Origin of the sequence: Serratia ficaria (assembly GCF_900187015.1) — a bacterium.
In the GTDB taxonomy this organism is placed as follows: Bacteria; Pseudomonadota; Gammaproteobacteria; order Enterobacterales; family Enterobacteriaceae; genus Serratia; species Serratia ficaria.
This window is the reverse complement of sequence record NZ_LT906479.1, coordinates 1362531-1419852: the sequence shown is the minus strand read 5'-3', so window position 1 is coordinate 1419852 and position 57322 is coordinate 1362531. Positions and strand designations below refer to the sequence as shown.

The 57322-nt window shown below is 60.3% G+C and carries 52 protein-coding genes, 5 tRNA genes and 3 other RNA genes (2 of these 60 only partly in view); 15 read left to right on the top strand and 45 right to left on the bottom strand.

All coding sequences use genetic code 11. The annotated features are described in order from the left end of the window. Positions 1–309, top strand: partial view of a PsiF family protein gene (locus CKW09_RS06740; protein ID WP_061800172.1) — the 3' portion only. It extends 33 nt beyond the left edge of the window; the window shows 309 of its 342 coding nt (coding positions 34–342); the start codon falls outside the window, past its left edge; its stop codon occupies positions 307–309. 217 nt (positions 310–526) lie between these two features. After that, on the top strand, positions 527–1279 hold the full coding sequence (gpmA, locus tag CKW09_RS06735) for a 2,3-diphosphoglycerate-dependent phosphoglycerate mutase (RefSeq protein ID WP_061800173.1): 753 nt from the start codon (positions 527–529) through the stop codon (positions 1277–1279). Between the two features lie 128 nt (positions 1280–1407). Here the strand turns inward: gpmA and aroG are convergent, their stop codons facing one another. Next, the gene (gene aroG, locus CKW09_RS06730) at positions 1408–2460 is read right to left on the bottom strand and encodes a 3-deoxy-7-phosphoheptulonate synthase AroG (protein ID WP_095096296.1); all 1053 of its coding nucleotides are present in this window, start codon (positions 2458–2460) and stop codon (positions 1408–1410) included. 209 nt (positions 2461–2669) lie between these two features. Between aroG and CKW09_RS06725 the strand changes: the two genes are divergently transcribed. The 3 genes from CKW09_RS06725 to zitB are packed head-to-tail and all read left to right on the top strand — an operon-like array spanning position 2670 to position 7434. Further along, the gene (locus tag CKW09_RS06725; RefSeq protein ID WP_061800175.1) at positions 2670–3275 is read left to right on the top strand and encodes a response regulator; all 606 of its coding nucleotides are present in this window, start codon (positions 2670–2672) and stop codon (positions 3273–3275) included. Further along, a complete protein-coding gene (locus CKW09_RS06720) occupies positions 3272–6472 on the top strand; it encodes an ATP-binding protein (RefSeq protein WP_095096289.1) in 3201 nt (1066 codons plus the stop codon). The genes CKW09_RS06725 and CKW09_RS06720 overlap by 4 nt, the downstream gene beginning before the upstream one ends. Continuing rightward, positions 6472–7434, top strand: coding sequence for a CDF family zinc transporter ZitB (gene zitB, locus CKW09_RS06715; RefSeq protein WP_095096285.1), 963 nt, complete (start codon positions 6472–6474; stop codon positions 7432–7434). The genes CKW09_RS06720 and zitB overlap by 1 nt, the downstream gene beginning before the upstream one ends. A 38-nt stretch (positions 7435–7472) precedes the next feature. Here the strand turns inward: zitB and pnuC are convergent, their stop codons facing one another. The 21 genes from pnuC to cydA all read right to left on the bottom strand — a co-directional run bounded on the left by pnuC (position 7473) and on the right by cydA (position 19865). Continuing rightward, complete coding sequence (gene pnuC / locus CKW09_RS06710) at positions 7473–8198, bottom strand: nicotinamide riboside transporter PnuC (protein ID WP_095096282.1); 726 nt, start codon at positions 8196–8198, stop codon at positions 7473–7475. Positions 8199–8219: 21 nt separating this feature from the next. Next, on the bottom strand, positions 8220–9281 hold the full coding sequence (nadA, locus tag CKW09_RS06705; protein ID WP_061800180.1) for a quinolinate synthase NadA: 1062 nt from the start codon (positions 9279–9281) through the stop codon (positions 8220–8222). Positions 9282–9595: 314 nt separating this feature from the next. Then, a non-coding RNA gene (locus CKW09_RS06700) (RtT sRNA) lies at positions 9596–9720 on the bottom strand. A gap of 42 nt (positions 9721–9762) precedes the next feature. After that, positions 9763–9838: transfer RNA gene (locus tag CKW09_RS06695), tRNA-Lys, on the bottom strand. Positions 9839–9908: 70 nt separating this feature from the next. Beyond that, positions 9909–10044, bottom strand: a non-coding RNA gene (locus CKW09_RS06690) — RtT sRNA. A gap of 71 nt (positions 10045–10115) precedes the next feature. Then, a tRNA-Lys gene (locus CKW09_RS06685) sits at positions 10116–10191 on the bottom strand. Between the two features lie 150 nt (positions 10192–10341). Next, a non-coding RNA gene (locus CKW09_RS06680) (RtT sRNA) lies at positions 10342–10477 on the bottom strand. A gap of 71 nt (positions 10478–10548) precedes the next feature. After that, positions 10549–10624 (bottom strand) — tRNA-Lys (locus tag CKW09_RS06675). 7 nt (positions 10625–10631) lie between these two features. Next, a tRNA-Val gene (locus CKW09_RS06670) sits at positions 10632–10707 on the bottom strand. A 42-nt stretch (positions 10708–10749) separates the two neighbouring features. Further along, positions 10750–10825: transfer RNA gene (locus tag CKW09_RS06665), tRNA-Lys, on the bottom strand. Between the two features lie 178 nt (positions 10826–11003). Then, positions 11004–11801 carry a cell division protein CpoB gene (gene cpoB, locus CKW09_RS06660; protein WP_061800020.1) on the bottom strand — a complete coding sequence of 266 codons (798 nt, stop codon included), beginning with the start codon at positions 11799–11801 and terminating at the stop codon, positions 11004–11006. Between the two features lie 9 nt (positions 11802–11810). Further along, positions 11811–12326: a peptidoglycan-associated lipoprotein Pal gene (gene pal, locus CKW09_RS06655; protein WP_061800019.1), complete on the bottom strand. Its 516-nt coding sequence runs from the start codon at positions 12324–12326 to the stop codon at positions 11811–11813. A 44-nt stretch (positions 12327–12370) separates the two neighbouring features. Continuing rightward, on the bottom strand, positions 12371–13663 hold the full coding sequence (tolB, locus tag CKW09_RS06650) for a Tol-Pal system beta propeller repeat protein TolB (protein WP_061800017.1): 1293 nt from the start codon (positions 13661–13663) through the stop codon (positions 12371–12373). Between the two features lie 133 nt (positions 13664–13796). Further along, complete coding sequence (gene tolA, locus CKW09_RS06645) at positions 13797–14978, bottom strand: cell envelope integrity protein TolA (protein WP_095096279.1); 1182 nt, start codon at positions 14976–14978, stop codon at positions 13797–13799. Positions 14979–15059: 81 nt separating this feature from the next. Continuing rightward, the gene (gene tolR, locus CKW09_RS06640) at positions 15060–15488 is read right to left on the bottom strand and encodes a colicin uptake protein TolR (RefSeq protein WP_020825683.1); all 429 of its coding nucleotides are present in this window, start codon (positions 15486–15488) and stop codon (positions 15060–15062) included. 12 nt (positions 15489–15500) lie between these two features. Further along, complete coding sequence (gene tolQ, locus CKW09_RS06635) at positions 15501–16184, bottom strand: Tol-Pal system protein TolQ (protein ID WP_039992358.1); 684 nt, start codon at positions 16182–16184, stop codon at positions 15501–15503. After that, complete coding sequence (gene ybgC / locus CKW09_RS06630) at positions 16181–16585, bottom strand: tol-pal system-associated acyl-CoA thioesterase (RefSeq protein ID WP_073970358.1); 405 nt, start codon at positions 16583–16585, stop codon at positions 16181–16183. Before ybgC ends, tolQ begins: the two co-directional genes overlap by 4 nt. A 130-nt stretch (positions 16586–16715) precedes the next feature. Next, positions 16716–17012 (bottom strand): cyd operon protein YbgE, encoded by a 297-nt coding sequence (gene ybgE / locus CKW09_RS06625; RefSeq protein WP_061800012.1) that lies wholly within the window; start codon positions 17010–17012, stop codon positions 16716–16718. Then, complete coding sequence (gene cydX / locus CKW09_RS06620) at positions 17012–17125, bottom strand: cytochrome bd-I oxidase subunit CydX (RefSeq protein WP_004939868.1); 114 nt, start codon at positions 17123–17125, stop codon at positions 17012–17014. The genes ybgE and cydX overlap by 1 nt, the downstream gene beginning before the upstream one ends. Before the next feature lie 17 nt (positions 17126–17142). Further along, a complete protein-coding gene (gene cydB, locus CKW09_RS06615; protein ID WP_095096276.1) occupies positions 17143–18282 on the bottom strand; it encodes a cytochrome d ubiquinol oxidase subunit II in 1140 nt (379 codons plus the stop codon). 14 nt (positions 18283–18296) lie between these two features. After that, entirely contained in the window at positions 18297–19865 is a 1569-nt protein-coding gene (cydA, locus tag CKW09_RS06610; protein WP_061800010.1) for a cytochrome ubiquinol oxidase subunit I, read from the bottom strand. A gap of 806 nt (positions 19866–20671) precedes the next feature. Here cydA and CKW09_RS06605 point away from each other — a divergent pair. Continuing rightward, positions 20672–22570: a bifunctional metallophosphatase/5'-nucleotidase gene (locus tag CKW09_RS06605; RefSeq protein ID WP_095096273.1), complete on the top strand. Its 1899-nt coding sequence runs from the start codon at positions 20672–20674 to the stop codon at positions 22568–22570. Between the two features lie 74 nt (positions 22571–22644). Here CKW09_RS06605 and sucD read toward each other — a convergent pair whose 3' ends face one another. The 8 genes from sucD to sdhC form a co-directional block, all read right to left on the bottom strand. Further along, the gene (gene sucD, locus CKW09_RS06600) at positions 22645–23517 is read right to left on the bottom strand and encodes a succinate--CoA ligase subunit alpha (protein ID WP_061800007.1); all 873 of its coding nucleotides are present in this window, start codon (positions 23515–23517) and stop codon (positions 22645–22647) included. Continuing rightward, a complete protein-coding gene (gene sucC, locus CKW09_RS06595) occupies positions 23517–24683 on the bottom strand; it encodes an ADP-forming succinate--CoA ligase subunit beta (RefSeq protein WP_095096270.1) in 1167 nt (388 codons plus the stop codon). Before sucC ends, sucD begins: the two co-directional genes overlap by 1 nt. 167 nt (positions 24684–24850) lie before the next feature. Beyond that, complete coding sequence (odhB, locus tag CKW09_RS06590; RefSeq protein ID WP_061800005.1) at positions 24851–26071, bottom strand: 2-oxoglutarate dehydrogenase complex dihydrolipoyllysine-residue succinyltransferase; 1221 nt, start codon at positions 26069–26071, stop codon at positions 24851–24853. A 64-nt stretch (positions 26072–26135) separates the two neighbouring features. Next, on the bottom strand, positions 26136–28943 hold the full coding sequence (gene sucA, locus CKW09_RS06585) for a 2-oxoglutarate dehydrogenase E1 component (RefSeq protein WP_061800026.1): 2808 nt from the start codon (positions 28941–28943) through the stop codon (positions 26136–26138). A gap of 331 nt (positions 28944–29274) precedes the next feature. Beyond that, positions 29275–29991: a succinate dehydrogenase iron-sulfur subunit gene (locus tag CKW09_RS06580; protein WP_095096267.1), complete on the bottom strand. Its 717-nt coding sequence runs from the start codon at positions 29989–29991 to the stop codon at positions 29275–29277. Between the two features lie 16 nt (positions 29992–30007). Further along, positions 30008–31774, bottom strand: coding sequence for a succinate dehydrogenase flavoprotein subunit (gene sdhA / locus CKW09_RS06575; protein ID WP_061800001.1), 1767 nt, complete (start codon positions 31772–31774; stop codon positions 30008–30010). Beyond that, positions 31775–32122 (bottom strand): succinate dehydrogenase membrane anchor subunit, encoded by a 348-nt coding sequence (sdhD, locus tag CKW09_RS06570; protein ID WP_061800000.1) that lies wholly within the window; start codon positions 32120–32122, stop codon positions 31775–31777. Continuing rightward, positions 32116–32505, bottom strand: coding sequence for a succinate dehydrogenase cytochrome b556 subunit (sdhC, locus tag CKW09_RS06565; RefSeq protein ID WP_061799999.1), 390 nt, complete (start codon positions 32503–32505; stop codon positions 32116–32118). The genes sdhD and sdhC overlap by 7 nt, the downstream gene beginning before the upstream one ends. A 727-nt stretch (positions 32506–33232) precedes the next feature. Between sdhC and CKW09_RS06560 the strand changes: the two genes are divergently transcribed. Then, positions 33233–34525, top strand: a complete 1293-nt coding sequence (locus CKW09_RS06560) for a citrate synthase (protein WP_061799997.1) — start codon at positions 33233–33235, stop codon at positions 34523–34525. 60 nt (positions 34526–34585) lie between these two features. On the opposite strand, the gene nei is transcribed toward CKW09_RS06560, so the two are convergent. From nei to CKW09_RS06505, 11 genes are all read right to left on the bottom strand, one after another. Beyond that, positions 34586–35377, bottom strand: coding sequence for an endonuclease VIII (gene nei, locus CKW09_RS06555; RefSeq protein ID WP_095096264.1), 792 nt, complete (start codon positions 35375–35377; stop codon positions 34586–34588). 54 nt (positions 35378–35431) lie between these two features. Continuing rightward, entirely contained in the window at positions 35432–36076 is a 645-nt protein-coding gene (gene pcp, locus CKW09_RS06550; protein WP_061799995.1) for a pyroglutamyl-peptidase I, read from the bottom strand. A gap of 8 nt (positions 36077–36084) precedes the next feature. After that, complete coding sequence (locus tag CKW09_RS06545; RefSeq protein ID WP_061799993.1) at positions 36085–37104, bottom strand: DUF979 domain-containing protein; 1020 nt, start codon at positions 37102–37104, stop codon at positions 36085–36087. After that, positions 37101–37832, bottom strand: a complete 732-nt coding sequence (locus tag CKW09_RS06540; protein ID WP_061799990.1) for a DUF969 domain-containing protein — start codon at positions 37830–37832, stop codon at positions 37101–37103. The genes CKW09_RS06545 and CKW09_RS06540 overlap by 4 nt, the downstream gene beginning before the upstream one ends. Before the next feature lie 51 nt (positions 37833–37883). Next, positions 37884–38621: a 5-oxoprolinase subunit PxpA gene (gene pxpA, locus CKW09_RS06535; protein WP_061799988.1), complete on the bottom strand. Its 738-nt coding sequence runs from the start codon at positions 38619–38621 to the stop codon at positions 37884–37886. Further along, positions 38611–39543: a 5-oxoprolinase subunit PxpC gene (gene pxpC, locus CKW09_RS06530; RefSeq protein ID WP_061799986.1), complete on the bottom strand. Its 933-nt coding sequence runs from the start codon at positions 39541–39543 to the stop codon at positions 38611–38613. Before pxpC ends, pxpA begins: the two co-directional genes overlap by 11 nt. After that, a complete protein-coding gene (pxpB, locus tag CKW09_RS06525; protein ID WP_073970357.1) occupies positions 39537–40193 on the bottom strand; it encodes a 5-oxoprolinase subunit PxpB in 657 nt (218 codons plus the stop codon). The genes pxpC and pxpB overlap by 7 nt, the downstream gene beginning before the upstream one ends. A gap of 211 nt (positions 40194–40404) precedes the next feature. Next, complete coding sequence (locus CKW09_RS06520) at positions 40405–41148, bottom strand: type 2 GTP cyclohydrolase I (RefSeq protein ID WP_061799983.1); 744 nt, start codon at positions 41146–41148, stop codon at positions 40405–40407. A gap of 18 nt (positions 41149–41166) precedes the next feature. Further along, positions 41167–42147: an MBL fold metallo-hydrolase gene (locus CKW09_RS06515; protein ID WP_095096261.1), complete on the bottom strand. Its 981-nt coding sequence runs from the start codon at positions 42145–42147 to the stop codon at positions 41167–41169. Positions 42148–42169: 22 nt separating this feature from the next. Beyond that, positions 42170–43597, bottom strand: coding sequence for a deoxyribodipyrimidine photo-lyase (phrB, locus tag CKW09_RS06510; RefSeq protein ID WP_095096258.1), 1428 nt, complete (start codon positions 43595–43597; stop codon positions 42170–42172). Between the two features lie 244 nt (positions 43598–43841). Beyond that, positions 43842–44048: a YbfA family protein gene (locus CKW09_RS06505; protein WP_061799976.1), complete on the bottom strand. Its 207-nt coding sequence runs from the start codon at positions 44046–44048 to the stop codon at positions 43842–43844. A 456-nt stretch (positions 44049–44504) separates the two neighbouring features. Between CKW09_RS06505 and CKW09_RS24500 the strand changes: the two genes are divergently transcribed. The 6 genes from CKW09_RS24500 to kdpE all read left to right on the top strand — a co-directional run bounded on the left by CKW09_RS24500 (position 44505) and on the right by kdpE (position 52446). Beyond that, complete coding sequence (locus tag CKW09_RS24500; protein WP_037375124.1) at positions 44505–44594, top strand: K(+)-transporting ATPase subunit F; 90 nt, start codon at positions 44505–44507, stop codon at positions 44592–44594. Beyond that, on the top strand, positions 44594–46282 hold the full coding sequence (gene kdpA / locus CKW09_RS06495) for a potassium-transporting ATPase subunit KdpA (protein WP_095096254.1): 1689 nt from the start codon (positions 44594–44596) through the stop codon (positions 46280–46282). Before CKW09_RS24500 ends, kdpA begins: the two co-directional genes overlap by 1 nt. Before the next feature lie 27 nt (positions 46283–46309). After that, complete coding sequence (kdpB, locus tag CKW09_RS06490) at positions 46310–48379, top strand: potassium-transporting ATPase subunit KdpB (RefSeq protein WP_095096253.1); 2070 nt, start codon at positions 46310–46312, stop codon at positions 48377–48379. Positions 48380–48398: 19 nt separating this feature from the next. After that, positions 48399–48968: a potassium-transporting ATPase subunit KdpC gene (gene kdpC, locus CKW09_RS06485; protein ID WP_061800024.1), complete on the top strand. Its 570-nt coding sequence runs from the start codon at positions 48399–48401 to the stop codon at positions 48966–48968. A 76-nt stretch (positions 48969–49044) separates the two neighbouring features. Further along, positions 49045–51738: a two-component system sensor histidine kinase KdpD gene (gene kdpD / locus CKW09_RS06480; protein WP_061799970.1), complete on the top strand. Its 2694-nt coding sequence runs from the start codon at positions 49045–49047 to the stop codon at positions 51736–51738. Positions 51739–51756: 18 nt separating this feature from the next. Further along, positions 51757–52446 (top strand): two-component system response regulator KdpE, encoded by a 690-nt coding sequence (gene kdpE, locus CKW09_RS06475; RefSeq protein WP_095096251.1) that lies wholly within the window; start codon positions 51757–51759, stop codon positions 52444–52446. Here the strand turns inward: kdpE and CKW09_RS06470 are convergent. From CKW09_RS06470 to seqA, 4 genes are all read right to left on the bottom strand, one after another. Then, positions 52443–52736 carry a DUF3861 domain-containing protein gene (locus CKW09_RS06470; protein WP_061799965.1) on the bottom strand — a complete coding sequence of 98 codons (294 nt, stop codon included), beginning with the start codon at positions 52734–52736 and terminating at the stop codon, positions 52443–52445. The genes kdpE and CKW09_RS06470 overlap by 4 nt on opposite strands. After that, positions 52736–53356 carry a PadR family transcriptional regulator gene (locus tag CKW09_RS06465; RefSeq protein ID WP_061799962.1) on the bottom strand — a complete coding sequence of 207 codons (621 nt, stop codon included), beginning with the start codon at positions 53354–53356 and terminating at the stop codon, positions 52736–52738. Before CKW09_RS06465 ends, CKW09_RS06470 begins: the two co-directional genes overlap by 1 nt. 197 nt (positions 53357–53553) lie before the next feature. Next, positions 53554–55197 (bottom strand): phosphoglucomutase (alpha-D-glucose-1,6-bisphosphate-dependent), encoded by a 1644-nt coding sequence (pgm, locus tag CKW09_RS06460; RefSeq protein ID WP_061799960.1) that lies wholly within the window; start codon positions 55195–55197, stop codon positions 53554–53556. Between the two features lie 74 nt (positions 55198–55271). Next, the gene (seqA, locus tag CKW09_RS06455; protein WP_061799958.1) at positions 55272–55811 is read right to left on the bottom strand and encodes a replication initiation negative regulator SeqA; all 540 of its coding nucleotides are present in this window, start codon (positions 55809–55811) and stop codon (positions 55272–55274) included. A 223-nt stretch (positions 55812–56034) separates the two neighbouring features. Between seqA and ybfF the strand changes: the two genes are divergently transcribed. Further along, complete coding sequence (gene ybfF / locus CKW09_RS06450) at positions 56035–56808, top strand: esterase (protein ID WP_174524377.1); 774 nt, start codon at positions 56035–56037, stop codon at positions 56806–56808. A gap of 258 nt (positions 56809–57066) precedes the next feature. Next, positions 57067–57322, top strand: partial view of a LexA regulated protein gene (gene ybfE, locus CKW09_RS06445; RefSeq protein ID WP_004939936.1) — the 5' portion only. 32 nt of this gene lie beyond the right edge of the window; only the first 256 of its 288 coding nucleotides appear in the window; its start codon is at positions 57067–57069; its stop codon lies off the right edge, out of view.

The following is a 57322-nucleotide window of genomic DNA, read 5'->3' as shown; positions in this document are numbered from 1 at the left end:
GGCTTAATGCTGAGCACTAACCTGATGGCGGCCGATACCGCAGCGAAAACGCCCTCTCCGGCGCAGGCGGCCCAGCAAAAACGCATGACCGATTGCAACCAACAGGCTTCGACCAAGTCGTTGAAAGGCGCGGACCGCTCAACCTTCATGAGCACCTGCCTGAAATCCGAGGGTTCCTCCGCCGCGGGCAAAACCCTGACTCCGCAACAGCAAAAGATGAAAAACTGTAACGCCGACGCCAAGAGCAAAAACCTGAAGGGCGACGAGCGCAAAACCTTTATGAGCGGCTGCCTGAAAAAATCCGCCTGATTTTTTCGAGGCCACGGCGCGGCGAAGTGAGCCTTCGACGCGCCGTTTTTCCCTCTGTCCTCCCCGCCTGATCGATTCAGCTTTTTCCTCGGAACAGCACTTACTTTGCGGCAAGAAATTGGCTATGGTTAGACACTATCGATTGCCGAGCCCTGGGCCACGGCAATATAATGATTTTCGTTATCATTGAAATGTCAGATTATTAAGGAGTTAAGCTATGGCTGTAACTAAGCTGGTTCTGGTGCGTCACGGCGAAAGCCAGTGGAACAACGAAAACCGCTTTACCGGTTGGTATGATGTTGATCTGTCCGATAAAGGCCGCACTGAAGCGAAAGCAGCTGGCAAGCTGTTGAAAGACGAAGGTTTCTCTTTCGACTTCGCTTACACCTCCGTACTGAAGCGCGCGATCCACACCCTGTGGAACATCCTCGACGAACTGGATCAAGCCTGGCTGCCTACCGAAAAATCCTGGAAGCTGAACGAACGTCATTACGGCGCGCTGCAGGGTCTGAACAAGGCGGAAACCGCTGAGAAATACGGCGACGAGCAGGTCAAGCAATGGCGCCGCGGTTTCGCCGTAACGCCGCCAGAGCTGACCAAAGAAGACGAACGCTACCCGGGCCACGATCCGCGTTACTCTGCGCTGACCGAGAAAGAGCTGCCGCTGACCGAAAGCCTGGCGCTGACCATCGATCGCGTTATCCCTTACTGGGACGAAGAGATCCTGCCACGCATCAAGAGCGGCGAGCGCGTTATCGTGGCAGCGCACGGCAACTCCCTGCGCGCGCTGGTGAAATACCTGGATAACCTGAGCGAAGATGAAATCCTCGAGCTGAACATCCCGACCGGCGTGCCGTTGGTGTATGAGTTCGACGAGAACTTCAAGCCAATCAAACGTTACTATCTGGGCAACGCCGACGAGATCGCCGCCAAAGCGGCCGCCGTGGCGAACCAGGGTAAAGCGAAGTGATTTTCGCCCGTTGACATGAAAAAGCCCCCGATGCAAACCGGGGGCTTTTTATTTTCCGCCGCTACGGCGAACCTTGATAAACGAGGCGGGAAGGAATAAATAACGGGGCCGCGGCCCCGCGTGGGCTATCAGCCGCGGCGCGCCTTAACCGCCGCCGCCAGCTCGCGCAGCACGGTTTCGGTGTCTTGCCAGCCGATGCAGGCGTCGGTCACGCTTTTACCGTAAACCAGCGGTTCGCCGCTTTCCAGGTTCTGATTGCCTTCCACCAGATGGCTTTCGATCATCACGCCGATAATCGCTTTTTCACCGCCGGCGATCTGGCCGCAAACGTCGGCATTCACGTCCAGCTGCTTCTTGAACTGTTTGCTGCTGTTGGCGTGGCTGAAATCGATCATCACCTGCGCCGGCAGGCCCGCTTTGGCCAGACCGTCTTTGACGTCTTTCACGTGCGCCGCGCTGTAGTTCGGCTCTTTGCCGCCGCGCAGGATGATGTGGCAGTCGCCGTTGCCGCTGGTGTTGACGATCGCCGAGTGGCCCCACTTGGTCACCGACAGGAAGCAGTGCGGCGCGCTGGCCGCGTTGATGGCGTCAATCGCCACCTTGATGGTGCCGTCGGTGCCGTTTTTGAAACCGACCGGGCAAGACAGGCCGGAGGCCAGCTCACGGTGCACCTGAGATTCGGTGGTGCGCGCGCCGATGGCGCCCCAGCTCATCAGATCCGCCAGGTACTGCGGGGTGATCATGTCGAGGAACTCGCCGGCGGCCGGCAGGCCGCTGTCGTTGATTTCCACCAGCAGTTTGCGCGCCAGGCGCAGGCCTTCGTTGATGTGGAAACTGTTATCCATCTGCGGATCGTTGATCAGCCCTTTCCAGCCCACGGTCGTGCGCGGTTTTTCAAAGTAAACGCGCATCACCACTTCCAGCTCGCCGTTCAGCTCTTCGCGCAGGGTCAGCAGGCGCGCCGCATATTCCTTGGCCGCTTTGGTGTCGTGGATGGAGCATGGGCCGATCACCACCAGCAGGCGATCGTCGCTGCCGCGGAGGATGTGGTGGATTGCGCTGCGGGCCAGGGACACCGTCTCTGCTGCGCGTTCAGTGGCCGGAAACTTCTCTAACAGGGCCACCGGTGGCAGGAGTTCCTTGATTTCGTTAATGCGTAAGTCGTCGTTTTGGTAATTCATAGCTTTTCCATTCGGTATCGAGGGGTATTCGCAGTGCGTAAGTGCATAGATCCAATCAATCTAGCCTGTGCGGATGGCGCTGTAAATCACCTTTGCCGCCCGTCGGCCGAACGGCCAAATTAACAGTAGATTGTGCTGTTTCATCGGGGGAGCGCAGAGCCTACTTTTTCGCTATGCTAGCGTTCAGGATAGCGTTGCAGGGACTAAACATGCCTTCTTTACTGTTAGTTGACGACCACCCGGTGGTTCATGTCGCACTGGAAGCGGCGCTGATGAAATCTTCCCGTCCCTATACTCTGCAGGCGGCGCAGGACGACGTCCAGGCGCTGGCCCAGCTGGCGGCCGGCGCGTTTAGCCTGGTGATCCTCGATATCGGCCTGCCGCAGGTCGACGGGCTGCAACTGCTGAAAAAGATCCGCCGCCGTTATCCGCAACAGCCGATCCTGATCTACACCGCGCAGGAAGAAGACATCTATGCCCGCATGGCCCATGCCGCCGGAGCCAATGGCTTCGTGAACAAGGGCAGCACGCTGGAGCAGCTGGTGCGGGCGATTGAACGGGTGCTGGACGGCGGGTTGAGCTTCCCCGACGTCGCCGTGGCGGAAGATCCGCAGACCGCGGACGGCGCGCAGCTCACGGCGAAAGAGCTGGAGGTGCTGGGGCTGCTGAGCAAGGGGCTGTCGAACCTGCAGATCGCCGAGATCTTGCACATCAGCAATAAAACCGTCAGCACCCACAAGAAAAACATTCTGCGCAAAACCGGCGCCAGCAACCTGCTGGAACTGGTGGCGGTATTCCGGGAACTGGCGCCGTGATGCGTAGCGCCCTGCTGCTGCTGTTGCTGTTTTGCGCCTTGGCGCAGGCGGCGCCGGTGCGCTATCAGCTGGTCAGCAACCTGACGGCCCCGGCGGAAATGCTGATCGCCAGCGAGAAAAATCCCTGGCGTGACCGCACGCTGCGCGTGGGTATCATCAGCGAGAACACCAGCCCTTATAACATCATCGTGGATGACGATTTATACGGCCTGAACGCCGACTACCTCGGCTATATCCAGCAGGTGACCGGCATTCACTTCGCCATTTACGGCTTCGCCGACCTGGCGCAGCTTGAGCAGGCGCTGCATAACGGCGTCATCGACCTGGTGTACGGCCTGCCGCAGAGCGAAGCGCTGCGCGGGCTGAAAATTTCGCAGCCTTATTACGTCAGCAACCTGCGGGTCCTGCGCGACCGCAGCAACGATCGCCCGGTGATGCTCAACTCCGCCAAGGCCCGGGTGGCGATCAGCGCCCTGACCGACATGCAGGCCGGCAGCGCGCTGCAGCGGGCGGCGTCTCAGGTACAGCGCTACGACAATAACCTGCAGGCGGTGTATGCCTTGCTCAACGGCAGCAGCGATTACTTTATCGCCGACGAGGCCAGCGCCAGCTTTATCATCGACCAGCTGCAGCTGGGGCAGCTTTACCAGATCGAAAGCGCCGAAAATCTGGGCAATCTGTCGTTCGTGTTCGCCGCCGCCAATCAACCGCTGATCGATACCCTCAACGCCGCCATCGCCGACGCGCCGATGGAGCTGATGAACGCCCTGCAGAGCCGCTGGAGCAAAAAGATCCCCAGCTACCTCGACACCGGCAATGCGGATTTGACCCAGATGGAAAAAAGCTGGGCGGCGGCGCACCCCACCGTTTACTACGCCGCCATCGAGAACGACTTCCCGTTCGCCTATCGCGGTTCCGACGGCCGACCGCGCGGCTACGCCATCGATATCCTCAACATTGTCGCGCAAAACACCGGGCTGAACTTCGCGCCGCGCTGGGCGCGCAATGCCGAGCAGGCGGACCAGCTGGTGCAGTCCGGCCAGGCCAGCTTCCGCACCGCGCTGCCGCTGGCGCGCGGCGTCAAGGCGCGTTACAGCGCCAGCATGCCGATCCACCGCTCGCTGTGGGGCGTTTACGTCGGCCAGCACGCCAGCGGCGTTTCCACCTGGGGCAGCCTGGCCGGCAAGCGCATCGGCGTGCTGCAGGGCGATCTGGCGCAGGGGTTGCTGCCGGCCAATGAAGAGCCGGTGCGGTTTGCCGACAGCAAAACGATGTACGACGCCCTGGCCAACGGCCAGCTGGATGCGCTGGTGGATAACGTGATTTCCGCCAACTTTCTGGCGCTGTCGCGCTATTCCGGCGCGATAAAGCTGGCGTTCGCCGCCAACAACATCGCCTACCCGATCGCCTTCGGCGTAAGGCAGGACCAGCCGCTGCTGCTGGCGATCCTCGATAAAAACCTGATGCAAATCCCGGCCGAAACGCTGCAGTCGCTGCGTGATGAATGGATAGTCGACCGCAGCAACCTGATCGACGCCGTCAACGACAGCCGCATGCCGCCGCAGACCACCTGGCTGCTGGCGCTGTTGGCCGCCGCCATCCTGCTGCTGCTGGCGCTGACGCTGCGGCGCTTTATTCTGCAGCGCCGTGAAAAACGCGAACGGCAGGAGCTGGAGCGGGCGCGCCGCCATGCCGAAGCGGAAAATCGCATGAAGAGCAAATTTCTCGCCACCGTCAGCCACGAATTGCGCACGCCGATGCACGCCATTCTCGGCCTGCTGGAGTTGGAGCTGAAACGCCGGCCTGTGCCGGAGGGGCTGCCGGTGATTTACAGCTCAGCCTCGTCGCTGCTCAACCTGCTCAACGACCTGCAGGATCATGCCCGACTGGAGACCGGCTCGTTGACGCTGGCGCCGAAGCCGCTGGCCCTGCGGCCGTGGATCGCACGCATCGACGCGCTGTACCGCCCGTTGATCGGCGAGCGGCCGTTGACGCTGGAAGTAAGTGCGGACCCGAGCCTGCCGAAGGCGGTAATGATTGATGGTGAGCGTTTACTTCAGGTGGCTAACAACCTGATAAACAACGCGATAAAGTTCACCTCGCGCGGCGCGATTCAGGTGAGCGTCGGCTGGCGACCGCTGGATGAACGGCAGGGTGAACTGTGGCTGACGGTGACCGACAGCGGCTGCGGCATTGCGGCCGATGAGATCGACAAACTGTTCCAACCGTTTTACCGGGCGCGCGGCGCGCAGCGCATCTCGGTGCAGGGCACCGGCCTGGGGCTGTCGATCTGCAAAGAGATCGTCGAGCAAATGGGCGGCCGCATCGGGCTGCAGTCGCACCCGGGCGCCGGCACCCGGGTGGACGTGACCATCCCGCTGGCGGTAAGCCATGCGGATCCTGCCGCCGACCCGCGGGAGGAACCGCCGGCGCCGCCATCCCCCGCGCTGCGCGCTGCACTGATCGACGATCACCCCACCAATGTGTTGCTGCTGGAGCGGCAGCTGCGCCATTTTGGGCTGCAGCCTGCACGCTTCGAACGCGGCTATGCGTTGCTGAAGGCCCAGCGGCACAGGCCGTTCGACCTGCTGTTTATCGACTACAATATGCCGCGCCCGGACGGCCTGACGCTGGCGCGGCTGATTCGACGCGACGAGCAGCGCCGGCGGCGGCCGCCCTGCCGGATAATACTCTGTTCGGCGGACGTGCAGGAGTTTACCCGCATTCCGCCTGGCCTGGTGTCGATTGACCACTTCCTGACCAAGCCGATTTCGCTGAATGCCATCGGGCAACTGCTATCGCAGCAGCCCCAGGCTGCAGAACAAGAGTTAGTCCTTACTGACCTGCAGCGGACGCTGACGGAGATGGCCGGCGGCGACCGCCAGATGCTGCAACGCCTGGCCGCCACGCTGCTCGGCACGCTGCGTGAGGATCGGCAGCGGCTCAGTCAGGCCGCCGCCGCCGCAAACTGGTCGCAGTTGGGGCAAGCCGCCCACCGTATCAAGGGCAGCCTGCTGATGCTGCAGCTGCCGACAGCCGCGCGGCTGTGCCAACGGCTGGCGGAAACAGCGCGTCAGGAAGCGCTGGACTCCGCCGCCTATACTGAATTAACCGCCGGGATGGCGCGGATAGTGCCGGAGCTGGACGCTCTGCTCCGCGCCGATCCTCCCTCTTTCGCTCAGCATAAGGATGAATAATGTCGGACTCCTCACACGTACACCTGCCTAAAGACAGCAATAGTAAGCGCCTGCTGACCGCTTTTTTGGTCACCGCGGTATTTATGGTGGCCGAGGTGGTCGGCGGCCTGCTTTCCGGCTCGCTGGCGCTGCTGGCCGACGCCGGCCACATGCTGACCGACGCCGCGGCGCTGTTGGTGGCGCTGATGGCGGTGCATTTCTCACAGCGTAAACCCAATGCGCGTCATACCTTCGGCTATCTTCGCCTGACTACGCTGGCGGCGTTTCTCAATGCCGCCGCGCTGTTGGCGATCGTGGTATTCATCCTGTGGGAGGCGATACGGCGTTTCTTCGAACCGCAGCCGGTGATGGGCACGCCGATGTTGATTATCGCCGTAGCGGGGCTGCTGGCTAACCTGTTCGCCTTCTGGCTGCTGCATCGCGGCAGCGAAGAGAAGAACATCAACGTGCGCGCCGCCGCTCTGCACGTGCTGGGGGATCTGCTCGGCTCGGTGGGCGCCATCGTCGCCGCCATCGTCATCCTCAGCACCGGCTGGACGCCGATTGACCCGATACTGTCGGTGCTGGTGTCTTGCCTGGTGTTGCGCAGCGCCTGGCGGCTGCTGAAAGAGAGCTTCCACGAATTGCTGGAAGGCGCGCCGCAGGAGGTGGACATCGCCAAATTGCAAAAAGACCTGTGCCTGAACATCCCCGAGGTGCGCAACATTCACCACGTTCACGTCTGGCAGATAGGCGAGCAAAAATTGATGACGCTGCATGCGCAGGTGATCCCGCCGCACGATCACGACGGGCTGCTGACGCGCATTCAGGCCTACCTGCTGGAGCGTTACCGCATCGGCCACGTGACCATTCAGATGGAATACCAGCACTGCGATACGCCGGACTGCGGCATCAACCGGGCGCCCGAGCCGAGTGAACACTCACATTCAGGGTCGCATTCACACCTGGGGCACCACCACTAGACAGCACGAGGGCGCCGCATTGGCGCCCTCGGCGCAAGTCATGGCGCGGAGGATAAGGGGCGGGAGTGATTCTGGCCGGCGCTTTTGATCCACAGCCAGGAACCGTTCAGGGCGATCAGCGTCAGGATCACGTATTCCAGCGCCATGGCGTACACCCCCTGATAGGCGAAAATCGCCACGCTGATCACGTCGATCACCACCCACAACAGCCAGTTTTCGACATATTTCCGCGTCATCAGGATCATCGCCACGATGGACAACACCATCATCGCCGAATCCCAGAACGGGAAAGCGTCCGGCTGCAGCGCCGGCATCTGCACGCTCAGCCCCAGCAGCTGCATCACCGCCACCGCAACCTGCGTCAGCCAGGCGAACACGCGGTCGATATTGAAGGTCATCAGGACGATGCCAACCACGCATACCGCCGCCCACGCCAGCGCCTTGGGCAACGGCAGCCAGCGGATCTGCAGCTCGGCCTGGTGGTCTTGCGTCTGGCGGCTCCAGGCGTACCAGCCGTAAATATTGGCGCCGAAGAAAAACAGCTGCAACAGCAGGCTGGCGTACAGCTGGATTTGGAAGAAAATCACCGCGAACAGCGTGACGTTAATCAGGCCGAACAGGTAGTTGATGATCTTTTCCTTGCTGGCGTACCAGATGCACAGCAGCCCGAACAGCGTGCCGATGGCTTCGATCCACGACAAATCGTAACCGCCCGCGCCCAGCGGGATATGCACCAGGATATTGCCGGTACTGAAGAAGCTCATAGGATCATCCTTATAAAACGGTTATGCGTTTCCCTTAACCTGCATTTTCAGCTGTGCGGCGAACGCCAGCATGCGGTTCAGCGGTACCAGCGCCTTTTCGCGCAGCGCGGCGTCTACCTGGATCTCATGCTGCGCGCCGCCCTGTTCCAGACCTTCGGCGATCGCCTTAAGGCCGTTCATCGCCATCCACGGGCAGTGCGCGCAGCTGCGGCAGGTGGCCCCTTCACCGGCGGTCGGCGCCTCAAACAGCTCTTTGTCCGGGCATGCCTGCTGCATCTTGTAAAAGATGCCGCGATCGGTGGCGACAATCAGCTGCCGGTTCGGCAGGGTTTTCGCCGCCTGGATCAGCTGGCTGGTCGACCCCACCGCGTCGGCCAGATCGACCACCGCCTGCGGCGACTCCGGATGCACCAATATCGCCGCCTGCGGGTACAGGGCCTTCATGCGCATCAGCGCCTGGGTTTTAAACTCGTCATGGACGATACAGGCCCCCTGCCAGCATAATACGTCCGCCCCGGTTTGCTTCTGCACGTAGCTGCCGAGGTGGCGATCCGGCGCCCAGATGATTTTCTCGCCCAGGCTATCGAGATGCTCGATCAGCTCAACCGCGATGCTGGAGGTCACCACCCAGTCGGCGCGCGCTTTTACCGCCGCCGAGGTATTAGCGTAGACCACCACGGTGCGATCGGGGTGACTGTCGCAGAAAGCGTGAAATTCTTCTTCCGGGCACCCCAGATCCAGCGAGCACTCCGCATACAGCGTCGGCATCAGCACCTGTTTTTCCGGGCTGAGTATCTTGGCGGTTTCGCCCATAAAACGCACCCCGGCGACCAGCAGGGTCGAGGCCGGATGAGCGCTGCCAAAGCGCGCCATCTCCAGCGAGTCCGCCACGCAGCCGCCGGTTTCCTCCGCCAGCGCCTGAATTTCCGGATCGGTATAATAGTGAGCGACCATCACCGCATTACGCTGTTTGAGCAGGGTTTTAATCTTTTCGCGATAGAACGCCTTTTCCGCAACGTCCAGCGGAACCGGTTTGGGCGGGAACGGGTAAACCGCCGCGTTGACATCAAACATTTCACTCATCGCTGCAATCTCATGCTAGGCTGGGCGCTTTCCGGCCATATTTCCCCGCGTCGACGCCCAATCGTTTCATATACTAAACAAAATACCTAAAATTGTGCGAAAAGTCCGCTGATATTTTTATATCTGCGCAATCTGTGTTTAATACATTAAAAATCGTGAAGATATTGAAAGAAAACCTGAAGGGATAGAAGGAAGTTAGCTCGACGGTGCAGGATTGATTCGCGATGCTCGAACCTGAACGCAGGTTATCACCCACACGACTCGTGCAATATGGGAATTTAACGTTGGGGGGAGTTTTGATATATCTGAGAAAATGGTGGGTCGTGCAGGATTGATTCGGCCTTTGGCCTCACCCTACGGGCAACGCTACGCGTTGTCGTATCGCTTCGCGATGCTCGAACCTGAACGCAGGGTCTCACCCACACGACTCGTGCAATATGGGAATTTAACGTTGGGGGGAGTTTTGATATATCTGAGAAAATGGTGGGTCGTGCAGGATTCGAACCTGCGACCAATTGATTAAAAGTCAACTGCTCTACCAACTGAGCTAACGACCCACTGATGTGGTGTACTGCTGAACCGCGTAAGCAGGAAAATAACTCGCTGCAATTGCTCACTCGTTTAGAGTGGTGGGTCGTGCAGGATGACTTGGCCTTTGGCCTCGCCCTTCGGGCCATCACCAGGGTGATGTTGTCTCGCTTTGCGAGACTCGAACCTTTTCGGCTATCCGTCTATTTCATAGACGGCCCCTTCGGGCCAGCGCAAGCGCTGTTCAAAAGCGTAAACGCTTTTGTCTCATCCTTTACGATTTCACACCTGCTCACTCGTTTAGAGTGGTGGGTCGTGCAGGATTCGAACCTGCGACCAATTGATTAAAAGTCAACTGCTCTACCAACTGAGCTAACGACCCACTGACGTGGTTTACTGCGAACTGCGAATACGGTACCAGCGACCGCATTGCGGAAACAAGGATGGGTGGTGCAGGACAACTCGACTGGAACTCGACTCGGACCTTTACTTTGCCACATCATACCAATCTGAAACATGTCACTCTTTAGAGTGGTGGGTCGTGCAGGATGACTCGGCCTTTGGCCTCGCCCTTCGGGCCATCACCAAGGTGATGTTGTCTCGCTTTGCGAGACTCGAACCTTTTCGGCTATCCGTCTATTTCATAGACGGCCCCTTCGGGCCAGCGCAAGCGCTGTTCAAAAGCGTAAACGCTTTTGTCTCATCCTTTACGATTTCACACCTGTTCACTCGTTTAGAGTGGTGGGTCGTGCAGGATTCGAACCTGCGACCAATTGATTAAAAGTCAACTGCTCTACCAACTGAGCTAACGACCCACAGCAGTGGTGGGTGATGACGGGCTCGAACCGCCGACCCCCTCCGTGTAAAGGAGATGCTCTACCAACTGAGCTAATCACCCACTGTCGTGGTTACTGCTACTACTTCATTCTCGTTTCAGGATTGGTGGGTCGTGCAGGATTCGAACCTGCGACCAATTGATTAAAAGTCAACTGCTCTACCAACTGAGCTAACGACCCAATTTCCCTGCCGCTTTAACATCTTGCAAGATGTCTTGGCAACGGCGGCATATATTACTAATTTATCTTGGCAGCGCAACCTAAATTTTTGATTGATAGGTTCAACTGCTTGTTCTTCACGCGAATGAGCCCAGAAACCGGTCAAATCGACTAACTTCTGGGCTCATTTTTTTGCTTGTTAACCGGCTACGCGACTTTTCGCCTGTTTGGCCGCCGCACTGGTTGGGTACTGTTTAATCACCTGCTGGAACACGGCCTTGGCCTTATCGGCCTGCCCTTTCTCCTGCATGATGATACCCACCTTGTACATGGCGTCCGGCGCCTTGGGTGATTTCGGGTAATTCTTCACCACCACCGCAAAATAGTAGGCCGCATCGTCCTTTTTACCCTTGTTGTAGAACAACTGGCCTAGCCAATAGTTGGCGTTAGGCTGGTAAGTGGACTTTGGATACTGTTTTACGAAGGACTGAAAAGCTGAGATCGCCTGATCGTACTGTTTTTTTTCCAGCGCCAGGGAAACAGCGGCGTTGTAGTCGCTGTTTTCATCACCCTTGCTGGCCGGTGCCGCAGGAGCGGCCGCAGAGGCGCTGTCGCCGCCGTCAGAGGACGCAGCAGCTGCTGCTCCGCCTGCGGCGCCCGCAGCGGCTGCAGAGCCCTGAGAACCGCCCTGGCTGAGGCTATCCATCTGTTGATAGATTTGCTTCTGGCGTTCAACCACCTGATTCAACTGATATTGGTTTTCCTGGATTTGCCCGCGGAGAGAGTCAATATCGCGCTGATTGTCAGAGAGTTGCTGCTGGAGTTGGTTTAAAAGCTGGCCCTGAGCATTGCTGATGCGCTCAAGCGAGGTGACGCGGTCTTCGACCGAGCCGGAGCCGACATTACTGATTGGCGCTTGGGCAGTAGCGGCCCATGGGACCGCTACGCCAACCAGTAACGACAGACTCAACAAGTGACGTCTGAAGTTACTGTTCATGCGATTCTCTTAGTAAACCAGAACGGCACGACGGTTTTTGGCATAAGCCGCTTCGTCGTGGCCCAGTACTGCTGGTTTTTCTTTACCGTAAGAAACGATAGAGATCTGGTCAGCGGAAACGCCTTTACCCTGCAGGTACATTTTAACTGCGTTAGCACGACGCTCGCCCAGAGCGATGTTGTATTCCGGCGTGCCGCGTTCGTCCGCGTGGCCTTCAACAGTCACTTTGTAAGACGGGTTGTTACGCAGGAAAGTCGCGTGCGCGTCCAGCATCTGAGCGAACTCGGAGCTTACGTCATACTTGTCCAGGCCGAAGTAAACGATGTTGTTCTTCTGCAGTTCTTGCATCTGCAGACGAGCTTGTTCTTCGGAAGACAGGTTGCTGCTGCCGTTTTCTGTACCAGTGCCAGCGCCAGCGCCCATACCGGATTGGTCGTTGTTTGCGCTTTTGTTAGAACTACAAGCTGCTACAGCCAGAACTGGCAGTGCCAGCAGAAGCCCTTTCAGCACTTTGTTCAGTTGCATTTCTTTGATCCTTTTATAGTTTGCCATACATATTTACACATGCATCACAGATACGGCGACCAGGCAGGGAATTTGACCTGTCCATCAGTTGCCGGAAGACGCGCTTTAAAACGCCCATCGGTCGACACCAGTTGCAGCACGGAGCCCATACCTTGCGTGGAGCTATAGATCACCATGGTGCCGTTTGGCGCAATACTAGGCGTTTCGTCGAGGAAGGTGCCGGTTAATACTTGAACGGCTCCCGATCCAAGATCTTGTTTGGCGATATGCTGAGCGCCGTTGTTGGAGCTCACCATCACCAGGAATTTACCGTCGGAACTGACCTCAGAATCCTGATTCTGAGAACCTTCCCATGTCAGACGCTGTGAGGCACCGCCGCTGGCGCTGACTTTGTAAATCTGTGGGCGTCCGCCCTGGTCGGAGGTATACGCCAGAGTCTGGCCGTCCGGGAACCAGGTCGGTTCGGTGTTGTTGCTGCGACCGTCGGTAATCTGCGTGATCTGGCCAGAGCCGAGGTTCATCACGTACAGGTTCAGGCTGCCGCTCTTGGACAACGCAAACGCCAGGCGGCTGCCGTCCGGCGAGAACGCCGGCGCACCGTTGTGACGCGGGAACGAGGCGATCTGGCGGATGGCGCCGTTAGCCAGGGTCTGCACCACCAGCGCGGAGCGGCCACTCTCGAAGGTGACGTACGCCAGCTTGCTGCCGTCCGGCGACCAGGCCGGGGACATCAGCGGCTCAGGCGAACGGTGCACCACAAACTGGTTGTAGCCGTCGTAATCCGCTACGCGCAGCTCGTACGGGAATTTCCCGCCGTTGGTCTGCACCACGTAGGCGATACGGGTGCGGAAGGCGCCCTTGATGCCGGTCAGCTTCTCGAACACTTCGTCGCTGGCGGTGTGGGCAGAATAACGCAACCACTGCTTGGTCACCTTATACTGATTTTGCGCCAACACGGTGCCTGGCGAACCCGAGGTATCCACCAGCTGATAAGAGATCAGGTAGCTGCCGTCTGCGCCAGGTTGAACCTGGCCGACAACCACGGCGTCGATGCCCAGCGCAGTCCAGGCCGCCGGCGTCACTTCAGACGCGGTGGTCGGTTGCTGCGGCATGCGCGCCACGTCAATCGGGTTGAATTTGCCGCTGTTGCGCAGGTCTGCGCCGACAATCTTGCCGATATCTTCCGGAGGCGTGCCTGGACCCGCCCATTTAAACGGCACCACGCCAATCGGGCGAGCGGAGTCGACCCCTTGGGTGATTTCAATGCGAACTTCCGCGTGAAGCACGGACGCCCACAGTATTAAAAAACCTAGCGCTACTCGAAATGCCTGCTTCATCTCATCTCCCTTATCCAGGCGGGATGCCTGCGATAAATTAGCAGAATTTTAACAAACCAACTCAAACAAAACTACATAATCCCTGTTGGTTACCTTAGTACATCCCTGCGGTATGACTCAGCTCAAACAACCATTATTGTGGTTTGAATTCAAGGATAGAACTCTTAAATTGCTGGTACACGGCATCACTCGGCGGTTTCGGAATATTCGCCAATTTGGCTGCGGCTACCGCAGCTTGGCACAGGGCCGGATCGCCGCCCGCCGGTTGAACATTAATTAAAAAACCATCAGGCCCCAGCCGGATACGCAGATCGCAAGTTTTCCCGCTGAAATCCGAAGCGCCATAGAACTTACTCTGAATAGCAGCCTGAATTTGGCTCTTGTAAGCGTTGATATCCGCACCGCTGGCCCCGGCGGTTTTAGCATTGCCCTGCCCGGCCGGTTTGCCGTCGCCCTTGGCTTTGGCGCCGCCGCCCTTCGGCGCATTCTTGCCGTCCGCCAGGCCGCCGAAGATATCGTCAACTGCCGCCGACTGCTTCGCGGCCTCGGCCGCGGCCTTCTTCTTGGCGTCTGCCGCAGCTTTCTTGGCCGCTGCAGCTTTCTTCTCAGCCTCGGCGGCAGCCTTCTTCTCGGCTTCCGCTGCGGCTTTCTTCTCGGCGTCAGCGGCCGCTTTTTTCTCTGCGGCTTTTTGCTCTGCGGCGGCGGCCGCGGCTTTCTTCGCCTCTTCCGCCTGCTTCTTGGCGGCGGCGGCGGCTGCGGCTTCTTTCTTGGCCTCGGCTTCGGCTTTCTTCTGCGCGTCGGCCTGCGCCTTGGCGACCTTATCGGCCTCGGCCTTGGCTTTCGCCGCTGCGGTTTCCGCGACCTTCTGCTGTTCTTTGGCCTTGGCCGCCGCGGCTTCCGCCACTTTCTGCTGCTCGGCGGCCTGCTTTTGCTGTTCCGCCTGCGCCTTGGCGTCCTGCGCCGCTTTTTCCTGCGCCGTCAGCCGTTCTTTTTCCAGTTCTTTCAGGCGTTGCTGTTCCGCCGCCTGCTTCTGCTGAAGTTCTTCGGCCTGCTGCTCCGCTTTTTTCTGACGCTGCTTCTCGGCGCGCTGCGCGTCGTTGCTCTGCTGCTGCTGGCGGTTGTACTGCTCCACCACCGCGCCGGGATCAACCATCACCGCACCGACTACGGAACCGTCGCCGCCGCCGCCGGCACTCATGTCGACGTTTTCCTGCAGCGATCCCCAAATCAGCAGGGCAATCAATATGAAGTGCAGAACGACCGAAACAATAACGGCGCGATTCAGCTTATCGTTTTGCTCAGTTGCCTTTACCAAAATAGATTCCCAAAAACTGGTGTTGCTTATACGGGGTTCCTGGGCCGCAGCGCAGGAACCGGGTTGCCGTTCGCCTTACGGTCAGATTGGCTGGGTCATCAGCCCCACGGAAGCCACGCCCGCCTGATGGAGAATATTCAATGCCTTGATAATCTCATCATAAGGAACTTCCTTCGCCCCGCCGATCAAAAAGACCGTTTTCGGGTTGGCCGCCAACCGCGATTTGGCCTCGGCTGCAACCTGCTCCGGCGGCAGCAGTTCCATACGGTTGTGATCCACCACCAGGGTGTATTGACCTACGCCGGAAACCTCGAGGATCACCGGCGGATTGTCATCGCTGGACACCGTTTTGGAGTCGGTGGCGTCCGGCAGGTCAACCTCCACGCTCTGGGTGATGATTGGCGCGGTTGCCATAAAGATCAGCAGCAGCACCAGCAACACGTCGAGCAGCGGAACGATGTTAATTTCGGACTTCAGCTCGCGCCGATTGCGTCCACGTACTCTCGCCATGCTACCTCCTACTTATTTGCTGTCGCTGGAGAAGGCCTGACGATGCAGAATAGCGGTGAACTCTTCCATAAAGTTGTCGTAATTCTGCTCAAGCTTGTTAACGCGCTGGTTGAGGCGGTTATAGGCCATAACGGCCGGGATAGCGGCGAACAGACCGATCGCGGTGGCGATCAGCGCTTCGGCGATGCCCGGCGCCACCATCTGCAGCGTGGCCTGCTTCACCGCACCCAGGGCGATAAAGGCGTGCATGATCCCCCACACGGTGCCGAACAGGCCGATATACGGGCTGATCGAACCGACGGTGCCGAGGAACGGAATATGGTTTTCCAGCGTTTCCAGTTCACGGTTCATCGAAATGCGCATCGCGCGCGACGCCCCTTCAATCACCGACTCCGGCGCATGGTTATTCGCGCGGTGCAGACGGGCGAACTCTTTGAAACCCGAGTGGAAAATTTGTTCGGAACCGGTCAGGCTATCGCGACGCGCCTGGCTCTCCTGATACAAACGGGACAGCTCGATACCGGACCAGAATTTGTCTTCAAAGGCTTCGGCGTCGCGGGTGGCCGCATTGAGAATGCGGGTGCGCTGGATGATGATCGCCCAAGAGGCTACCGAGAAGCATATCAAAATCAACATGATAAGCTTAACGAGCAGGCTCGCCTTCAAGAATAAATCTAGGATATTCATGTCAGTCACTGCTTAAACTCCGCGACAATAGACTTAGGAAGCGCTCTCGGCTTCATTTGGTGTGGATCAATACATGCAATCAATACATCGGCCTGACTCAGTAGAGCCCCGTCAGAATTGACAATGCGTTGAGCAAACGTGAGAGAAGCCCCGCGGATCACGGTGATTTCACTCTGCACTTCCAGCTGTTCGTCGAGACGAGCCGGAGCCAGATAATCCACCGTCATGCGCCGGACGACAAAAGCGACATGTTCACTGAGCAGCTGCTGTTGATGAAAGTTATGCTGACGCAGCATCTCGGTGCGCGCTCTTTCAAAAAAGGCGACGTAGCGGGCGTGATAGACCACACCACTGGCATCGGTATCCTCGTAGTAAACGCGAACCGGCCATCGAAACAACGTATTACTCACTCTACTTCCCAGCAATGCAATTTAACGCTGCTACTATACGCAAGACGGATCGGGTTGGGAATGGGTTACAAGATGGGAATGAAAATAATTATGGGCCCTCAGGGCCCATAACACGGGGATATGGCGGAGATTATAAAGAAACGTAAAGTAATCCTGCGGCCAGGATCACCATGGCAGGAAGCGGCGCGAAAAAAGCGCGCCAGAGGCTGCGCTGCGGCCGGAAGCCGAAGCCGTGGATCACCCCGGTGCACACCGCCCAAATCAGCAGCAGCCCTTCCCAAATCTCCAGCGAGCTGGTTTTGGCGGCGAAACGCGTCGGATCCCAAAAGATGCAACCCGCCAAAATCAACGCCAACGCCAATGAAAGGGCCCGGACGGGGCCCTTGTCAGTGATGGCGTACAGCCTGTCGGTTAATGACAAACTCATCACTTGCCGTCTTGCTGCGCTTTGGTGGCTTCGCTCTGCTCCAGCGCCAGCGCCGTAATGATGCCGAAGGCGCAGGCAAGAAGCGTTCCGAGAATCCAGGCAAAATACCACATGGTTTAGCTCCTTATCCTTAGTACAGCGAATGCTTGTTGTTTTCGATGTAGTTCTTGTCGAGGCGGCCGAACATTTTGTAGTACGACCAGCTGGTGTACGCCAAGACGATAGGCACGAAGATCGCCGCGACCACGGTCATCACCTTCAGCGTCAGCAGGCTCGACGTCGCATCCCACATGGTCAGGCTGACGTTGGGCACGGTGCTTGAAGGCATCACGAACGGGAACATGGTGACCCCGGCAGTGAGGATCACGCAGGCGATGGTCAGCGACGAAGTGACGAACGCCAGCGCCCCTTTCTCCAGACGCGAGAACAGGATGGTGAACAACGGCAGCACCACGCCCAGCGCAGGCAAGGCCCACAGCAGCGGATACTTGTTGAAGTTGATCAGCCAGGCGCCGGCCTGATGAGCCACTTCCTTACGCAGCGGGTTGGATTCCGCCATGGTATCCAGCGCCGAAGTCACCACGAAACCGTCGATGCCCTTCACCAACCACACGCCAGCCAGCAGGAAGCATACCGCCATCACCAGGGTGGCAATCTGAGCCGCCGCGCGTGAACGCAGGTGGATTTCGCCGGTGGTGCGCATCTGCAGGTAGGTCGCGCCCTGGGTCACCAGCATGGTCAGGCTGACCACGCCCGCCAACAGGCCAAACGGGTTCAGCAGCTGGAAGAAGTTGCCGGTGTAGAACAGGCGCATGTACTCGTCCATATGGAACGGCACGCCCTGCAGCAGGTTGCCGAACGCCACGCCGAACACCACCGCAGGCACGAAGGAGCCGATGAAGATGCCCCAGTCCCACATGTTGCGCCAGCGGCTGCTCTCCAGCTTGGAGCGGTAGTCAAAACCGACCGGGCGGAAGAACAACGCGGACAGCACCAGGATCATGGCGACATAGAAGCCCGAGAAGGCCGCCGCGTAGACCATTGGCCAGGCGGCGAACAGCGCGCCGCCGGCGGTGATCAGCCACACCTGGTTGCCGTCCCAGTGCGGGGCGATGGAGTTGATCATCACCCGGCGCTCGGTATCGGTTTTACCGATAATGCGCACCAGGATACCGACGCCCATGTCGAAACCGTCGGTGACGGCGAAGCCGATCAGCAGTACGCCAACCAGGCCCCACCAAATAAATCGCAGTACTTCATAGTCAAACATACGTGGACTCCTGTTTAGCGCGCTTCCTGCACGGAGGCAGTCGGTTGTTCAAAGTGGTAGCGGCCAGTTTTCAGGCTGCTTGGGCCCAGACGCGCAAACTTGAACATCAGGTACATTTCAGCCACCAGGAACAGGGTGTACAAGCCGCAGATCAGCCCCATCGAGAACAGAATGTCGCCCGCCGTCAGCGAAGAGTTGGCGACCGCGGTCGGCAGCACCTCGCCAATCGCCCAGGGCTGACGCCCGTATTCCGCCACGAACCAGCCGGACTCGATGGCGATCCATGGCAGCGGCAGGCCGTACAGCGCCGCGCGGTGCAGCCATTTTTTCTGGCCGATGCGGCCGCGGATCACGTTCCAGAACGACAGGCCGATAATCAACAGCATGATCACGCCGCAGGCCACCATGATGCGGAAGGCGAAGTACAGCGGCGCCACGCGCGGAATGGAGTCTTTGGTCGCCAGCTGGATCTGCGCTTCCGTCGCGTCGGTGACGTTCGGGGTATAGCGCTTCAACAGCATGCCGTAGCCCAGGTCCTGCTTGGTGCGGTTGAACTCGGCGCGCACCGCGGGATCGGTATTGCCGCCGCGCAGCTCTTCCAGCAGCTGGTAGGCTTTCATGCCGTTGCGGATGCGCACTTCATGCTGCGCCATCAGATCTTTCAGGCCGGTGACCTGGGTATCGGTGGAGCGGGTGGCGATCAGGCCGAGCGCATAAGGGATTTGAATCGAGTAGGAGTTCTCCATCTTATCCTGATTCGGAATGCCGAACAGGGTAAAGGAGGCCGGAGCCGGCTGGGTGTCCCACTCTGCTTCGATGGCGGCCAGTTTGGTTTTCTGCACGTCGCCCATCTCGTAACCGGATTCATCACCCAGCACGATAACGGACAGAATGGCAGCCATACCGAAGCTGGCGGCAATGGCGAAGGAGCGCTTGGCGAAGGCGATATCGCGGCCCTTCAGCAGGTAGTAGGAACTGATGCCCAACACGAACATCGCGCCGCAGGTGTAGCCGGACGCTACGGTGTGCACGAACTTCACCTGCGCAACCGGGTTAAGCACCAGTTCGGAGAAGCTGACCATCTCCATGCGCATGGTTTCGAAGTTGAAGTCGGAGGCGATCGGGTTCTGCATCCAGCCGTTGGCGACCAGGATCCACAGCGCGGACAGGTTGGAGCCGAGGGCCACAAACCAGGTTACCGCCATGTGCTGCACCTTGCTCAGACGATCCCAGCCGAAGAAGAACAGGCCGACCAGCGTCGATTCAAGGAAGAACGCCATCAGACCTTCGATGGCCAGCGGGGCCCCGAAGATGTCACCGACGTAGTGGGAGAAATATGACCAGTTGGTCCCGAACTGGAACTCCATGGTCAAACCGGTGGCCACACCCAGGGCAAAGTTAATTGCAAATAACTTGCCCCAGAATTTGGTCATATCTTTATAGATTTGTTTGCCTGACAGTACATATACCGTTTCCATAATTGCCAGCAAAAACGCCATGCCCAGCGTTAATGGGACAAATAAGAAATGGTACATCGCCGTTAAAGCAAACTGTAAGCGCGACAGTTCGACAATATCAAACATCTTGACTCCTTGCTCCTCGCAGGAAGACTCCGACATGCGGTTATCGGCATATACCCGTCATACTTTAAACTGCATCCGTGTCGGCTGCGAACGCCCCCCGTCACTGACTCACGTTAGCTCCCGGGACTCGCGCTCTTGCCGTGGTGATACAGCATCAATTATTTAGGGTATGACTTTTTTCAAAGCTGCCGGTAACGCCCCGCAGTGAATGCCCTTAAACACAACAAATTTGATCCAGCCTCTCCGCTTTCAACCGCACACTCGCCGCTGGGCCGCATGGGCCAGGCATCAAACGCGCCGCCGAAAACCGACAACGGGTAACAAATGCAACAAGATCAACCATCCATAATCACAGCATGAATGATACTCGCCCAATCCCACACAATAAATAGGTTTTTGCGTGATGTGGGTTAGACTTTGGGTTACAGGTCAAATCTTAGCCCAAAGAGGTACTCTGGCGTAATTTGATCTGAAACAATTTAAGCCTATCCGCATATTATTTCCATATTCATCAGCACATTTCGCCTATTTTTCTTGAGGTCATGTTGCGCGATGGTTTAATTGTTTTTTAATGATATTTTTGTGTTAAATAAATGTGATTTAAAAGAGCCGCCATTGTATTATTACGCGCTTATTATGCGACATAATTAACGTTTTATTTCCAACGCGCATCGACAGTGATTGCAGTCACAAAACAAAAAATCTCTCTCAAATATTAGCCTATTTCTCGCTATTAGATCGTAAAGGTTGCATTTTTGTAGCAAAATAACCGATTGTGTTAAAATTCCATTTGATGACAACAACTTATGAAAAAAATAATTTTTGCCTCTGTGCTGGGGCTCGCGGGCAACGCCGTGGCCGCCGAAACGGTTAACATCACCCTGCTGGGCACCTCCGATCTGCACGGCACTTTCGTCCCCTGGGATTACGCCAGCGACACCGAAAATCTGGCGGGCAGCCTGAGCCAAATAGCCACCCAGGTAAAAAAACTGCGCGCCGAACAGCCGAATCTGATCCTGGTGGACGCCGGCGACACCATTCAGGGCAACTTCGTCGAAACCTTCAAACACGATGCCGTCAGCCCGATGATGCTGGGCTTCAACGCGCTCAAGTACGACGTCTGGGTAATGGGCAATCACGAGTTCGACTTCGGCCTGCCGGCGTTGGCCACGCCGCTCAAACAGTTCGAGGGCGCCGCGCTGGCCGGCAATATCTTCTGGGACGACGGCAAACCCTATTTGCCGGCCTATAAAATCATCGAGCGTCAGGGCGTGAAGATCGGCATTATCGGCATGGACACGCCGATGACCGCCGAATTCGCCAAGGGCACCGATCGCATCAAGGGGCTGAACTTCACCGATCCGGTGCAGGCGGTGAAACAGGTCATCAGCCGGATCGACAACCAGGTCGACGCCATCGTGCTGGTGGCTCACATGGGCATCGACAACGAAAACCAGCGCCCGGGCACCGGCGTAGCCGATATCGCCAACGCCAACCCGCAGCTGGCGGCGATCGTCGCCGGGCATATGCACGTCAAAATCGACAAGGCGGTGGTCAACGGCGTCATCATCACCGAACCGGACAAATATGGCCGCGCGCTGTCGCGCATCGATCTGCAGTTTGAGCGGCGCGACGGCAAATTCACCCTGATCAACAAGGACAGCTACACTTACCCGATCAAAGGGCTGGCGCCGGACAGCGGCATGCTGGCGCTCTATCAGCCGTATCACGACATTCTGCGCGCCAACGCCAACCGGGTGGTGGCCAGGCTGAGCGGCAGCGATCTGGTGCCCGCCGACGAGTTCAAAGGCATCCCGCAGGTGCACGTGCAGGATACCGGCATCAGCGCGCTGTTCCAGCAAGCCAGCCGCTACTACGCCCCACGGGCGCAGGTAATCGCCCTGCAGATCGACAACGATCGCGCCAGGCTGGACGTCGGCGACATCAAGGCCAAGGACATCGCCTTCAACTACCAATACGCCGGCGGCGAGATCACCGTTTATCAGCTCGACGGCAAGGCGCTGAAGCAGTATATGGAGTGGTCGGCCGGCTATTTTAACGCGCTGCGGCCCGGCGACGTCACCTACAGCTTTGATCCGGCGCGCCGTTCGTCCAAGTACTCCACCAATGACTTCTTCGACGGCGTCACTTATACCATCGACCTGCGCCAGCCGGCCGGTTCGCGCATCCGCAATCTGCGCCTGGCGGACGGCACGCCGGTCACCGACGCCATGCCGATTCGCCTGGGCATGAACAGCTACCGTATGGGGCACCTGACGCAGAAAGGCGGTGCGCTGGAGGGGCAATCCTTCCCGGTGCTGTCCGACAGCAAGGCGCAGTATGGCGAAGAGGAAGGCACCATCCGCAGCCTGACCCTGCGCTACCTGAGCGAAGTGAAAAAGGGCCGATATCGCGGGGAGCCGCAGCAGCGCTGGAAATTAGTGGGCATGGAAGGCTATGAGCCGCAGCGGGCGATCGTCAAACGCCTGCTCAACGAAGGCGTGATCCAGGTGCCGACCACCGATGACGGCCGCTACACCAACGTCGCGTCGATCAACGTCAAAGATGCCTTGTTCAAGGATGCCGACGGCTATCGCGCCGCCCTCGCCGCCCTGGAGCGGCAGCGGCAGGCCGCCGGCGATGCGGTTCAGCAGCAGCGCCTGCAGGATCGGATCGCGCTGATCAAGGCGCTCAACGACTTCTGATCCTTCGCCCATAAAAAAGGCCACCCGTAAGGATGGCCAATCATGTCGAGATATTGTTATTTCGTACTAAGATCTTAGCGGTTCAGCACCGCTTTCACCGCGTCGCCGATGTCAGCCAGGCTGCGTACGGTCTTCACGCCCGCCGCTTCCAGCGCCGCAAACTTCTCGTCCGCAGTGCCTTTGCCGCCGGCGATGATGGCGCCCGCGTGGCCCATGCGCTTGCCTTTCGGCGCAGTAACGCCGGCGATGTAGCCGACCACCGGCTTGGTGACGTGTTCTTTGATGTAGGCCGCCGCTTCTTCTTCAGCGCTGCCGCCGATCTCGCCGATCATGACGATCGCTTCGGTCTGCGGATCTTCCTGGAACATTTTCAGGATATCGATGAAGTTGGAGCCAGGGATCGGGTCGCCGCCGATGCCCACGCAGGTAGACTGGCCCAGACCGGCATCGGTGGTTTGTTTCACCGCTTCATAGGTCAGGGTGCCGGAGCGGGAAACGATGCCCACTTTGCCTGGCAGGTGGATATGGCCAGGCATGATGCCGATTTTGCATTCGCCCGGAGTGATAACGCCTGGGCAGTTCGGGCCGATCATGCGCACGCCGGCTTCATCCAGCTTCACTTTCACGGTCAGCATGTCCAGCGTCGGGATGCCTTCGGTGATGGTGATGATCAGTTTGATGCCTGCATCGATAGCTTCCAGGATGGAGTCTTTGCAGAACGGCGCGGGAACGTAGATCACGGACGCGGTGGCGCCGGTGGCTTCGACCGCTTCACGCACGGTATTGAACACCGGCAGGCCCAGGTGCTGAGTGCCGCCTTTGCCCGGGGTTACGCCACCGACCATTTTGGTGCCGTAAGCGATAGCCTGTTCGGAGTGGAAAGTACCCTGGCTACCGGTGAAGCCCTGGCAAATTACTTTGGTGTTCTTATCGATTAAAATGGACATTATTTACCCTCCACTGCCGCAACAACTTGCTGAGCCGCATCAGTCAGGCTGGTCGCAGCAATGATATTCAGACCGCTGTCCGCCAGTTTCTTGGCGCCCAGTTCGGCGTTGTTCCCTTCCAGACGCACCACCACCGGGACGTTGACGCCCACTTCGGCGACTGCGCCGATGATGCCGTCGGCGATCAGGTCGCAGCGCACGATACCACCGAAAATGTTAACCAGAACCGCTTTCACCTTGTCGTCGGACAGGATGATTTTGAACGCTTCGGTTACGCGCTCTTTGGTGGCGCCGCCGCCTACGTCCAGGAAGTTGGCCGGTTCGCCGCCGTGCAGCTTGACGATGTCCATGGTGCCCATCGCCAGGCCCGCGCCGTTAACCATGCAGCCGATGTTGCCGTCGAGCGCAACGTAGTTCAGCTCCCACTGGGCCGCACGGGATTCGCGTTCGTCTTCCTGAGAAGGGTCACGCATTTCGCGCAGTTCCGGCTGGCGGAACAGGGCATTGCCGTCGGCGCCCAGTTTGCCGTCCAGGCACACCAGATCGCCCTGCTTGGTGATCACCAGCGGGTTGATCTCAACCATCGCCAGGTCGCGCTCCAGGAACAGGGTGGCCAGGCCCATGAAGATCTTGGCGAACTGGCTGACCTGCTTGCCGGTCAGGCCCAGTTTGAAGGCCAGCTCGCGGCCCTGATAAGGCTGTGGACCCGCCAGCGGATCAACGATCATTTTGTGGATCAGCTCCGGCGTTTCTTCCGCAACTTTCTCAATCTCAACGCCGCCTTCGGTGGATGCCATGAACACCACGCGGCGGGAGCTGCGGTCGACTACCGCGCCCAGATACAGTTCTTTATCGATATCGGTCGCCGCTTCCACCAGGATCTGGTGTACCGGCTGGCCCAGCGCGTCAGTCTGATAGGTCACCAGACGTTTGCCCAGCCAGGCTTCAGCGAAAGCACGGATATCTTCTTTGCTGTTTACGACTTTAACGCCGCCAGCTTTACCGCGGCCGCCAGCATGAACCTGACATTTAACCACCCACGGGCCGGAGCCGATTTTGGATGCGGCTTCTTCTGCTTCACGCGGAGTGGTACAGGCATAGCCGGTGGGTGCCGGCATGCCATACCGAGCAAACAGCTGTTTTGCCTGATATTCGTGTAAATTCATGATGTTCTATCCATTCAGTTCTGAAGGTTTTTAGCCGGGTCAATGTTGCGCGGTAAAACCGCATGACTTTCCGGCCACATAGCACAGAGTGTGGACGCGACATACCCGTGATACCTGAAGCCGCGATGCGGCGCCAATTATTTAAGGCTGCGCGCCCAGCAGGGTTACTATACGTCCAGCAGCAGACGAGCCGGATCTTCCAGCATTTCCTTGACCGTCACCAGATAACCGACGGACTCTTTGCCGTCGATCAGGCGGTGGTCGTAGGACAGCGCCAGATACATCATCGGCTGGATCACCACCTGACCATTGACCGCCATCGGACGATCCTTGATCGCGTGCATCCCGAGGATGGCGCTCTGCGGCGGGTTGATGATCGGGGTGGACATCAGCGAGCCGAATACGCCGCCGTTGGTAATGGTGAAGTTACCGCCGGTCAGCTCTTCCACGGTCAGCTTGCCGTCGCGGCCTTTGACCGCCAGCTCTTTGATTTTCTTCTCGATGTCCGCCATGCTCATGGCGTCCACATCGCGCAGTACCGGGGTCACCAGGCCGCGCGGGGTAGATACCGCGATGCTGATGTCGAAGTAGTTGTGATAAACCACGTCGGTCCCGTCGATGGAAGCATTCACTTCCGGGAAGCGTTTCAGCGCTTCCACCACCGCCTTGATGTAGAAGGACATGAAGCCCAGACGCACGCCGTGGCGCTTCTCGAAGGCTTCGCCGTACTGCTTGCGCAGGTCCATGATCGGCTGCATGTTGATTTCGTTGAAGGTGGTCAGCATCGCGGTGCTGTTCTTCGCTTCCAACAGGCGCTCCGCCACGCGTTTGCGCAGGCGGGTCATCGGCACGCGTTTTTCGCTGCGGCCGGCCAGAGCCGGCTGTGGCGCGGCTTCAGCGGCGGCGGCGGGTTTGTCGGCGGCTTTGCCGCCTTTCGCCAGGTGCGCTTCCACGTCTTCGCGGGTGATGCGGCCACCCACGCCGCTGCCTTTGATGGCGCTGGCGTCGAGCTCGTGTTCCGCGATCAGGCGGCGGATCGCCGGGCTGAGCGCATCATTGCTTTCTTCTTCCAGATTGGCGGTGGCGCGCTGAGCCGGAGTGGCTTCTTTAGCCTGGCTCTTCTCTGCGGTCGGCTTGCCGGAGCTGTCGCCCGGGCGGATGCGGCCGAGGATCTGGCGAGAAAGCACGGTAGCGCCCTCTTCTTCCAGGATCGCATCAAGAATGCCCGCTTCGCTGGCTGGAACTTCCAGCACCACTTTGTCGGTTTCGATTTCGACCAGAACTTCGTCGCGCTGAACGCTGTCGCCCGGCTTTTTGTGCCAGGTGGCCACGGTCGCATCGGCAACCGATTCAGGAAGGTCAGGAACCAGAATATCTACGCTACTCATTTAGCTTTCCCTTAAGTTTTTTTACCCTTCAACGTGCCGGCCGCAGCCGGCAAGTGAGCTGGCATTAATCAATATTCAGCGCGTCATTCACCAGAGCCTGCTGCTGCTTCTGGTGTACGGACATATAACCCACCGCCGGCGAGGCGGAGGCCGGACGTCCGGCGTAACGTAAAGAAGCCCCAAACGGCACGACTTCACGGAAGTTGTGTTGGCTGCAGTACCAGGCGCCCTGGTTCAGCGGCTCTTCCTGACACCAGACGAAATCGTGCACGTGCGCGTATTTCTCCAGCACCGCCTGAACGGCCTGGTGCGGGAACGGATACAGCTGCTCGATGCGGATGATGGCCACGTCTTTCTGATCATTCTTGCGACGCTGTTCCAGCAGGTCGTAGTACACCTTGCCGGAACACAGCACCACGCGTTTGACCCCTTTCGGATCCAGGGAGTCGATCTCGCCGATCGCCGGCTGGAAGGTGCCGTTGGCCAGCTCTTCCAGCGAGGAAATCGCCAGCGGGTGACGCAGCAACGACTTAGGCGACATCACCACCAGCGGACGGCGCATACCGCGCAGCGCCTGACGACGCAGCATATGGTAAACCTGCGCCGGCGTGGACGGGATGCACACCTGCATGTTCTGCTCTGCGCACAGCTGCAGGTAACGCTCCAGACGCGCGGAGGAGTGCTCCGGCCCCTGGCCTTCGTAACCGTGCGGCAACAGCATCACCAGGCCGCACATACGGCCCCACTTCTGCTCGCCGGAGCTGATGAACTGGTCGATCACCACCTGCGCGCCGTTGGCGAAGTCGCCGAACTGCGCTTCCCAGATAGTCAGGGTGCGCGGCTCGGCGGTGGCGTAACCGTATTCGAACGCCAGCACCGCCTCTTCGGACAGCACCGAGTCCCAGACCTTGAATTCGCCCTGGCCGCTGTGCACATTCGCCAGCGGCACGTAGACCGAACCGTTTTTCTGGTTGTGCACCACCGCATGGCGGTGGAAGAAGGTGCCGCGGCCGGCATCTTCGCCGGAGAGGCGGATCGGGATGCCTTCATCCACCATGGTGGCGTAAGCCAGCGTTTCGGCCGCGCCCCAATCGAACGGCTTGTTGCCGGCGGCCATCTCGGCGCGGTCACCGTAGATTTTCGCCACGCGCGACTGCATCTCGATCGCTTCCGGCACGCTGCTGATGCGGCGAGCCAGCTCCTGCAGACGCTTCATCTCAACCTTGCTTGGGTACTCTTCGTCCCACTCGTGGTTCAGATACGGCGACCAGGTAAAGGTATGCAGATTCATCGGACGCCATTCTTCAACCACGCAGTCGCCGCGGTCGAGCGCGTCACGGTACAGGTTGACCATTTCCGTGGCATCTTCCAGGCTGGCGACCTTCTGTTCGGTCAGCACGTCAGCGTAGATTTTGCGTGGCGTCGGGTGTTTCTTGATCTTCTGATACATCACCGGCTGGGTGGCGCTTGGCTCATCGGCCTCGTTATGCCCATGGCGACGGTAGCAGACCAGATCGATCATCACGTCACGTTTGAAGGTGTTACGGAAATCCAACGCCAGGCGGGTGACGAAGGCCACCGCTTCCGGATCGTCCGCATTGACGTGGAAGATCGGCGACTGCACCATTTTGGCGATGTCGGTACAGTATTCGGTAGAGCGCGCATCCAACGGGTTGGAGGTGGTGAAGCCAACCTGGTTGTTGATGACGATGCGCACCGTGCCGCCCACTTCGTAACCGCGGGCCTGCGACATGTTCAGGGTTTCCTGCACCACGCCCTGGCCGGTAATGGCGGCGTCGCCGTGGATGGTGATCGGCAGCACCATGTTGCTGCGCGCTTCGTCCAGACGATCGCGACGGGCGCGCACCGAGCCCATCACCACCGGGCTGACGATCTCCAGGTGCGACGGGTTGAACGCCAGCGCCAGGTGAACCATGCCGCCTTCGGTTTCCAGGTCGGAGGAGAAGCCCTGGTGATATTTCACGTCACCGGTGCCGAGGTGTTCTTTATGCTTGCCGGCGAACTCGTCGAACAGATCGGCCGGCTTTTTGCCCAGCACGTTGATCAACACGTTCAGACGGCCGCGGTGTGCCATGCCCAGCACCACTTCGCGGGTGCCGTTCTTGCCGGCGTGGCGCACCATTTCTTTCAGCATTGGCACCAGCGCATCGCCGCCCTCCAGCGAGAAGCGCTTCGCGCCCGGGAACTTGGCGCCCAGGTAGCGTTCCAGGCCTTCCGCAGCGGTCAGCTCGTTCAGGAAACGGCGTTTCTCATCGCTGGTAAAGCTGGCGCGCCCCGCCACCGATTCGATGCGCTGCTGGATCCAGCGTTTCTCTTCGGTGTTGGTGATGTGCATGTATTCCGCACCGATCGAACCGCAGTAGGTCTGCTTCAGCGCGGCGTACAGGTCGCCCAGCTTCATGGTTTCTTTGCCGATGGCGAAAGAACCCACGTTGAAGGTTTCCTGGAAGTCGGCGTCGGTCAGGTTGTGGTACGCGGGCTCAAGGTCAGGAACTTGCTCGCGCTGCCACAGGCCGAGCGGATCGAGGTTGGCATGCTGATGCCCGCGGAAGCGGAAGGCGTTGATCAGCTGCAGTACCTTGACCTGTTTGGCGTCGGTTTCCGGGTCGGTGATGGTGGTGTTGTAACGCGCGGCATCTTTCGCCAGGCGGCGGAAGTAATCGCGTGTTTGAGAGTGAAGCTGATCGGGTTTTACACCCGCGGTTGGTAGCTGTTGAAAAATGGAACGCCAGCTATCTTCAACGGAGCCCGGATCGGTTAAAAAGTCTTCATAGAGCTGCTCTATGTAAGACTGATTCGCGCCCGCCAGATAGGAGGAATCCAGCCAGGCCTTCATTGCGCCGTTCTGCATCATGATCCCTTAAGCTTTGAAGCTTTAGTTTTCGCCGTGGTTAACATAATTACCGTGATGGATACGGTTTGCCGTAAAAACGGTTCACTCGACGTACTTGATACCCGTCGCCTTTCGCGCCGCAGCGTTGTCGGCTGCGACTCGAAAGTCATGGGGCATGCCACTAGGGCCTGATACGTTCTGCTATGGACCTCGCGGTCCCTTACAAGGAACCTCTAAAAACCGGCGGAAAAACCAGGCTGCATGGCGCCGCAGCCGCGGGTCAGTTTTTAGAGGTTCCCTCCCGTGGGATGTGCGCCGGAATACCGCCCGGCGCAGCATCTCATTCCGTTTATGCGCCGCGTTGCAGCAGCATGGACTTGATATGCCCGATAGCACGCGTCGGGTTCAAGCCTTTAGGACATACACTGACACAATTCATAATGCTATGGCAGCGGAAAACACTGAAAGCGTCGTCCAGATCATCTAAACGTTCTTCGGTTTCCGTGTCGCGGCTGTCGATCAGGAAGCGGTACGCCGCCAGCAGACCGGCCGGGCCAACGAACTTGTCAGGGTTCCACCAGAACGATGGGCAAGAGGTCGAGCAACAGGCGCACAGAATGCACTCGTACAGACCATCCAGCTTGGCGCGTTCATCCGGCGATTGCAGATGCTCGCGCGCCGGAGGATTCTTGCCGTCGTTCAGCAGGTAAGGCTTAATCTTCTCATATTGGGTGTAGAACTGGCCCATATCAACCACCAGATCGCGCACCACCGGCAAGCCCGGCAGCGGACGGATCACAATCTTTTTGCCGGCTTTGCGCAGCGAAGAGATCGGGGTGATGCAGGCCAGGCCGTTTTTGCCGTTCATATTGAGGCCGTCGGAGCCGCACACGCCTTCACGGCATGAGCGACGGAACGACAGGGACGGATCTTTTTCTTTCAGCTGCATTAACGCATCCAGCAGCATCATGTCGCGACCTTCTTCCGCTTCCAGGGTGTAATCCTGCATGTGCGGCGCGTCGTCAACGTCCGGATTGTAGCGATAAATTGAAAATTCGAGTTTCATCAATCGATCTCCGCAATTAGTAAGAACGCACTTTCGGCGGGAATGCCGGGCGCAGCTTCGGTTGCATGTTCACTTCGCGTCGCGTCATGCTTTCCGATTGCGGCAGATACAGCGAATGACACAGCCAGTTGGCGTCATCGCGCTCCGGGAAGTCGAAGCGGCTGTGCGCGCCACGGCTCTCGGTGCGGAAGTTGGCCGATACGGCGGTGGAAAACGCGGTTTCCATCAGGTTATCCAACTCCAGGCATTCGATGCGCTGGGTGTTGAATTCGCTGGAGGTATCGTCCAGACGTGCGTTCTTCAGACGTTCGCGGATCACTTTCAGCTCTTCCAGGCCTTTCGCCATGGCATCGCCTTCGCGGAATACCGAGAAGTTGTTCTGCATGCAGGCCTGCAGCGCTTTGCGGATTTCAACCGGATCTTCACCCGAGCGGGTGTTGTTCCAGCGGTTCAGACGCTCCAGAGAGGCTTCCACGTCGGATTCGCTGGCGTCACGGCTCTCGCCCTGCTCTTCCAGCGATTCCTGCAGGTGCATGCCGGCGGAGCGACCAAACACCACCAGGTCGAGCAGCGAGTTGCCGCCCAGACGGTTGGCGCCGTGCACCGAGACGCAGGCGATTTCGCCCACGGCGAACAGCCCCGGGATCACCACGTCTTCGCCTTTCTCGTTCACGGTCAACGCCTGGCCGGTCACTTTGGTCGGTATGCCGCCCATCATGTAGTGGCAGGTCGGGATCACCGGGATAGGTTCTTTCACCGGGTCGACGTGAGCGAAGGTGCGGGACAGCTCCAGGATGCCCGGCAGGCGGGATTCCAGCACGTCCTTGCCCAGGTGGTCCAGCTTCAGCTTGGCGTGCGGGCCCCAAGGACCGTCGCAGCCGCGGCCTTCGCGGATTTCAATCATGATGGAACGGGCCACCACGTCGCGGCCCGCCAGATCTTTGGCGTTCGGCGCATAGCGTTCCATGAAGCGTTCGCCGTGCTTGTTCAGCAGGTAACCGCCCTCACCGCGACAGCCTTCGGTCACCAGCACGCCGGCGCCGGCGATGCCGGTCGGGTGGAACTGCCACATTTCCATGTCCTGCACCGGTACCCCGGCGCGGATCGCCATGCCGACACCGTCGCCGGTGTTGATGTGGGCGTTGGTGGTGGACTGATAAATACGGCCTGCGCCGCCGGTCGCCAGTACGGTGGCCTTGGCTTTGAAGTAAACCACTTCACCGGTCTCAATGCAGATGGCGGTAGTGCCGACCACCGCGCCATCCTGGTTCTTCACCAGATCCAGCGCATACCACTCGGAGAAAATGGTGGTGTGGTTCTTCAGGTTCTGTTGATACAGGGTGTGCAACAGCGCATGGCCGGTACGGTCGGCCGCCGCGGCGGTACGGGCCGCCTGCTCGCCGCCGAAGTTCAGCGACTGGCCGCCGAACGGGCGCTGATAGATGCGGCCATCGTCCAGACGGGAGAACGGCAGGCCCATGTGCTCCAGCTCCAGAATCGCTTCCGGGCCGGTTTTGCACATATATTCAATGGCGTCCTGGTCACCGATATAGTCGGAACCTTTCACCGTGTCGTACATATGCCATTCCCAGTTGTCTTCATGGGTGTTGCCCAGCGCCACGGTGATGCCACCCTGCGCAGACACGGTATGGGAACGGGTCGGGAATACCTTGGACAGCAGGGCACAGGTTGAGCCCGCCTGGGAAATCTGCAGCGCCGCGCGCATACCTGCGCCGCCAGCACCGATAACAACTGCATCAAACTCTCTGACCGGCAGTTTCATTTAAGCACCCCACACTACGATTGTTCCGTACAGTAAATAGACCAGCAACACGACAACGATCGCCAGTTGCAACACCAGGCGAACCGCCAGCGGTTTGACGTAGTCCGTCAGCACCTGCCACAGCCCGATCCAGGCGTGAGCCAGAATCGACAGCAAGGTCAGCAGGGTGAACACTTTCGTAATGGAAGTGGCGAAGAAGCCGCGCCAGATTTCATAGGTGAGATCCGGAGCCGTGACGAAGAAGCCCAGGATATACAGTACGTACAGGGTGATGATGATAGCGGAGGCGCGCAGCAGCAGCCAATCGTGCACGCCGTTGCGCCCTAATGCAGAAACATTGTTTACCATACGAGGACTCCAGCCAAAACTGACAGCACGACGGTGAGACCGATCGCCACCTGGGCAGAACGGGTACCGGCGGCTAAACTCTCTTCGATATAGCCAAAATCCATTAACAGGTGACGAACGCCACCGCAAATGTGATAGGCCAGCGCCGTGAGGATGCCCCAGAATATGAATTTGACGATGAAGCTATTCATGATGGCAGCGGCCTGCAGGAAACCCTCTTGGGAAGAGAGAGACAGGCCCAGCAGCCAGAGGAGGATACCCACGGCAACGAAGGTAATTACGCCAGAGACTCGGTGTAAGATAGACGCTATCGCAGTTACGGGAAACCGGATCGTTTGCAGATCCAAGTTGACAGGTCGTTGTTTTTTCACGTTTTTGCCCACACAGCTCTTATTATTTTCCTTCCTCCGGGCCTGGGCGGGGATCAGACAGCGTTAAGAGCCAAAACCCTTACACGTCACGCGCTCAAACATCAACATCCTCTGTGCTCAAACGGCGCGCATTTATAACGCTGGGTGCTCCTACTTCAGGGTAATCCGGAGACCTGGCGGCAGTATAGGAGGATCACATTCTGATTACAATTCCCATACAATCCCTTTGGTAACATTTCCCCCGAACAGTGATTTAGATCACGGATTTCACAATTAGTGCAAAATTAATTATCTGATTTGACAAGAGATCAACATTTCCATTACATATAGGGGCACAAACGGTCCTATGATGCGCTATAGGTCAGCAGATACACTTCCCCCGGTATGCAAGATATGCAACAGTGTATTTGGCAGAACCTATCCCAATAGCCGTTGTTGCCCGCCCGGTTTTGCCGCAAAAAAAGCAAATAAGGCATTTAAAACAATCTATTGGGATAGGTTCACATAACCCTCGAACAGGTCATAGGTAAGATTAACAGAATATAACGAATGACAATGAATCGTTAACAACTGGTCACCCGTCTCGTTCGCCTGGTCAGCACTCTGTACCCTACCCGCGCACAATTGCGCAGTCGCTCACAGAGTTAGCGTCCGCACCATTTTTTGCGGGCAACCTGCGGAGATTTAAGGTATTTCAGTTGTTAGAGGTTTTTAAAATAAGGCGCTAAGGAGACAGTAAATGACTGATAAGAAAGCGACGCTAACCATTAATGATGGCGAAGCTCCGATCGAACTGGGCGTATTAACCCCGACACTGGGCCCCGATGTCCTCGATGTCCGCGCCCTGGGCTCCAAAGGTTATTTCACATTTGATCCCGGCTTTACCTCTACCGCTTCCTGCGAATCAAAAATCACCTTCATCGACGGCGACAAGGGCGTTCTGCTGCACCGCGGCTTCCCGATCGAGCAGTTGGCGAAAGAGTCTTCCTACCTGGAAGTGTGCTACATCCTGCTGTACGGCGAAACGCCGACCGCAGAAGAATTCGACACCTTCAAAACCACCGTCACGCGCCACACCATGATCCACGATCAGATCACGCATCTGTTCCGCGGCTTCCGTCGCGACTCGCACCCGATGGCGGTGCTGTGCGGCGTGACCGGCGCCCTGGCGGCGTTTTATCACGATGCGCTGGACGTCAACAACGAGCGTCACCGCGAGATCACCGCGTTCCGCCTGCTGTCCAAAATGCCGACCGTGGCGGCGATGTGTTACAAATATTCCCTGGGCCAGCCGTTCGTTTATCCGCGCAACGACCTGTCCTACGCCGGCAACTTCCTGCACATGATGTTCTCAACCCCGTGCGAAGAGTACGTGGTGAACCCGGTGCTGGAGCGCGCCATGGATCGCATCCTGATCCTGCACGCCGACCATGAGCAGAACGCCTCCACCTCTACCGTGCGTACCGCAGGCTCCTCCGGCGCCAACCCGTTCGCCTGTATCGCAGCCGGCATCGCCTCCCTGTGGGGACCGGCGCACGGCGGCGCCAACGAAGCGGCGCTGAAAATGCTGGAAGAGATCAAGACCGTCGAGCACATTCCGGAATTCATCAAGCGCGCCAAAGACAAGAACGATTCGTTCCGTCTGATGGGCTTCGGCCACCGCGTGTACAAGAACTACGATCCGCGCGCCACCGTGATGCGTGAAACCTGTCACGAAGTGCTGAAAGAACTGAACAAGAAGGACGACAACCTGCTGCAGGTGGCGATGGAGCTGGAACACATCGCGCTGAACGACCCGTACTTCATCGAGAAGAAGCTGTACCCGAACGTCGACTTCTACTCGGGCATCATCCTGAAGGCGATGGGCATTCCTTCTTCCATGTTCACCGTTATTTTCGCCATCGCCCGCACCATCGGCTGGATTGCGCACTGGAACGAAATGCATGACGAAGGCATCAAAATCGCCCGTCCGCGTCAGCTGTACACCGGCTATGCCGAGCGTGACTTCAAGTCCCGGCTGAAAAACCAGTAACGCCGCTTTACCCTACATAAAGCCGCACCACGCCGCCCGATTGGGCGGCGTTTTTTTGTGCTATTTTTGACAGCCGGGGCACCAGTAAAACGGCCGCGAAGACAGCTCGGCGCGCACGATCGTCGCGCCGCAGCGCGCGCAGGGCTCGCCGCTGCGGTGAAACACCTTAAAGCTGAACAGCGCGCCGTGATGGCGAGAGTCATCCGCCTGGCCGCGGGTTTGATAAGACAGCCGCGGCACCGCCAGCAAGGCTTGCGCCAACCGCTGCAACGCGTGCGGCGGCAGATCCTGCGGCTTATGCTGCGGCGCCAACTGCGCCTGCCACAGGATTTCGGCGCGCAGATAGTTGCCCAGTCCGGCGAGAAACGCCTGATCGAGCAGCATGCCGCCCAACTGGCGCTTGCGGAAACGCGGCGACAGCAAACGCTGCGCCACCGCCTGCGCGGTTAGCGACACGTCCAGCACGTCGGGGCCAATGCGCGTCAGAAAAGGATGCCGTTCAATTTCTTCCCGCGGCCCCAGCGTGATGTCCGAAGCGCTGTAGAGCAAAATGGCGCGTTGCGCGGTTTCCAGCCGCACCCGCAGGTCTCGCTTGGTCACCGGCGTCTCTCCCGCCTGCGCCACTTTCCATACGCCGTACAGCTGATTATGGCTGTACATCGTCAACCCGTTGGAGAAATGGGTCAGCAGCGCCTTGCCGCGCGGCTCTATGGCGACGATGCGCTCGCCGATCAGGCGCTGGCGATAGTGTTTTAGCTGGGGAAAAGCGAAATCGACCTCGGTCAACGGCTGGTCGATCACCGCCGCCGCCAGTGTATCCGCCGCCCTGCGGATCTCCGGACCTTCCGGCATAAACGACTCCTTGCATAAGACCCGGCGCAGCGGGCTGCGCCGGGGAACGACCGGTTAGTGCGTCGCGCCGCCAACCACTTTCAGATCGTGTTCCACCTGCAGCGCGATTGAAATGGCCAGCTCAATGGCGAACAGCACCGTCGACGCCGCCATGCTCGGCGCGCCGGGGTGCGCCGCCGCCTGCTCCGGCAGGTAAGGGATATGAATGAACCCGCCCTTGATCTCCTGCTGGCCGCTCAGACGGTGCAGCAGGCCATACATCACGTGGTTGCACACGTAGGTGCCGGCGGTTTGTGAAACGGAAGCCGGAATGCCGGCTTCGCGCATCGAACTGACCATCGCCTTGATCGGCAAGGTGCTGAAATAAGCCGCCGGGCCGTCGGCGACGATCGGCTCGTCGATGGGTTGCTGCTCCCGGTTATCCGGAATGCGCGCATCATCGACGTTAATCGCCACCCGTTCCAGCGTGATGTCGGTGCGGCCGCCGGCCTGGCCGATCGCCAGCACCATCACCGGCTGCACCTCGTCGATCGCCGCATTCAGCGCAGCCAGCGCCGCGCCAAACACGCACGGCAGCTGCCGCGCCACCACCCGCGTGCCGACCAGTTCCATATCGTTCAGCTGCTTCACCACTTCCCAGGAGGGATTGACGCGTTCGCCGCCAAAGGGCTCAAAGCCCGTAATCAATACCTTTTGCATCAGCTCTCCTACAGGAACATCAGGAAATAAAGCAGGAATACGTTCACCAACAGCAACAGCACGCCGGTCGGCACCTGCGCCTTGATCACCGCATTCTTGTCCGGCAGCTCCAGCAACGCCGCCGGCACAATATTAAAGTTAGCAGCCATTGGCGTCATCAGCGTGCCGCAATAGCCGGAAAACATGCCGATCGCCGCCATCACCGCCGGGTTGCCGCCGTGCTGCAGCACCAGGATCGGGATGCCGACGCCGGCGGTAACGATCGGGAAAGCGGCGAAGGCGTTGCCCATCACCATGGTCAGCAGCGCCATGCCGATGGCGTAAACCGCCACGGCGATAAAGCGGTTATCGACCGCCAGGTACTCCTGGGTCAGATGGGAAATCGCCGTGCCCACGCCGGCGACGGTGAACAGCAGCCCCAGCGTGGCGAGGATCTGCGGCAGAATAAACGCCCAGCCGATCGAATCCAGCAGGCGGCGCGTTTCCTGTATCGGCTGCGACAGGGTTTCGCGCGTCATGCTTACCGCAATGATGCCGCCGAGCACCACCCCCAGCGTCATCGAAAACAGGGTGATCAGCGTCGCGTGGTTGCCGGCGCCGAATACCGCGGTCTGCAGGGCGGGGATATTGTTGAACAGCAGTACGCCGACCACCGTCACCACCGGGATCGCCAGCGCCGGCACAAACAGCCGGTTGCCCAGGCGTTTGGCGCTGGCTTCGCGCTCCTGCGGCGTGCGCTGATGATAGCTGCCCAACCGCACGCCGCCGAAGCCGGCGATCAGGGCCATGATCACCACCACCACGCCGACGATGATATGCAGCATGCGTTTCTCATTGCTGCCTTCGCCCAACACCTCGCCCAGCAGGCCGTAGGTCCAGTCGCCGACCAGGAACACCAGGCCGTACAGCGCCCAAAACAAGCCGGTGGTGATGCGGCGCGGGTTGGCGCGATCGCGGAACGACATCACCGCCACGATGAGCAGCACCACGCCGGCCAGCCAATAGAGATATTGCTGTTGGAAATTCATTGCGCGTCCCCCTTCGCCTGCAGCGCCGCCTGGTTCAGCTGCGCCAGCTCAGCGCTGAGCTGCTTGTCCATGCGGTAGAGCCGGAATGAATGGATCAGGAAGGCGAAAATGGCGGTGGGGATGCCCCACAGCGCGATGTGCAGCGGTTCGGTCTGGATGCCCCCCGACTCCAGCATAAAGTTGTGCATGAAGATAATCGCGCCGAAGGCCACGAAAATATCCTCGCCGAAGAACAGCCCGACGTTGTCCGTCGCGGCCGACATGGCGCGCAGGCGATGGCGGGTGCGCTCCGGCAGCTCGCCGTAGCGGTTTTCGGTCGCCCCTTCCGCCATCGGCGCCAGCAGCGGCCGCACCATCTGCGGATGGCCGCCCAGGCTGGTCAGCCCCATGGCGGCGGTAATTTCGCGCACGAACAGGTAGACGATCAGCAAACGCCCGGCGGTGGCGCTTTTGATTTTAGCGATCCACGCCTGCGCCCGCTCCTTCAAACCGTGGCGCTCCAGCAGGCCGATCACCGCCAGCGGCAGCAACAGGATCAGCGGCAGGTTGCGGGTATTGAGAAAGCCCTCGCCGAGCTTTTCCAGGATCACGTCCAGCGGCATCAGCGCCGCCAGACCGGTGATGATGCCGGCGGCGATCACCACCAGCACCGGGTTGAAGCGTAAAACGAACCCCAGCACGATAGCGGCGATGCCGATCAGCGGCCAGAGATTGACGGCCTGTTCCATAGTCTTCCCTCGATGATTTCTAATAGTTTTATTGTGATGTCGTGTATGGCGTTACTCGGCGCTGACGCGGATGCCTTGCTGGACAAAGCTGTCCCGCAGTTTCCGCGCGTACTCCAGCGCATGTGCCCCGTCGCCGTGCAGGCAGACGGTTTCCGCCTGCACCGCGGCCCAGGTGCCGTCCAGGGTGCGCACCCGATGATGGCGCACCATTTCCAGCGTTTGCGCCAGCGCCTGTTCGTCGTCCTCGATCAACGCGCCCGGCAAACCGCGCGGCACCAGCGTGCCGTCCGCCTGATAGCCGCGATCGGCGAACACTTCCTGCCGCGTCGTCAGGCCCTGTCGCTGTCCGGCGCGAATAAGCTCGCTGCCGGCCAGCCCCACCAGCCGCAGCGCCGGATCGACCGCCTTCACCGCCCGCGCGATAGCCTCCGCCAGCGCCGGTTCGACCGCCGCCTGGTTGTACAGCATGCCGTGCGGTTTCACGTGCACCATCACGCCCCCTTCGGCGCGGGCGATCGCCGCCAGCGCGCCCAGTTGGTACACCAGCTGCGCATACACCGTTTCCGGCGGCAGCTGCATGCGGGTGCGGCCAAAGTTCTCCCGGTCCGGAAAACTCGGGTGAGCGCCGATCGCCACGCCGTACTGCAGCGCCCAGCGCACCGACTGGCGCATGGTTTGCGCATCGCCGGCATGGGCTCCGCAGGCGATATTGGCCGAGCTGACCAACTGCAGCAGCGCTTCGTCGTTGGCGCAGCCTTCGCCGAGATCGGCGTTTAAATCAACGATCATCTAACCCCCAAGCTATCTGTTGAATGAAGAGATCCTGTTCGGCCTTGGCGCGCCGCGCCTCCGCCAGCGAACAGTGAATGAAGTGGATCGGCTCGCCAAGGCGGATCTGCGCCAGATGGTAGAGATCGGCTTCGATCACGCAGGCGATGCGCGGGTAACCGCCGGTGGTTTGCGCATCGGCCATCAGCACGATCGGCTGACCGTTGTGCGGCACCTGCACCGCCCCCGGCAGCAGGCCGTGCGACAGCATTTCACGATCGGTGGTGCGGGTCAGCGGATTGCCGCCGTGCAGACGGTAGCCCATGCGGTTGCTCTGCGGGCTAAGCTGCCAGGCGGTGCGCCAGAAGCTTTCCTGCGCCTCTTCGCTGAATTCGGCGTATTCCGGCCCCGGCAGCGCGCGGATGCGGTTATTGAACAACAGCTGTTTCACCCCGCAGCGGCGATGCGGCAATGCGCCTTCTTTTCCCAACGGCAGTCGATCGCCGTCTTTCAGATTGCGGCCTTCCAACCCGCCGAAGGCGGCTTTCATATCGGTACTGCGCGATCCCAGCATTTCCGGCACCGCGATGCCGCCGGACACCGCCAGATAGCTGCGCATGCCGCGCTTCGGCGTTTTCAGCGTCAGCCGTTGGCCCTTTTTCACCGGATAACGCCAGCCGGTCCACAGCGGCTCGCCGTCCAGCTGGGCATCGCAGCCGGCGCCGGTCAACGCGATCCAGCCCGGGCGGTTAAATTCGGCGCTGAACTGGCCGAGGGTCACTTCCAACCCGGCGGCGTCCGGCGCATTGCCCACCAGCAGGTTGGCAATCTTCAGCGCCGGCGCATCGAGCGCGCCGCCGGAGCTGACCCCGAGACGACGAAAACCGTCACGCCCCAGGTCCTGTACCGTGGTGTAAATGCCCGCTCGCAGAATAGTCAGCATACCCCCTCCTTCTGCGGCACAAAACGCACGTTATCGCCCGGGCGCAGCAACGTCGGCGGCATTTCATGCGGATTGAACAAGGCCAGCGGCGTGCGGCCGATCAGCTGCCAACCGCCGGGCGTGACCAGCGGATAGATGCCGGTCTGGCCGCCGCCGATGCCGACGGAGCCGGCCGCCACCGCCAGCCGCGGTTCGGCGCGGCGCGGCGTGGCCAGCTTTTCCGGCATGCCGCCCAGATAGGAGAAGCCGGGCTGGAAGCCGAGAAAGTAGACCACGTAGTCCGCCGCAGCGTGGCATTCCACCACCTGCCGCGGCGTCAGCCCGGTATGGCGCGCCACCTCATCCAGATCGGGGCCCTGTTCCCCGCCGTAGACCACCGGAATGTCCACCTGGCGCGATTCCGGCACCAGGCTTTCCTCGCTGTCCCAACCTTGCTGCAACAGCGCGAGCATCGCTGCGGCATCGGCCTGCGGCGTATGCAGCAGCAGCGTCAGGTTATTCATGCCCGGCACCACTTCCCGCACCTCGGGATGATGATTCAGTTTTTCCGCCAGCGCCCAAATGCGCTGCTGACTCGGCAGCGTCACCGGCGGCGACAGCTCAAGCACTACCGCTCGTTCGCCCAACAGGTAATATCGCGCTCGTTGCACCCTGATTCTCCTTATCCCGCCGTCTTTCCAGCGGCAGCGTCGCTGTCTGCGCTCGAAATTCATCGGGGATTTTCTTATTTGCAATGACACACAGTTATGCGCGACGCACCGCTGGCTGTCAATAGAACGCAACCATTGAAAAAATAAGGAATTAAAGCGATAAAAGGATCCAGCCCGGCTCACGCGCCGGCCGGATCCCGGGAGCGGAAAATCAGGCGGGGTTCGGAATATCGATAAAGGTCACGTCAAAACCGTGCTGCTGCGCCAGCCATTCGCCCAGCGCCTTTACGCCGCCGCGCTCGGTGGCATGGTGACCGGCGGCAAAGAAATGCACGCCCATTTCCCGGGCGCTGTGAATGGTCTGCTCAGAGACTTCGCCGCTGATGAAGGCGTCAACGCCGAAACGCGCCGCGCTGTCGATAAAGCCCTGCCCGCCGCCGGTGCACCAGGCCACCCGGCGAATATGCGCCGGCGCATTATCGCCGCAGTGCAATACGCTGCGCCCCAGGCGCTGCTCGAGGCGCTGCTGCAGTTCCGCGCCGCTCAGCGGCTGCTCGAATTCGCCGTGCGGCACCAGCGGCTCCACCTCGCCAATCACCCGAATGCCGAGCGTCTGCGCCAGCTGCGCATTGTTGCCCAGCACCGGGTGCGCATCCAGCGGCAGATGATAGCCGTACAGGTTGATGTCGTTGGTCAGCAGCGTTTTCAGCCGGTTGCGCTTCATGCCGCGCACCGCCGGCGCTTCGTTTTTCCAGAAGTAGCCGTGATGCACGACGATCGCGTCGGCCTGATGCTCCACCGCGGCGTCCAGCAACGCCTGGCAGGCGGTGACGCCGGTGACGATGCGCTGCACGTGCGGGCGCCCTTCTACCTGCAGCCCGTTGGGCGCATAGTCCTGAAACGCCGAAGCGTTCAGCTCGCTGTTGATCAGATTTTCCAGATCGAGGTTACGCATAGTCTTCTCTCTTCATATTCAAAATGTCTGGCGGTCGCCCTGCTCCATCAGGATGAATTTAACGCCCAGATCGTTGCCCTGCTCCAGCTGCTGTTTGATGGTGGCGCGCACCTCTTCGCCCTGTTTCAGGCTGGGCTTGATGTGGCCGATCACCACCGGCAAATCTTTCAGCGAGCCTTCGCCGCCGCTGTATCGCGCCAGGTTCTTCAGCTCTTTCAGCAACCAGGCCGGGGTCAGGTGGCCGTACAGATGTTTATCCTCGATCCCGTTGGGGTACGAGGTTTCAATGATCATGCCCTTCAGCTTTTTCTGCTCGATCAGCGGCCCCAGCGCGCGCCAGGCGGCGTCGAGATCGCGCGACTGCTCCACCGTGTCCGGCCCGGTATCGCCGAAATAGGCGAAAGCGCCGGCGTTGTCGGACACCAGCAGCATCGATGAAGGGTAGCGATCGTGGCTAAGCGGGTACATCACGCCGCTCAGCCCGGTCACGCCGAGGGTAAAGCGCTGCAACGGGCGCACCGTCTGCAGCCGATAAGTGCCCAGCCGTGCGCCGTTGCCGGCGTCGGTGAAGTTCGGCCAGGCCTTCCAGTTAAAATAATGATTGCGCAGGGTCAGTACGGTGTCCGCCTGGGCGTATACGGTTTTTTTATTGTCTTCGGGGGCGCCGATGATCAACCCCGCCACGTGGTCCAGATGCCCATGGCTGATGAAATAGCCGCCGATCAGCTGGCGAAACACGTAGCCCTGGGGGGTATAAGGCGCGGCCAGCTCGGGGGTGACCTGCGGGAAGCTGCCCTTCTCCAGCCCTTTGGCGATGCCCGGCAATAACGAGCCGGCGTCCAGCGCCACGTACTGCGGCTTACCGTCGCTGCGGATCAGATAGGACGTCAGGTTGCCGTCGCTGACGCCGCCGTCGACGCCGAGCGCCACCACCTCAAAGCCGGCCATCGCCAGCGCGGAGTAGCCGCTGAGGGCCAGGGCCAGCACCGTTTTCATCATTGCGTCGCTCCTTGCAGTTGCCTCAAAATCCCCCGCTCTTCGCCGCTTCAAAAGCCGCCAGCGTATCCAGCCTGGCCTGCTTGTGGTCGACGATTGGCAACGGATACTCCAGAGTTAGCCGCTGTTTTTCCGCCCAGCGTTGGGGGTGATGAATATCATTGTCCGGCACCGCCGCCAGTTCAGGCAACCATTTACGGATAAAAGTGCCTTGCGGATCAAAACGTTCGCCCTGCGTGGTCGGGTTAAAGATGCGGAAATAGGGTGCGGCGTCGGTGCCGGTAGAGGCCGCCCACTGCCAGCCGCCGTTATTGGCCGCCAAATCGCCGTCGAGCAGTTGCGACATGAAATAACGCTCGCCGGCGCGCCAGTCGATCAGCAGATCCTTCACCAGAAAGCTGGCGCTGATCATCCGCAACCTGTTGTGCATCCAGCCGGTTTCGTTCAGCTGGCGCATGGCGGCGTCGACGATCGGATAACCGGTTTGCCCGCGCTGCCACGCCTGCAGCATGGCGTCGTCCTGGCGCCAGCGTACCTTATCCGTCCAGTCGATAAAGGGACGGTGCCGGCATAATGCAGGATAGGCCACCATCAAATGCCGATAAAACTCACGCCAGATCAGCTCATTCAGCCAGCCGAAAGCGCCGCTTTCCGGTGCCGCCAATACCGACGGATGTTCGGCGCGCAGCCGGTTAAAACATTGGCGCGGCGACAGCGCACCAATCGCCAGATAGGGCGACAGGCTGCTGGTGCCGGCCAGGGCCGGCAGGTCGCGCTGCCGAAGATAATCCTGCACCTGCTCGCGGCAGAAAGCGCGCAGCCGCTGCAGCGCCGCCTCTTCGCCGGCGGGGAAATCCGCCCCCGTCTCGGCGGCCGGGTAGTCGAACGCTTCGGGCGCCTCCGGCGGCGGCAGCGCCTCCCCGCGCGGCTTGGGCGCCGGCAGGCAGCGCAGGTCAGACTCGGTCAGCCGGCGGATAAAGGCGTTGCGAAACGGCGTATAGACCTTATACATCTCGCCGCCGCCGGTGAGCACGCTGCCCGGCGGCAACAGCAGGCCGTCGTCGAAGCTCCGGCACGCCACCCGGCCGGCCAGGCGTTGCGCCAACAGCTGGTCGCGCCGCCGCTCATTGAGCTCGTACTGCCGGTTGTAAAATAGCGCGTCCACCTGCCGCCGTTCGCAGTAGTCCGCCAGCCAGTCGACAGCGGCGGTGAAGTCATCGCACTGATGGCAGTGCAGCGGAATGCCCTTTTGCGCCAGCGCCAGCTGCAGCTGCCGCAGGCTGGCGTAGATCAGCGCCGCCTGGCGCGGCGCCATGCCGTGCCGCCGCCACTGCTGCGGCGTGGCGATAAACACCGCCAGCACCCGGGCGGAGGGATCGCCGCAGGCGGCGTGCAGCGCCTGGTTATCGGTAATGCGCAGATCGTTGCGCAGCCAGACCAGATGCGTGGTCATAAAACTCCTTGTCGATCAATGGCCGTATGCAGACGCAGCGCCTCCGGATAGGGTTCGAAGTAGCGCTGTTCGGCCAGATAGCGGTCCGGGTAGTTTGTGCATGCCGTTCTCCCGCTGTAGTGAAAGAGGATAAAAGTGTAGAAGAAAGGCTGAGTGAATACGACCTTAACACCGGCTACGCGCGGCGCACAGGCATAAAAAAACCCCCGCCGAAGCGAGGGTTTTCAGGGGCCGGCGTTGGCGATCAATAGAAATCGCAGGCCGCCAGTTCCGCCTGCTGCAGCCAGACCGGCTTATCGCTGGTTTTTGACCAGACGCGGTGCAAATAGCTGTAGAAACGCGCCCGGTCGCTGCGGAACAGCATCACCGGTAACGCCAGAATGCCTGCCAGGATCACTGCGCTGCGGCGCAGGAGAATCCGATGCAATGAATAAGCGTGGTATGTAGACATGCGAACCTCCTTAAAAACGCCCGGCCGTTGATTTGTCAGGGGAAACGGCGCTGGCGCATAAACGAACAATCGATGATTTGGTAACTGGACAAAATTTTAGCGCACTTGCTGAAAGTTTACTACTCATCCGACCACTAAAAGGCGCAAAAAAGCGCAAATATTTTCGCCAATCCGTAATTTTGTTACACCAAGGTTAATTATTAACTAAACATTGGTTACATTGTGGCTATTTATGCGCTTTTTACCCCCGGCGGCCGTTGCGGCTGCCCACCGCGCGTTTTCCCCCGGGCTGAAACGCGCCAACGGGGCCATCATGGCGGGTAAAAACGCCATTTTTTGCAGTGATTTCAGCCATTTTTATACTTTTTTTACACCCGCCCGCGCTATTTTTTCATCTTCTTTCTACCGCCCTCCCTACACTGCCCCTATCAAAAACAACACCTCTGGAGGTGTCCCGTGAGTTTCAGCGTTATTGGTGGTGCGCTGTTGGTTCTGCTGCTGTTGGGCTATCTGGTTTACGCCCTGTTCAATGCGGAGGACTTCTGATGGCGGCTTCAGCCTTTTTACTGATCGCCAGCTTCCTGCTGGTGCTTCTGCTGCTGGCCCGGCCGCTGGGCGGTTTTCTGGCGCGCCTGATCGAAGGCGAACCGCTGCCGGCGCTGCGGCGCCTGGAGGCCGGCGTATGGCGTTGCTGCGGCAATGACGCCGCCGAAATGAACTGGCGGCAATACGCGCTGGCGATCCTGTGCTTCAACCTGCTCGGCCTGGCGTTGTTGTTTGCGCTGTTGATGGCGCAGGGTTCGCTGCCGCTCAACCCGCAAGGCTTCCCGGGGCTGTCCTGGGATCTGGCGTTCAATACCGCGGTCAGCTTCGTCACCAACACCAACTGGCAGGCCTACAGCGGTGAAAGCGCCCTCAGCTACCTCAGCCAAATGGCCGGGCTGGCGGTGCAGAACTTCCTGTCCGCCGCCACCGGCATCGCCGTGGCCTTTGCGCTGATCCGCGCCTTTACCCGCCGCTCCAGCGCCACCATCGGCAACGCCTGGGTCGACATCTTCCGCGTGACGCTGTACGTGCTGCTGCCGATCTCCTTGCCGATCGCGCTGTTCTTCGTCAGCCAGGGCACGCTGCAAAACTTCCTGCCCTATCTGCATGTCAGCACGCTGGAAGGCGCGCAACAGACGCTGCCGATGGGGCCGGTGGCTTCGCAGGAAGCTATCAAGATGCTCGGCACCAACGGCGGCGGCTTCTTCGGCGCCAACTCGGCGCATCCCTTCGAAAACCCGACCGTGCTGACCAACTTCGTGCAGATGCTGGCGATCTTCCTGATCCCCTGCGCGCTGTGCTTTTCCTTCGGTCAGGTCGCCGGCGAAAACCGCCAGGGCCATGCGCTGATCTGGGCGATGGCGCTGATCTTCGTGGTGGCGGTGGTGGTGGTGATGTACGCCGAGCTGGCGGGCAACCCGCACCTTAGCACGCTGGGCGGCGCCGGCAACATCAATATGGAAGGCAAGGAATCGCGCTTCGGCATTCTCGCCACCGGCCTGTTCTCGGTGGTCACCACCGCCGCCTCCTGCGGCGCGGTCAACGCCATGCACGATTCCTTCACCGCGCTGGGCGGCATGGTGCCGATGTGGTTGATGCAGATCGGCGAAGTGGTGTTCGGCGGCGTCGGCTCCGGCCTGTACGGCATGCTGCTGTTCGTGCTGCTGACGGTGTTTATCGCCGGCCTGATGATCGGCCGCACCCCGGAATACCTGGGCAAGAAAATCGACGTCTACGACATGAAGATGACCGCGCTGGCGATCCTGGTCACGCCGACGCTGGTGCTGTTGGGCAGCGCGCTGGCCATCGCCACCGACGCGGGCCGGGCCGGCATCCTCAACCCCGGCGCCCACGGCTTCAGCGAAGTGCTGTATGCCCTCTCCTCCGCCGCCAACAACAACGGCAGCGCCTTCGCCGGTTTGAGCGTCAATACGCCGTTCTACAACCTGCTGCTGGCCTGCGCCATGTTCGTCGGCCGCTTCGGCGTGATCCTGCCGGTGCTGGCGATCGCCGGTTCGCTGAGCGCCAAGAAACGCCAGCCGGCCGGCAACGGCACCCTGCCGACCTACGGACCGCTGTTTATCGGCCTGCTGATCGGCACCGTGCTGCTGGTGGGCGCATTAACCTTCGTACCGGCGCTGGCGCTGGGACCGGTGGCCGAGCACCTGCAGCTTTGGCTGGCCAACTAACCGACGTCATAGAGAGAGAATAAAGAGATGACTCGCAAACAACGCGCGCTGTTTGAACCGGCACTGGTGCGCACCGCGCTGATCGATGCGGTGAAAAAGCTGGATCCTCGCGTTCAGTGGCGCAATCCGGTGATGTTCGTGGTGTATATCGGCAGCATCCTGACCACCGCCATCTGGCTGGCGATTTTGGCCGGCAAGACCGACGGCAACGTCGCGTTTACCGGCAGCGTCGCCCTGTGGCTGTGGTTCACCGTGCTGTTCGCCAATTTCGCCGAAGCGCTGGCCGAAGGCCGCAGCAAGGCCCAGGCGGAGAGCCTGAGGGGCACCAAGAAAACCAGCTGGGCGAAAAAGCTGGCCGGCCCGCGCCGCGACGGCGCCACCGAAAAAGTGTCCGCCGAAAGCCTGCGCAAGGGCGATATCGTGCTGGTGGAAGCCGGCGATACCGTTCCCTGCGACGGTGAAGTGCTGGAAGGCGGCGCCTCGGTGGACGAAAGCGCCATCACCGGTGAATCCGCGCCGGTGATCCGCGAATCCGGCGGTGACTTTTCCTCGGTGACCGGCGGCACCCGCGTGCTGTCCGACTGGCTGGTGGTGCAATGCAGCGTCAACCCGGGCGAAACCTTCCTCGACCGGATGATCGCCATGGTGGAAGGCGCCAAGCGCCGCAAAACCCCGAACGAAGTGGCGCTGACCATTCTGCTGGTGGCGCTGACCATCGTGTTCGTGCTGGCCACCGCCACGCTGCTGCCGTTCTCGCAATACAGCGTCGACGCGGCCAACGGCGGCTCGGTGGTCACCATCACCGTGCTGGTGGCGCTGCTGGTGTGCCTGATCCCCACCACCATCGGCGGCCTGCTGTCGGCCATCGGCGTCGCCGGGATGAGCCGGATGCTCGGCGCCAACGTCATCGCCACCAGCGGCCGCGCGGTGGAGGCCGCCGGCGACGTCGACGTGCTGCTGCTGGACAAGACCGGCACCATCACGCTGGGCAACCGCCAGGCGTCGGAGTTTCTGCCGGCGCCGGGGGTGAAGGAGCAAGAGCTGGCGGACGCCGCGCAGCTGGCCTCGCTGGCGGACGAAACGCCGGAAGGCCGCAGCATCGTGGTGCTGGCCAAGCAGCGCTTCAACCTGCGCGAACGCGATCTGCAGGCGCTGAACGCCACCTTCGTGCCCTTCTCCGCCCAGACCCGCATGAGCGGCGTCAACGTGCAGGAGCGCATGATCCGCAAAGGGGCGGTGGACGCCATTCGCCGCCATGTTGAATCCAATCAGGGCCACTTCCCGCGGGCGGTGGACGAGTTGGTGGAAAGCGTGGCGCGCACCGGCGGCACGCCGCTGGTGGTGGCCGAGGGGCCGCGGGTGTTGGGCGTGGTGGCGCTGAAGGATATCGTCAAGGGCGGCATCAAGGAACGCTTTGCCGAGCTGCGCAAAATGGGCATCAAGACGGTGATGATCACCGGCGACAACCCGTTGACCGCCGCGGCGATCGCCGCCGAGGCCGGGGTGGACGACTTCCTGTCGGAAGCCACGCCGGAAGCCAAGCTGGCGCTGATCCGCCAGTATCAGGCCGAAGGCCGGCTGGTGGCGATGACCGGCGACGGCACCAACGACGCCCCGGCGCTGGCGCAGGCCGACGTGGCGGTAGCGATGAACTCGGGCACCCAGGCCGCCAAAGAGGCGGGCAACATGGTCGATCTGGATTCCAACCCGACCAAGCTGATCGAAGTGGTGCACATCGGCAAACAGATGCTGATGACCCGCGGCTCGCTGACCACCTTCAGCATCGCCAACGACGTGGCCAAATACTTCGCCATCATTCCGGCGGCGTTCGCGGCGACCTACCCGCAGTTGAACGCGCTGAACGTGATGCATCTGCACTCCCCCGCCTCCGCCATCATGTCGGCGGTGATCTTCAACGCCCTGGTGATCGTGTTCCTGATCCCGCTGGCGCTGAAAGGGGTGAGCTATAAGCCGATGAGCGCCGCGGCGCTGCTGCGCCGCAACCTGTGGATGTATGGCGTCGGCGGCCTGCTGGTGCCCTTCGTCGGCATCAAGCTGATCGACCTGATCCTGGTCGCGCTGCATATCGCCGGTTAATCATTGAAAGGAAATGAACATGTCATATTTACGTCCTTCGCTGGTGCTGCTGATCCTGCTGACGCTGCTCACCGGCATCGCCTATCCGCTGTTGACCACCGGCCTGTCGCAGCTGCTGTTCTCCGGCGCGGCCAACGGCTCGTTGCTGTACCGGGGCGACAAAGCGGTCGGTTCGGCGCTGATCGGCCAGAACTTCAGCAAGCCGCAGTATTTCTGGGGCCGCCCGTCCGCCACCGGCGATTCCGCCTATAATGCCCTGGCCTCGGCCGGCAGCAACCTGGCTGCCACCAACCCGGCGCTGGACAAGGCCATCGCCGAGCGCGCGGCGCAGCTGCGCCAGGCCAACCCGGCGATGAGCGGCCCGATCCCGGTCGATCTGCTGACCGCCTCCGGCAGCGGGCTGGATCCGCACATTTCGATCGCCGCCGCCCATTATCAGCTGGCGCGAGTGGCGGCGGCGCGCCATCTGCCGCAGGCGCAGGTGGCCACGCTGATCGATGAAAACACCGACAGGGCCACGCCCAACTTTATGGGGCAATCGGTGGTCAACGTGCTGAAGCTGAACCTGGCGCTGGACGCGTTGCAGTAATACGCCGCGCTTACAAGGGTTATACTAGGGTTCGGCGTGCCGAACCCCTTTTTGCTTTGTTACCCAAGGAATTGTGATGGTCGAAGAAGAGCAACAGCGCCCCAATCCCGACAGCCTGCTGGCGGTGGCCAATGAAAAACCGCGCGGCCGGCTGAAGGTGTTCTTCGGCGCCTGCGCCGGGGTGGGGAAAACCTACGCCATGCTGCAGGAAGCGCAGCGGCTGCGCGGCCAGGGGCTGGACGTGCTGATCGGCGTGGTGGAAACCCATGGCCGCAGCGAAACCGCCGCGCTGCTCGACGGACTCGACGTGCTGGCGCAAAAACGCATTCAATACCGCGGCCGGCTGGTGCGCGAATTCGACCTCGACGCCGCGCTGGCGCGCCACCCGGCGCTGATCCTGATGGACGAGCTGGCGCACAGCAACGCGCAGGGGTCACGCCATCCCAAACGCTGGCAGGACGTGGAGGAGCTGCTGGACGCCGGCATCGACGTGCTGACTACCGTCAACGTGCAGCACCTGGAAAGCCTGAACGACGTGGTCGGCGGCGTGACCGGGGTGCGGGTGCGCGAAACGGTGCCCGATCACGTGTTCGACGAAGCCACCGAGGTGGTGCTGGTCGACCTGCCGCCGGACGATCTGCGCCAGCGGCTGAACGAGGGCAAGGTATACCTGCCCGGCCAGGCCGAGCGCGCCATCGAGCACTTTTTCCGCAAAGGCAACCTGATCGCCCTGCGCGAGCTGGCGCTGCGCCGCACCGCCGATCGGGTCGATGACCAGATGCGCGCCTTCCGCGATACCCAGGGGCGCGAGAAAGTCTGGCACACCCGCGACAGCATTCTGCTGTGCGTCGGCCACAACAGCGGCAACGAAAAGCTGGTGCGCATCGCCGCACGGCTGGCGGCGCGGCTGGGCTGCCATTGGCATGCGGTTTATGTGGAAACCCCCAGGCTGCACCGGCTGCCGGAAAACCAGCGCCGCGCCATTTTGCGCGCGCTGCGGCTGGCGCAGGAGCTGGGCGCAGAAACCGCCACCCTGTCCGACCCGTCGGAAGAGCGCGCGGTGCTGCGCTACGCCCGTGAACATAACCTGGGGAAAATCATCATCGGCCGGCGCGGCGAGCAGCGCTGGAGGCTGCGCGGCAGCTTTGCCGATCGCCTCGGCCGGCTGGGGCCGGATCTCGATCTGGTGATTGTGGCGCTGGAAAATGACGCCGTCCCGCCGCCGGGCAAGGAGCACGACGGCCGCGGCTTCAACGAGAAATGGCGCATGCAGCTGCGCGGCTGCGCGGTCGCCGTGGCGCTGTGCGCCCTGATCACCCTGCTGTCGCAGTGGCTGCTGCCGGGCTTCGATCAGGCCAACCTGGTCATGGTCTACCTGCTGGGGGTGGTGATCGTCGCCCTGTTCTTCGGCCGCTGGCCTTCGGTGCTGGCGGCGGTGATCAACGTCGCCAGTTTCGACCTGTTCTTCGTACAGCCCCACTGGTCGTTCGCCGTCAGCGATATGCAGTATCTGCTCACTTTCGGCGTGATGCTGATCGTCGGCATCACCATAGGCAACCTCACCGCCGGGGTGCGTTATCAGGCCCGGGTGGCGCGCTACCGCGAACAGCGCGCCCGCCACCTGTACGAGATGTCGCGCGGGCTGAGCCAGGCGCTGACCCTCGCCGACATCGCCAAAACCAGCCGCCACTTCCTCTCCAGCAGCTTCCAGGCCAAAACCGTGCTGCTGCTGCCGCAGGAAGACGGCAAGCTGCAGCAGATGGTGGGCGAAGAAGGCGGACTGCTGACGGTGGATGAAGCCATCGCGCGCTGGAGCTTCGACAAGGGCCTGCCGGCGGGAGCCGGCACCGATACCCTGCCCGGCGTCCCCTACCAGCTGCTGCCGCTCAACACCCCCACGCAGACCTTCGGCCTGCTGGCGATCGAACCCAACAACCTGCGCCAGCTGATGGTGCCGGAGCAGCAGCGGCTGCTGCAAACCTTCACCGTGCTGATCGCCAGCGCGCTGGAGCGGCTGCATCTGGCGCGCAGCGCGGTGGAGGCCAAGCTGGATGCCGAGCGCGAGCAGCTGCGCAACTCGCTGCTGGCCGCGCTGTCGCACGACCTGCGCACGCCGCTGACGGTGCTGTTCGGCCAGGCGGAAATTCTCACCCTGGATCTGGCGGCCGAAGGCTCCAACCATGCCACCCAGGCCAGCCAAATCCGCCAGCAGGTGCTGAGCACCACCCGCCTGGTGAACAACCTGCTGGATATGGCGCGCATCCAGTCCGGCGGCTTCAACCTGCGCAAGGAGTGGCAATCGCTGGAGGAGATCGTCGGCGCCTCGCTGCACATGCTGGAGCCTATTCTCAGCCAGCATCGGATCGTGGTCGAGCTGCCGCCGGCGCAGATATTGGTCAACTGCGACGGCAGCCTGCTGGAGCGGGTTTTCACTAACCTGTTGGAAAACGCCAATAAATATGCCGGCGCGGATGCTATTATCGGTATCCGCGCCCGCACGCTGCCGGAGTGGCTGGAGGTGGAGATCTGGGATAACGGCCCCGGCATTCCCGCCGATCAGCAACAGCTGATTTTCGATAAGTTCTCCCGCGGCAATAAAGAGTCGGCGATCCCCGGCGTCGGTTTGGGGTTAGCCATTTGCCGTGCCATTATTGAAGTGCATGACGGCCGCATCTGGGCGGAAAACGGCGCCAACGGCGGCGCCAGCTTCCGCTTCATGCTGCCGCTGGAAACACCGCCCGAGATCGAGGGCGAAGCCTTCGATCTGTAATCGATATCCTGGAGAACCGTGAGCACAACGCCAACCAACATTCTGATTGTCGAGGATGAAAAAGAGATCCGCCGCTTCGTGCGCACCGCGCTGGAAAGCGAGGGCCTGCGGGTATTTGAGAGCGAAACGCTGCAGCGCGGGCTGATTGAAGCCGGTACGCGCAAGCCGGACCTGATCATTCTGGATTTGGGGTTGCCGGACGGCGACGGGTTGAACTATATCCGCGATCTGCGGCAATGGAGCGCCATTCCGGTGATCGTGCTGTCGGCGCGCAACGCGGAAGAAGACAAGATCGCCGCGCTGGACGCCGGAGCGGATGATTACCTCAGCAAACCGTTCGGCATCGGCGAACTGCTGGCGCGGGTGCGGGTGGCGCTGCGCCGCCATTCTGCCAGCCTGCAGGAAAGCCCGTTGGTCAGCTTTTCGGCCATCACCGTCGATCTGATCAACCGCCGGGTGCTGCGCAACGATGAAGATCTGCACCTGACGCCGATTGAGTTCCGGCTGCTGGCCGAACTGCTGGCCAATTCAGGCAAGGTGATCACCCAGCGCCAGCTGCTGAGCCACGTCTGGGGCCCCAACTACGTGGAACACAGCCATTACCTGCGCATCTATATGGGCCATCTGCGGCAAAAGCTGGAGGTCGATCCGGCGCGCCCCCGGCATCTGCTGACCGAGACCGGCGTCGGTTACCGCTTTATGCCTTAAGGCCCCTTTTTCAAGCCGATCATAAACGCCTTGAACGCCTCGCGCAGCGGGGCGAACACCGGGTGCTTGCGGTTTTCGATCATCACTTCGGAGAACAGCTTCAGCCCAACGGCGAAGGCCGCGCTTTGCCGGGGGCCGAAGTTCAGGTCCTCTCGCGCCTGGATGCGTTCGACGATGCCGAGAATATCGTCGTGATTCTCCACTTCAAAACTCAACGGCGCTTTCTCTACCGGGTTGCCCTGGCGATCGCTCAGGGCTTCTACGGTGATTTTAAAACGGTGGCCGGGCATCAGTCGTTCTCCTGTTCTGCGGGTTTGATGTTCATTTCGCGCTCAATCGCCGCGACGGCGGTCAGCAAGGCCGCATTGATGCGTTCCACCTGCTGCGGCGTAAGGTCGGCGCGCATCACGTTGCCGCGCAGCAGGCTGCGCAGGCGATGCATCGCGTCGAAGATCCCTTCCGCCAGATTGCCCTGCGGGTGCCGCTCGCGCCCGGCGCCGGCCAAGCGGGCCAGGATCACGTCGACCACCTGCTGATGCTTTTGCAGCTCGCTCTGGCCCGCCGCGGTGATCTGATAGCTTTTGCGGCCGTTGCCGGTGGTGATCGGCGCGAGGAAATCCTGCTCTTCCAGCAGCGTCAGGGTGGGATAAATCACCCCCGGGCTCGGCACGTACAGCCCGGAAGACGCCTCGTCGATCGCCTTGATCAGCTCGTAGCCGTGGCTGGGCTTGCGCGCCACCAACGCCAGCAACACCAGGCGCAGATCGCCGTGCTCGAACATGCGGTGACGCCCGCCGCGACCGCGCGTTTCCCCTTCGCCGCCAAAACGATGGCGCCCGCCGCGATGACGGCCGTGGCCCTGTTCGCACTCAGGGTGCCGATGACGGTGTAAACCTAATCGATGAAACATAGGGTGATACCTCGCAATGAATGATTTGACGATGTTAACCACGAGGTCGTTTAGATATATCTAAATGGCTTCGATATAGCTAATTTAGATCGATATATCTAAATGCGCAAGCGCTGAAGGAAAAATAGATATATCTAAATTGCAGGCATAAAAAAAGCGCTGTAAAAACAGCGCTTTTTTTCGTACGAAGGGAAAGATTATTTCGCGGAAGCCAGGACTTCGCTGACGATCTCTACCGCCTCATGTTCGATCTTCTCGCGGTGCTCGGCACCCAGAAAGCTCTCGCAGTAAATCTTGTAGGCCTCTTCGGTGCCTGAAGGACGGGCGGCGAACCAGCCGTTGTCGGTCATCACTTTCAGGCCGCCAATCGACGCGCCGTTGCCCGGCGCGCTGGTCAGACGCGCGGTGATAGGATCACCGCCCAGCGTGCTGGCCTTGACCATCTCCGGCGACAGCTTGGACAACGCGGCTTTTTGCGCGTGGCTGGCCGGCGCCTGGATGCGGTTATAGCTTGGCGCGCCAAAGCGCTTGGCCAGATCGTCGTAATGATGCTGCGGGTTCTCGCCGGTAACCGCGGTGATTTCCGCCGCCAGCAGGCACATGATGATGCCGTCCTTGTCGGTCGACCACGGCGTGCCGTTGAAGCGCAGGAACGATGCCCCGGCGCTCTCTTCGCCGCCGAAGCCGAAGCTGCCGTCGAACAGGCCGTCAACGAACCACTTGAAACCGACCGGCACTTCCACCAGCTTGCGGCCGAGGTCGGCCACCACGCGGTCGATCATCGCGCTGGACACCAGCGTTTTGCCTACCGCCACGTCGGCGCCCCACTGCGGGCGATGCTGGAACAGGTAGTTGATGGCCACCGCCAGATAATGGTTCGGGTTCATCAGGCCCTTCGGCGTCACGATGCCGTGGCGGTCGTAATCCGGATCGTTGGCGAACGCCAAATCGAACTTGTCGCGCAGCGCCAGTAGCCCGGCCATCGCCGACTCGGAAGAGCAATCCATGCGAATGATGCCGTCGTGATCCAGATGCATAAAGCGGAAGGTCTGATCGATGGAATCGTTCACCAGCGTCAGGTCCAGCTGGTAATGCTCGGCCACGCGCTGCCAGTAAGCGATGCCGGAGCCGCCGAGCGGATCCACGCCCAGCTTCAGGCCGGCGCGCTGGATGGCGGGCATGTCGACGACGTCGACCAGCCCTTCAACGTACGGCTGCACCAGATCTTTGGCGTGCAGATGGCCGCTGTTCCAGGCCTTGTCCAGCGACTGACGCTGAACGCCCTTCAACTGCTGCGCCAGCAGTTCGTTGGCGCGCTTTTCAATCACCGAGGTCAGGTTGGTGTCGGCCGGGCCGCCGTTCGGCGGGTTGTACTTGATGCCGCCGTCTTCCGGTGGGTTATGGGAAGGGGTAATGACGATGCCGTCGGCCTGCGCCCCGCCCTGGCGGTTGTGGCACAGGATGGCGTGCGATACCGCCGGCGTTGGCGTGAAGCCGTTGTTTTCCTGCACGACCACGTCGACGCCGTTGGCGGTCAGCACTTCCAGCACCGAAATGAAGGCCGGCTCCGACAGCGCATGGGTATCCTTGCCGACGTAGCACGGACCGGTAGTGCCCTGCTGACGGCGAACTTCGGCGATCGCCTGCGCGATGGCGAGAATGTGCGCTTCATTAAAACTGTGGCGCAGCGCGCTGCCGCGGTGACCGGATGTCCCGAATTTCACCGCGTGGGCGGCGTTGCCCGCTTCCGGCTGCAGCACATAGTACTGCGACGTAAGCTGGGCTACGTTGATCAAATCGCTTTGCCGGGCGGGCTGCCCGGCACGTGGACTATTCGCCATCGACCTATCTCCCTCATCCCTGCCAGTGGCCGGGCAATATGTCGCACGGCCAGCATGACGGGCTGTTCGCTAAATTAGACGGTGCCGCAAACTTTCTCTATCAGTTCCGCCGGGAACTGCATGGCCTGCATGATGTGTTCAATCATGCTGCGTTTGCGGCCGGTATTGGTATTGGTAATCACCCAATAAGGGGTGCCCGGAACGTGTTTCGGCTTGGTATGCGTACCGTTGGCCAGCAGGGTTTGCTGATCGCCGGCAAAGTAGGTGCGGGTACGGCCGTGCAACGCATCGGTGGCGGCGGCAAAGCCGGCGGCATCGAGGGTATAGAGCGTGGACAGCACCAGCATAAAACGGTTAACGGCCTTATTCTGCTCGGCGTACTCATCCGACAGCAGCAGCTCACGCACGGCGCGCACGCGATCGCGCGGGCGCTGCGCGGGCGCCGCCTTTTCCAACTCGGCGGACTGAGCGCCGGCGGCGGGTACGGAGCGTACCGGTTGGCCTGCGGTAAATTTCAACATGCGGCGTAAAATATCGGACGCGCTCTCACCGATGTGTTGCGTGTGGCTGGCAATATAACGGTAAAGCTCTTCGTCGACTTCAATAGTTTTCATCTTTATCCAGTACTGTTTTTTCTACTTAGAACCTGAAGCCAGATCCTGCATTCAAGCCATGGGATTATAAGGTTAAAAGCGCGGGGGCGAACACCACTAAGTGTCGCCAAACGGAAAATGCAGACTAATACCTATTCCCGTCGTACTTCAAGCTGCATCGCTCAACTCCGCGTTATTCATCGTGCGATTCAATCATGATACCCTAATCTGAATCTCTCTCAGCATGAACTTCGCCATGAAATTACATTATCAACTGCTGGCCGCCGAGTCGGACGCCCTGCCGGTGCTGCTGATCCACGGCCTGTTCGGCAATCTGGACAACCTGGGCGTGCTGGCGCGCGACCTGAACCGGCGCCACAGCGTCATCAAGGTCGATCTGCGCAACCATGGCCTGTCGCCGCGTTCCGCAGAGATGACCTACCCGGCCATGGCGCAGGATCTGCTGACGCTGCTCGACGACCTGCAGCTGGAGAAAGTCATCGTCATCGGCCATTCGATGGGCGGCAAAGCGGCGATGGCGCTGACCGCCATTGCGCCGGAGCGCATCGACAAGCTGATCGTCATCGACGTGGCGCCGGTGGATTACCGCACCCGCCGCCACGATGAGATTTTCGCCGCGCTGAAGGCCGTGAGCGCCGCCGGCATTACCCAGCGCCAACAGGCCGCCCAGCTGATGCGCGATTATCTGCAGGAAGAAGGGGTGATCCAGTTTCTGCTGAAATCCTTCCACAACGGCGAATGGCGTTTCAACCTGCCGGTGTTGATCGCGCAGTACGAAAACGTCACCGGCTGGCAGGAGGTGCCCGCCTGGCCGCACCCGACGCTGTTCATCCGCGGCGGGCTGTCGCCCTACGTGCAGGACGGTTACCGCGCCGACATCGCGCGCCAGTTCCCGCTGGCCCGCGCGCACGTGGTGGCGGGAACCGGGCACTGGGTGCACGCCGAAAAACCGGAAGCGGTGCTGCGCGCCATCCACCGTTTTCTCGGCGAAGCCTGACAAACGCCCGTCGCTGGCGAAAAAACGCGCTAAAGATAACGGCTTAGCGCGCTTTCGGCTCAGTTAAGCATTGTCGTTGCTCTATCTGCTGGGGTAATATGGCGCGCTATAATTTTGCCGCCCTGCCCAGCGTGTTCGCTAACGCCAGTCCGGGGGTGAATTTGGGTTAGGGTTTATTGGCCCGAAGTGTGTTAACCGAATCGTCCGGAAGCGTGTAAAACGCTTTTTGATGCAAACTTCCTTGCAGTACCGCTACCTATGGCAAAAGAACAAACGGATCGCACGACGCTGGATCTGTTCGCAGATGAACGCCGTCCGGGGCGCCCGAAAACCAACCCGCTATCCCGCGATGAACAGCTTAGAATCAATAAGCGCAATCAGCTGCGGCGCGATAAAGTACGTGGATTGCGGCGCGTGGAGTTGAAAATCAACGCGGATGCGGTGGACGCCCTGAACAAACTGGCGGAACAGCGCAATATCAGCCGCAGCGAGCTCATTGAGCAAATGCTGCTGG

Coding starts and splice junctions, on each gene's coding strand:
- gpmA (WP_061800173.1), top strand. CDS start 527: ATGGCTGTAACTAAGCTGGTTCTGGTGCGTCACGGCGAAAGCCAGTGG.
- aroG (WP_095096296.1), bottom strand. CDS start 2,460: ATGAATTACCAAAACGACGACTTACGCATTAACGAAATCAAGGAACTC.
- CKW09_RS06725 (WP_061800175.1), top strand. CDS start 2,670: ATGCCTTCTTTACTGTTAGTTGACGACCACCCGGTGGTTCATGTCGCA.
- zitB (WP_095096285.1), top strand. CDS start 6,472: ATGTCGGACTCCTCACACGTACACCTGCCTAAAGACAGCAATAGTAAG.
- pnuC (WP_095096282.1), bottom strand. CDS start 8,198: ATGAGCTTCTTCAGTACCGGCAATATCCTGGTGCATATCCCGCTGGGC.
- nadA (WP_061800180.1), bottom strand. CDS start 9,281: ATGAGTGAAATGTTTGATGTCAACGCGGCGGTTTACCCGTTCCCGCCC.
- cpoB (WP_061800020.1), bottom strand. CDS start 11,801: ATGAACAGTAACTTCAGACGTCACTTGTTGAGTCTGTCGTTACTGGTT.
- pal (WP_061800019.1), bottom strand. CDS start 12,326: ATGCAACTGAACAAAGTGCTGAAAGGGCTTCTGCTGGCACTGCCAGTT.
- tolB (WP_061800017.1), bottom strand. CDS start 13,663: ATGAAGCAGGCATTTCGAGTAGCGCTAGGTTTTTTAATACTGTGGGCG.
- tolR (WP_020825683.1), bottom strand. CDS start 15,488: ATGGCGAGAGTACGTGGACGCAATCGGCGCGAGCTGAAGTCCGAAATT.
- ybgE (WP_061800012.1), bottom strand. CDS start 17,012: ATGAGTTTGTCATTAACCGACAGGCTGTACGCCATCACTGACAAGGGC.
- cydX (WP_004939868.1), bottom strand. CDS start 17,125: ATGTGGTATTTTGCCTGGATTCTCGGAACGCTTCTTGCCTGCGCCTTC.
- cydB (WP_095096276.1), bottom strand. CDS start 18,282: ATGTTTGACTATGAAGTACTGCGATTTATTTGGTGGGGCCTGGTTGGC.
- cydA (WP_061800010.1), bottom strand. CDS start 19,865: ATGTTTGATATTGTCGAACTGTCGCGCTTACAGTTTGCTTTAACGGCG.
- CKW09_RS06605 (WP_095096273.1), top strand. CDS start 20,672: ATGAAAAAAATAATTTTTGCCTCTGTGCTGGGGCTCGCGGGCAACGCC.
- sucD (WP_061800007.1), bottom strand. CDS start 23,517: ATGTCCATTTTAATCGATAAGAACACCAAAGTAATTTGCCAGGGCTTC.
- sucC (WP_095096270.1), bottom strand. CDS start 24,683: ATGAATTTACACGAATATCAGGCAAAACAGCTGTTTGCTCGGTATGGC.
- odhB (WP_061800005.1), bottom strand. CDS start 26,071: ATGAGTAGCGTAGATATTCTGGTTCCTGACCTTCCTGAATCGGTTGCC.
- sucA (WP_061800026.1), bottom strand. CDS start 28,943: ATGCAGAACGGCGCAATGAAGGCCTGGCTGGATTCCTCCTATCTGGCG.
- CKW09_RS06580 (WP_095096267.1), bottom strand. CDS start 29,991: ATGAAACTCGAATTTTCAATTTATCGCTACAATCCGGACGTTGACGAC.
- sdhA (WP_061800001.1), bottom strand. CDS start 31,774: ATGAAACTGCCGGTCAGAGAGTTTGATGCAGTTGTTATCGGTGCTGGC.
- sdhD (WP_061800000.1), bottom strand. CDS start 32,122: ATGGTAAACAATGTTTCTGCATTAGGGCGCAACGGCGTGCACGATTGG.
- CKW09_RS06560 (WP_061799997.1), top strand. CDS start 33,233: ATGACTGATAAGAAAGCGACGCTAACCATTAATGATGGCGAAGCTCCG.
- nei (WP_095096264.1), bottom strand. CDS start 35,377: ATGCCGGAAGGTCCGGAGATCCGCAGGGCGGCGGATACACTGGCGGCG.
- pcp (WP_061799995.1), bottom strand. CDS start 36,076: ATGCAAAAGGTATTGATTACGGGCTTTGAGCCCTTTGGCGGCGAACGC.
- CKW09_RS06545 (WP_061799993.1), bottom strand. CDS start 37,104: ATGAATTTCCAACAGCAATATCTCTATTGGCTGGCCGGCGTGGTGCTG.
- CKW09_RS06540 (WP_061799990.1), bottom strand. CDS start 37,832: ATGGAACAGGCCGTCAATCTCTGGCCGCTGATCGGCATCGCCGCTATC.
- pxpA (WP_061799988.1), bottom strand. CDS start 38,621: ATGATCGTTGATTTAAACGCCGATCTCGGCGAAGGCTGCGCCAACGAC.
- pxpC (WP_061799986.1), bottom strand. CDS start 39,543: ATGCTGACTATTCTGCGAGCGGGCATTTACACCACGGTACAGGACCTG.
- CKW09_RS06520 (WP_061799983.1), bottom strand. CDS start 41,148: ATGCGTAACCTCGATCTGGAAAATCTGATCAACAGCGAGCTGAACGCT.
- CKW09_RS06515 (WP_095096261.1), bottom strand. CDS start 42,147: ATGATGAAAACGGTGCTGGCCCTGGCCCTCAGCGGCTACTCCGCGCTG.
- phrB (WP_095096258.1), bottom strand. CDS start 43,597: ATGACCACGCATCTGGTCTGGCTGCGCAACGATCTGCGCATTACCGAT.
- CKW09_RS06505 (WP_061799976.1), bottom strand. CDS start 44,048: ATGTCTACATACCACGCTTATTCATTGCATCGGATTCTCCTGCGCCGC.
- kdpA (WP_095096254.1), top strand. CDS start 44,594: ATGGCGGCTTCAGCCTTTTTACTGATCGCCAGCTTCCTGCTGGTGCTT.
- kdpB (WP_095096253.1), top strand. CDS start 46,310: ATGACTCGCAAACAACGCGCGCTGTTTGAACCGGCACTGGTGCGCACC.
- kdpC (WP_061800024.1), top strand. CDS start 48,399: ATGTCATATTTACGTCCTTCGCTGGTGCTGCTGATCCTGCTGACGCTG.
- kdpD (WP_061799970.1), top strand. CDS start 49,045: ATGGTCGAAGAAGAGCAACAGCGCCCCAATCCCGACAGCCTGCTGGCG.
- CKW09_RS06470 (WP_061799965.1), bottom strand. CDS start 52,736: ATGCCCGGCCACCGTTTTAAAATCACCGTAGAAGCCCTGAGCGATCGC.
- CKW09_RS06465 (WP_061799962.1), bottom strand. CDS start 53,356: ATGTTTCATCGATTAGGTTTACACCGTCATCGGCACCCTGAGTGCGAA.
- pgm (WP_061799960.1), bottom strand. CDS start 55,197: ATGGCGAATAGTCCACGTGCCGGGCAGCCCGCCCGGCAAAGCGATTTG.
- seqA (WP_061799958.1), bottom strand. CDS start 55,811: ATGAAAACTATTGAAGTCGACGAAGAGCTTTACCGTTATATTGCCAGC.
- ybfF (WP_174524377.1), top strand. CDS start 56,035: ATGAACTTCGCCATGAAATTACATTATCAACTGCTGGCCGCCGAGTCG.